Origin of the sequence: Pseudomonas sp. SWRI179 (assembly GCF_014268705.1) — a bacterium.
Classification (GTDB): Bacteria; Pseudomonadota; Gammaproteobacteria; order Pseudomonadales; family Pseudomonadaceae; genus Aquipseudomonas; species Aquipseudomonas zanjanensis.
In genome coordinates, this window is record NZ_JABWRA010000003.1 from 173,015 (window position 1) to 218,440 (window position 45,426).

Annotated in this window: 39 protein-coding genes (1 of these 39 running past the window's edge); 20 read left to right on the top strand and 19 right to left on the bottom strand. The window is 61.8% G+C overall.

The features are described from left to right. On the bottom strand, positions 1-668 hold the 5' portion of the coding sequence (locus tag HU767_RS03090; RefSeq protein ID WP_186706437.1) for a methionine ABC transporter ATP-binding protein. 340 nt of this gene lie to the left of the window's left edge; 668 of the gene's 1,008 nt are visible here — the first part of the coding sequence; its start codon is at positions 666-668; its stop codon lies off the left edge, out of view. Positions 669-854: 186 nt separating this feature from the next. On the opposite strand from HU767_RS03090, the gene katE reads away from it, so the two are divergent. Further along, positions 855-3,071: a catalase HPII gene (gene katE / locus HU767_RS03095; RefSeq protein ID WP_272971831.1), complete on the top strand. Its 2,217-nt coding sequence runs from the start codon at positions 855-857 to the stop codon at positions 3,069-3,071. Between the two features lie 132 nt (positions 3,072-3,203). Here katE and HU767_RS03100 read toward each other — a convergent pair whose 3' ends face one another. The 4 genes from HU767_RS03100 to zur are packed head-to-tail and all read right to left on the bottom strand — an operon-like array spanning position 3,204 to position 6,000. After that, on the bottom strand, positions 3,204-3,917 hold the full coding sequence (locus HU767_RS03100) for a PA5502 family lipoprotein (RefSeq protein ID WP_186728482.1): 714 nt from the start codon (positions 3,915-3,917) through the stop codon (positions 3,204-3,206). 37 nt (positions 3,918-3,954) lie between these two features. Next, positions 3,955-4,743, bottom strand: a complete 789-nt coding sequence (znuB, locus tag HU767_RS03105) for a zinc ABC transporter permease subunit ZnuB (protein ID WP_186728483.1) — start codon at positions 4,741-4,743, stop codon at positions 3,955-3,957. Then, positions 4,736-5,518 (bottom strand): zinc ABC transporter ATP-binding protein ZnuC, encoded by a 783-nt coding sequence (gene znuC / locus HU767_RS03110; RefSeq protein ID WP_186728484.1) that lies wholly within the window; start codon positions 5,516-5,518, stop codon positions 4,736-4,738. The genes znuB and znuC overlap by 8 nt, the downstream gene beginning before the upstream one ends. Further along, the gene (gene zur / locus HU767_RS03115) at positions 5,518-6,000 is read right to left on the bottom strand and encodes a zinc uptake transcriptional repressor Zur (RefSeq protein ID WP_186706433.1); all 483 of its coding nucleotides are present in this window, start codon (positions 5,998-6,000) and stop codon (positions 5,518-5,520) included. Before zur ends, znuC begins: the two co-directional genes overlap by 1 nt. A 66-nt stretch (positions 6,001-6,066) precedes the next feature. On the opposite strand from zur, the gene znuA reads away from it, so the two are divergent. Beyond that, the gene (gene znuA / locus HU767_RS03120) at positions 6,067-6,999 is read left to right on the top strand and encodes a zinc ABC transporter substrate-binding protein ZnuA (RefSeq protein ID WP_186728485.1); all 933 of its coding nucleotides are present in this window, start codon (positions 6,067-6,069) and stop codon (positions 6,997-6,999) included. A gap of 130 nt (positions 7,000-7,129) precedes the next feature. On the opposite strand, the gene HU767_RS03125 is transcribed toward znuA, so the two are convergent. Together HU767_RS03125 and HU767_RS03130 are read right to left on the bottom strand one after the other, a co-directional pair. Then, a complete protein-coding gene (locus HU767_RS03125) occupies positions 7,130-8,080 on the bottom strand; it encodes a homoserine kinase (protein WP_186706431.1) in 951 nt (316 codons plus the stop codon). 58 nt (positions 8,081-8,138) lie between these two features. Then, positions 8,139-8,426: a DUF2782 domain-containing protein gene (locus tag HU767_RS03130; RefSeq protein ID WP_053126892.1), complete on the bottom strand. Its 288-nt coding sequence runs from the start codon at positions 8,424-8,426 to the stop codon at positions 8,139-8,141. Positions 8,427-8,500: 74 nt separating this feature from the next. On the opposite strand from HU767_RS03130, the gene polA reads away from it, so the two are divergent. Then, positions 8,501-11,269: a DNA polymerase I gene (polA, locus tag HU767_RS03135; protein WP_186706430.1), complete on the top strand. Its 2,769-nt coding sequence runs from the start codon at positions 8,501-8,503 to the stop codon at positions 11,267-11,269. Between the two features lie 399 nt (positions 11,270-11,668). Here the strand turns inward: polA and yihA are convergent, their stop codons facing one another. Continuing rightward, on the bottom strand, positions 11,669-12,310 hold the full coding sequence (gene yihA, locus HU767_RS03140) for a ribosome biogenesis GTP-binding protein YihA/YsxC (RefSeq protein ID WP_186706429.1): 642 nt from the start codon (positions 12,308-12,310) through the stop codon (positions 11,669-11,671). Positions 12,311-12,501: 191 nt separating this feature from the next. On the opposite strand from yihA, the gene HU767_RS03145 reads away from it, so the two are divergent. The 7 genes from HU767_RS03145 (at position 12,502) to HU767_RS03175 (ending at position 19,793) form a co-directional block, all read left to right on the top strand. After that, complete coding sequence (locus HU767_RS03145) at positions 12,502-12,792, top strand: c-type cytochrome (protein WP_003196231.1); 291 nt, start codon at positions 12,502-12,504, stop codon at positions 12,790-12,792. A 46-nt stretch (positions 12,793-12,838) separates the two neighbouring features. Then, entirely contained in the window at positions 12,839-13,450 is a 612-nt protein-coding gene (locus tag HU767_RS03150) for a c-type cytochrome (protein WP_186706428.1), read from the top strand. A gap of 187 nt (positions 13,451-13,637) precedes the next feature. Further along, positions 13,638-14,279: a thiol:disulfide interchange protein DsbA/DsbL gene (locus tag HU767_RS03155; RefSeq protein ID WP_186728486.1), complete on the top strand. Its 642-nt coding sequence runs from the start codon at positions 13,638-13,640 to the stop codon at positions 14,277-14,279. A 15-nt stretch (positions 14,280-14,294) separates the two neighbouring features. Continuing rightward, a complete protein-coding gene (locus HU767_RS03160; protein WP_186706426.1) occupies positions 14,295-15,173 on the top strand; it encodes an endonuclease/exonuclease/phosphatase family protein in 879 nt (292 codons plus the stop codon). Continuing rightward, entirely contained in the window at positions 15,170-17,221 is a 2,052-nt protein-coding gene (locus HU767_RS03165; protein ID WP_186728487.1) for a GGDEF domain-containing protein, read from the top strand. Before HU767_RS03160 ends, HU767_RS03165 begins: the two co-directional genes overlap by 4 nt. Positions 17,222-17,324: 103 nt before the next feature. Beyond that, entirely contained in the window at positions 17,325-18,104 is a 780-nt protein-coding gene (locus HU767_RS03170; RefSeq protein WP_186728488.1) for an N-acetylmuramoyl-L-alanine amidase, read from the top strand. 75 nt (positions 18,105-18,179) lie between these two features. After that, positions 18,180-19,793 (top strand): EAL domain-containing protein, encoded by a 1,614-nt coding sequence (locus HU767_RS03175; protein WP_186706423.1) that lies wholly within the window; start codon positions 18,180-18,182, stop codon positions 19,791-19,793. An 8-nt stretch (positions 19,794-19,801) separates the two neighbouring features. Here HU767_RS03175 and HU767_RS03180 read toward each other — a convergent pair whose 3' ends face one another. Then, complete coding sequence (locus HU767_RS03180) at positions 19,802-21,592, bottom strand: ATP-binding protein (protein ID WP_186728489.1); 1,791 nt, start codon at positions 21,590-21,592, stop codon at positions 19,802-19,804. A 10-nt stretch (positions 21,593-21,602) separates the two neighbouring features. Continuing rightward, on the bottom strand, positions 21,603-22,949 hold the full coding sequence (gene algB / locus HU767_RS03185) for a sigma-54-dependent response regulator transcription factor AlgB (protein ID WP_003177149.1): 1,347 nt from the start codon (positions 22,947-22,949) through the stop codon (positions 21,603-21,605). 438 nt (positions 22,950-23,387) lie between these two features. Here algB and HU767_RS03190 point away from each other — a divergent pair, with 438 nt between their 5' ends. From HU767_RS03190 to HU767_RS03210, 5 genes are all read left to right on the top strand, one after another. Further along, positions 23,388-23,693 carry a hypothetical protein gene (locus HU767_RS03190; RefSeq protein WP_186706421.1) on the top strand — a complete coding sequence of 102 codons (306 nt, stop codon included), beginning with the start codon at positions 23,388-23,390 and terminating at the stop codon, positions 23,691-23,693. A gap of 80 nt (positions 23,694-23,773) precedes the next feature. Continuing rightward, a complete protein-coding gene (locus HU767_RS03195; RefSeq protein WP_003177151.1) occupies positions 23,774-23,938 on the top strand; it encodes a DUF1328 domain-containing protein in 165 nt (54 codons plus the stop codon). 2 nt (positions 23,939-23,940) lie between these two features. After that, positions 23,941-24,405, top strand: a complete 465-nt coding sequence (locus HU767_RS03200) for an inhibitor of vertebrate lysozyme family protein (RefSeq protein WP_186728490.1) — start codon at positions 23,941-23,943, stop codon at positions 24,403-24,405. Positions 24,406-25,109: 704 nt separating this feature from the next. After that, positions 25,110-26,441 carry a glutamate/aspartate:proton symporter GltP gene (gene gltP, locus HU767_RS03205; protein WP_186728491.1) on the top strand — a complete coding sequence of 444 codons (1,332 nt, stop codon included), beginning with the start codon at positions 25,110-25,112 and terminating at the stop codon, positions 26,439-26,441. A gap of 190 nt (positions 26,442-26,631) precedes the next feature. Further along, positions 26,632-27,861, top strand: coding sequence for a spore maturation protein (locus HU767_RS03210; protein WP_186706418.1), 1,230 nt, complete (start codon positions 26,632-26,634; stop codon positions 27,859-27,861). Positions 27,862-28,157: 296 nt separating this feature from the next. Here HU767_RS03210 and HU767_RS03215 read toward each other — a convergent pair whose 3' ends face one another. From HU767_RS03215 to HU767_RS03240, 6 genes are all read right to left on the bottom strand, one after another. Beyond that, the gene (locus tag HU767_RS03215; protein ID WP_186706417.1) at positions 28,158-29,165 is read right to left on the bottom strand and encodes a DUF5924 family protein; all 1,008 of its coding nucleotides are present in this window, start codon (positions 29,163-29,165) and stop codon (positions 28,158-28,160) included. A gap of 263 nt (positions 29,166-29,428) precedes the next feature. Continuing rightward, a complete protein-coding gene (locus HU767_RS03220) occupies positions 29,429-30,817 on the bottom strand; it encodes an insulinase family protein (protein ID WP_186706416.1) in 1,389 nt (462 codons plus the stop codon). Between the two features lie 215 nt (positions 30,818-31,032). Then, positions 31,033-32,691 (bottom strand): Na/Pi cotransporter family protein, encoded by a 1,659-nt coding sequence (locus HU767_RS03225; RefSeq protein WP_186728492.1) that lies wholly within the window; start codon positions 32,689-32,691, stop codon positions 31,033-31,035. 349 nt (positions 32,692-33,040) lie between these two features. Next, positions 33,041-33,808, bottom strand: a complete 768-nt coding sequence (locus HU767_RS03230) for a TerC family protein (RefSeq protein ID WP_186706414.1) — start codon at positions 33,806-33,808, stop codon at positions 33,041-33,043. 77 nt (positions 33,809-33,885) lie between these two features. Beyond that, entirely contained in the window at positions 33,886-35,193 is a 1,308-nt protein-coding gene (locus HU767_RS03235) for a CitMHS family transporter (RefSeq protein ID WP_060739862.1), read from the bottom strand. A gap of 417 nt (positions 35,194-35,610) precedes the next feature. Continuing rightward, positions 35,611-35,949 (bottom strand): DOPA 4,5-dioxygenase family protein, encoded by a 339-nt coding sequence (locus tag HU767_RS03240; RefSeq protein ID WP_186728493.1) that lies wholly within the window; start codon positions 35,947-35,949, stop codon positions 35,611-35,613. A gap of 84 nt (positions 35,950-36,033) precedes the next feature. Between HU767_RS03240 and HU767_RS03245 the strand changes: the two genes are divergently transcribed. Further along, entirely contained in the window at positions 36,034-36,693 is a 660-nt protein-coding gene (locus HU767_RS03245) for an NAD(P)H-binding protein (protein WP_186728494.1), read from the top strand. A 73-nt stretch (positions 36,694-36,766) separates the two neighbouring features. Here HU767_RS03245 and HU767_RS03250 read toward each other — a convergent pair whose 3' ends face one another. Then, the gene (locus tag HU767_RS03250) at positions 36,767-37,717 is read right to left on the bottom strand and encodes a LysR family transcriptional regulator (protein ID WP_186728495.1); all 951 of its coding nucleotides are present in this window, start codon (positions 37,715-37,717) and stop codon (positions 36,767-36,769) included. 114 nt (positions 37,718-37,831) lie between these two features. Here HU767_RS03250 and betC point away from each other — a divergent pair, with 114 nt between their 5' ends. From betC to HU767_RS03265, 3 genes are all read left to right on the top strand, one after another. Next, positions 37,832-39,346: a choline-sulfatase gene (gene betC / locus HU767_RS03255; RefSeq protein WP_186728496.1), complete on the top strand. Its 1,515-nt coding sequence runs from the start codon at positions 37,832-37,834 to the stop codon at positions 39,344-39,346. 16 nt (positions 39,347-39,362) lie between these two features. Continuing rightward, positions 39,363-40,283 (top strand): choline ABC transporter substrate-binding protein, encoded by a 921-nt coding sequence (gene choX / locus HU767_RS03260; protein ID WP_186728497.1) that lies wholly within the window; start codon positions 39,363-39,365, stop codon positions 40,281-40,283. Positions 40,284-40,517: 234 nt separating this feature from the next. Further along, complete coding sequence (locus tag HU767_RS03265; protein ID WP_186706408.1) at positions 40,518-42,086, top strand: SulP family inorganic anion transporter; 1,569 nt, start codon at positions 40,518-40,520, stop codon at positions 42,084-42,086. A gap of 138 nt (positions 42,087-42,224) precedes the next feature. Here the strand turns inward: HU767_RS03265 and aroE are convergent, their stop codons facing one another. Further along, a complete protein-coding gene (gene aroE, locus HU767_RS03270) occupies positions 42,225-43,046 on the bottom strand; it encodes a shikimate dehydrogenase (RefSeq protein ID WP_186706407.1) in 822 nt (273 codons plus the stop codon). Between the two features lie 13 nt (positions 43,047-43,059). After that, positions 43,060-43,974, bottom strand: a complete 915-nt coding sequence (gene hemF, locus HU767_RS03275) for an oxygen-dependent coproporphyrinogen oxidase (protein WP_186728498.1) — start codon at positions 43,972-43,974, stop codon at positions 43,060-43,062. 164 nt (positions 43,975-44,138) lie between these two features. Here hemF and HU767_RS03280 point away from each other — a divergent pair, with 164 nt between their 5' ends. After that, on the top strand, positions 44,139-45,116 hold the full coding sequence (locus HU767_RS03280; protein ID WP_186728499.1) for an NADPH:quinone reductase: 978 nt from the start codon (positions 44,139-44,141) through the stop codon (positions 45,114-45,116). The last annotated feature ends 310 nt before the right edge of the window (positions 45,117-45,426 follow it).

Here is a 45,426-nt window from a genome sequence, read left to right on the forward strand (position 1 = left end):
TGCTCGACGATCACGCCGGCGTCCATCACGGCCACTTGGTCGCAAACGCGGCGGATCACGTCCATTTCATGGGTGATCAGCACGATGGTCAGCTTCAGCTCGCGGTTGATCTCTGCCAGCAGTTGCAGCACCGAGGCGGTGGTCTGCGGGTCGAGGGCGCTGGTGGCCTCGTCGCACAGCAGGATCTTGGGTTTGGTCGCCAGGGCGCGGGCGATGCCGACGCGCTGCTTCTGGCCGCCGGACAGCTGCGCCGGGTATTTGCGGGCGTGGTCGGACAGCCCTACCCGCGCCAGCAACTCGGCGACGCGGCGGTCGATGTCACTACGGGACAACTCGCCGGCCAGGGTCAGCGGCAGTGCCACGTTGTCGGCCACGGTCTTGGACGCCAGCAGGTTGAAGTGCTGGAAGATCATCCCGACTTGCTGGCGGAAGCGGCGCAGGCCGCTGGCGTCCAGGGCGGTGACTTCTTCGCCGTCGACAATGATCTTGCCGCCCGTGGAATCTTCCAGGCGATTGATCAGGCGCAGCAGGGTACTTTTTCCTGCACCGGAATGGCCAATCAGGCCGAAGACCTGACCGTTCTCAATCGTCAGACTGGTCGGATGCAGGGCGGGGATATCCCTACCGGCAACCCGGTAGGTTTTATGGACGTTTTGAAACTCGATCACGTAGCGAACCTTGTGGGGCGCGTTGGAAAAGGATCAGCGGTTAGCCGGGCGCGCATTTTAGCCTGTCCGTATAGAGGTTCTTAGCATTTATTTGCGATCGGACCAGTCATTTGGCAATAACGCGATCAAAGGCCATAAAAAAGGAACACAGCCAAACGGCATGGGTCACTCATTAAGCCACTCCAAATGCCCGGGTCCTGCACCTGCGGCATCGAACTCAAGAGTCCTGGCCACAGCGAGGAACGCAAAGAGGAGTCATGCCTGATGAGTATCAACAAGCCCACGGTCGACAAGAGCCAGCTGGCCGGGACCGACACCCTGGACCGCGGTAACACCAACGCCAAGCTCGAAAGCCTGGAACAGTTTCGCTCCGACGCCACCGAGCAGGCGCTGCGCACCAACCAGGGCGTGAAGATCGCCGATAACCAGAACACCTTGCGCGCCGGCCCACGCGGGCCCTCGTTGCTGGAAGATTTCATCATGCGTGAGAAAATCACGCACTTTGACCATGAGCGCATCCCGGAGCGCATCGTTCACGCCCGCGGCACCGGTGCCCATGGCTACTTTCAGGCCTATGAATCCCATGCGGCCCTGACCAAGGCTGGTTTCCTACAAGACCCGAGTAAAAAGACGCCAGTGTTCGTGCGCTTTTCCACCGTGCAAGGTCCACGGGGTTCCGGTGACACCGTGCGGGACGTGCGCGGCTTTGCAGTGAAGTTCTTCACCGACGAAGGCAACTTCGACCTGGTGGGCAACAACATGCCGGTGTTTTTCATTCAGGACGCGGTGAAGTTTCCAGACTTTGTCCACGCGGTAAAACCCGAGCCCCATAACGAAATTCCTACGGGCGGCTCGGCCCACGACACGTTCTGGGATTTCGTCTCGCTGGTGCCGGAATCGGCCCACATGGTGATCTGGGCGATGTCTGACCGGGCCATTCCAAAAAGCCTACGCACGATGCAGGGCTTTGGGGTGCACACCTTCCGTATGATCAATGCGGAAGGCCGCAGTAGCTTCGTCAAGTTTCATTGGCGACCCAAGGCCGGGACCTGTTCCCTGGTGTGGGACGAAGCCCAGAAACTCGCGGGCAAGGACACCGATTACCACCGTCGCGACCTGTGGGAATCCATTGAGATGGGCGACTACCCGGAATGGGAGTTCGGCGTGCAGATCGTTGCCGAGGAGGACGAGCACAAATTCGACTTCGACCTACTTGACCCGACCAAGATCATTCCCGAAGAACTTGTGCCTATCACCCCGTTGGGCAAGATGGTGCTGAACCGCAACCCGGACAACTTCTTCGCCGAAGTCGAGCAAATCGCCTTCTGCCCTGGGCACATCGTGCCGGGCATCGACTTTTCCAACGACCCGCTGCTGCAAGGCCGGCTGTTTTCCTACACCGATACGCAGATCAGCCGACTCGGCGGGCCGAACTTTCATGAGCTGCCAATCAACCGTGCGATTACGCCCGTGCACAACGGCCAGCGTGACGCGATGCACCGCACCACCATCGATAAGGGGCGTGCGTCCTACGAGCCGAACTCCATCGATGGCGGCTGGCCAAAAGAAACCCCGCCCGGCCCACAGGACGGCGGCTTCGAAAGTTACCCAGAGCGTATCGATGCCTACAAGATCCGCCAACGCAGCGATTCGTTCGCCGATCATTTCTCCCAGGCGCGGCTGTTCTACAAGAGCATGAGCCCCCACGAAAAAGAGCACATCATCGCCGCCTACAGCTTCGAGCTGGGCAAGGTCGAACGTGAGTTCATCCGGGCGCGGCAGGTCAATGAGATCCTGGCCAACATCGATTTGGAACTGGCCGGGCGGGTAGCGAAAAACCTCGGCTTGCCGGCACCGACCGCTGGAACTGTCGATGTTCCGACGCCATCGCTGGAGCAATCCCCGGCCTTGAGCCAGGCGAACCTGCTGTCCGGCGACATCAAGACGCGCAAAGTGGCGGTGTTGGTGGCCAACGGTGTCGATGGCGCAATCATCGATACGCTCAAGCAGGCTCTGGAGGCTGAGGGCGCCCACGCCAAAGTGCTAGGGCCGACTTCTGCGCCGGTCACCACGGCCGATGGGAAAACCCTGGCGGTGGATGCGTCCATGGAAGGCTTGCCGTCGATTGCCTTTGACGCGGTGTTCGTGCCCGGTGGCGCGGAGTCGATCAAGGCCTTGAGTCGCGACGGCGTGGCGTTGCATTACGTGTTGGAGGCCTACAAGCATTTGAAAGCCATCGGCCTTCATGGTGAGGCCCGGCAGTTGTTGGTGGATTTGAAGCTGGAGGTGGATTCGGGGTTGATCGAAGATGCGGATGCGAGCGGTTTTTCGCGGTTTTTCGCGGCGATTGCTCAGCATCGGGTTTGGGCGCGGGAGCCCAAGGCGAAGGCGGTTCCGGCTTGATGGCTGCCTGAAAGAAGCTTGTTGCTAGTAGGGACGCCTTCGCGAGCAGGCTCGCTCCCACATGAGATTTTGTGATCGACACAAAACCACTGTGGGAGCGAGCTTGCTCCGGGCGGCGTTCCGACGATGCTTTTAGGGCTTACGCGGTGTCAACACAACCTGCGCCGGCACACTGCGCAAAATCTGCTTTTGCAGTTTCAACTCAAACCCCGGATCCAGTTTCTTGACCCGCTTGCTCAGCAACGTCGCCAACCACGGATAATCATCGGTACGCGGCGCCTGGATGCTGACGTCGCACTGATAATTCACCACATCGGCGGCGATAGCGTCCAATTGCCGACGCATTTGCTGGATATCGGCTATGTTGAGCGCAACGGTAGTGCTGGGTGCGCTCGGGTCGATCACCTTGGCGACCGGTTTGGCTTCGGCGGCCTTGAGGTCGGCCTCGGCTTTTTCCAGGTCAGCCTTGCGGGCTTCGGCGATGGCGCTGTTGACCTCGCCAGTGAGCGCTGGGGCCTTGGGCATCAACGCTCGGGCACGGCTCAGGGCGGTGGCGGCGGCGTTGACATCGCCTTTTTGCAGGTCGATCTGGCTGCGGCGCAGGTACGCCTCGGCCAATTGCCGCTGGTAGGGTTCCAGCGTCGGGTCTTCGGGCGACTGGGCTTGCAAGGCGGCCAACTGGCCTTCAGCGGTGGCCAGCTCATTGCTGGCCAGGCTTTGTTCGAGCTGCGCGATGGCCGGGCCCCGCGTATCGGGGGCCTGGGTGACCGGCGGAGTACTCTGGCACGCGCCCAGCAGCAGGGAAAATGCGACAAGGAGCAGATAACGGGAGGCGAACGGCTTCATTCCTGCGACTCTCTATTTGCGCAAAAAGCGAGCAAGTCTACACCCCTCGACGGGGCAGGACAAAACTCAGCAGAAACAACGCAGCGGCGCTGACCACGATCGACGGGCCGGCCGGGGTGTCCTTGAACCAGGAAAGGGCCAGGCCGCCGCACACCGCGAGCATGCCCAGCAGGCTCGCACCCAAGGCCATTTGCTCGGGCGAGCGGGCGTGACGCTGTGCCGCAGCCGCCGGAATGATCAGCAATGACGTAATCAGCAACACACCGACAATCTTCATCGCCACGGCGATGACCACCGCAATCAACAGCATCAGCGCCAAGCGCAGGCTGACCACCGGCAAACCCTCGACCCGCGCCAGTTCTTCATGGACGGTGACCGCCAGCAACGGTCGCCACAGCGCCACCAGCAGCAGCAACACCGCCGCGCTGCCGCCCAGGATCCAGGCAAGGTCCGTCGGACTGATCGCCAGCAGGTCGCCAAACAGATAGGCCATCAGGTCGATCCGCACGTCGCGCATGAAGCTCAGCACCACCAGCCCGAGGGACAACGTGCTCGGCGCGAGGATGCCCAGCAGCGTGTCGGACGCCAGTGGCTGGCGCTGTTGCAGGGTGACCAGCACCACCGCCAGCAACAGGCAGCCAACGGTCACCGCGATGGCCGGGCTGACATCCAGCAGAAACCCCAGGGCCACGCCCAGCAGTGCCGCGTGGGACAAGGTGTCGCCAAAATAGGCCATGCGCCGCCAGACCACGAACGAACCCAGCGGACCGGCGACCAGGGCGAGTGCCAAGCCTGCGAGCAGGGCGTACAACAGAAAATCAGCCATGCTTGCAGCCGTCTCCATGAACATGTTTGGAAGCAGAAGGGGCGCTGACCACCGAGCCATGTAGGTCGTGGGCGTGGTCATGGTGGTGGTGATAAATCGCCAGGCTTTGTGCGTTCTTTCCGAACAACTCGACGAAGGCCGGATCGCCGCTGACCTGCTCGGGGTGCCCGGAGCAGCAGACGTGGCGGTTGAGGCAGACCACCTGGTCGGTGGTGCTCATCACCAGGTGCAAATCGTGGGAGACCATCAGCACGCCGCAGCCATGGCGGTCGCGCAGGCGGGTGATCAGGCTGTACAGCTCGGCCTGCCCTGCCACGTCGACGCCTTGCACCGGCTCATCGAGCACCAACAATTCGGGTTCGCGCAGCAAGGCGCGGGCCAGCAGCACGCGTTGCATCTCGCCACCGGACACACTTTGCACCGGGCTGTCGATCACCTGTTCGGCGCCGACCTCGTTGAGCGCAGCCAAGGCCCGGGCGCGGTCCACCCCAGGCACCAGGCGCAGGAAACGCAGCACCGACAGTGGCAGCGTCGGGTCGACGTGGAGTTTTTGCGGCATGTAGCCGACGCGCAACCTGGGCTTGCGCCAGACACTGCCACTGTCGGGCTTGAGCAAACCCAGCACGGCGCGCACCAGGGTGGTCTTGCCGGCGCCGTTGGGGCCGATCAAGGTCACGATCTGCCCCGGCTCGACGCTCAGGTGAATGTTGTCCAGCACGTTCTGCCCGGCGAACGTCACGGCCACCTGCTCGAGGCGGATCAGCGCGTTGCTCATCAGGCCCCCTGGCAGCCGGAGCAGAGGCCGACGACTTCGACGGTCTGGGTGTCGACGACGAAGCCGACTTCCCTGGCGCTGGCGACGATGGCATCGCTGATGGATTTCTGTTCCAGCTCGATGGCGGCGTGGCATTCGCGGCAAATCAGGAATTGGCCTTGGTGGGCGTGCTCCGGATGGTTGCAGCCGACGAAGGCGTTGAGCGACGAAATCCGATGCACCAGGCCGTTTTCCAAGAGGAAGTCCAGCGCCCGATAGACGGTTGGCGGCGCGGCGCGGCGGCCGTCCTGCTCGCTGAGCACCGCGAGGATGTCGTAGGCGCCCAGTGGCTTATGGCTTTGCCAGACCAATTCCAGGACGCGCCGCCGCAGGGCGGTCAGGCGCAACCCTTGGCGCGCGCAGATGGCGTCGGCCTCGGACAGCGCGCTGTGCACGCAGTGGGAGTGATCGTGGGGACGACTGGCAAGGGGTGTAATAGGCATGGGCAGCGACGAGTTTAGTGAGAGACGTTATTATGTTACCCGTTCTCGCCTCTACGAGTGGTCATCGTGTCCCGATTTTTTTCGCTCTTTGTCGCTTTTGTCGCAAGTTTTCTACTGATCGGCCCGGCCCAGGCCGACGTCAAGGTCCTCACCAGCATCAAGCCGCTGCAACTGATCGCCGCCGCCGTGCAGGACGGCGTGGCCGTTCCGGAAGTGTTGCTGCCCCCGGGGGCTTCGCCGCATCACTACGCGTTGCGGCCCTCCGATGTACGCAAGGTGCAGTCGGTGGACCTGCTGTACTGGATTGGGCCGGACATGGAAGGTTTCCTACCGCGCGTGTTGAACGGTCGTACCCTGCCCTCCGTTGCGGTGCAGGAGCTGCCCGGGCTCAAGTTGCGTCACTTCGCCCAGGACAGCGCGTCCCACGAGGATCATGACCATGATGAAGGCGACGATCACGATCACGACCATCGCCCCGGCACCGTGGACGCCCACCTGTGGCTGTCGCCGCACAATGCGCGGGTGATCGCCGCCAGGATGGCGGCTGACCTGAGCGCGGCGGATCCAGCGAATGCGGCCCGCTATCAAAACAACCTCAAGGGCTTCAACCAGCGCCTCGATGCCTTGGACACGCGCCTCAAGACGCGCCTGGCCGGGGTTGCGGGCAAGCCGTACTTCGTCTTCCACGAGGCGTTCGATTATTTCGAAGACAACTACGGCCTCAAGCACGCCGGGGTGTTCGCCGTGGCCGCCGAAGTCCAGCCCGGCGCCCAGCACGTGGCGGCGATGCGCACGCGCTTACAGGCGGTGGGCAAGACCTGCGTCTTCAGCGAACCGCCCCTGCGCCCGCGCCTGGCCGAAACCCTGGTGGCCGGGTTGCCGGTGAAGCTGGCGGAGCTGGATGCACTGGGCGGCTATACCCCGGCGACGGCGCAGGGGTATGAGCAGTTGTTGGAAAAGTTGGGGAATGATTTGGCGGGGTGCCTGGAGGCGTTATAACCCCACTGCTCTTGTGGCGAGGGAGCTTGCTCCCGCTGGGCCGCGAAGCGGCCCTAAAAATCTTGCGGTCGCTGCGCAACCGAGCGGGAGCAAGCTCCCTCGCCACAAAGGCATTCAGATCCACTAGGTGTCAGAGGGCGAACGGCAACACCGTATGAACCGTCTGCCGCTGCGCCAAGCGCTGCTGGAACTCCTTTGGGTCATGGATCAACACATCCTGCCCGGCAAACGATTCGGCGGCGATCAACCGCGACAACCAGAACCGCACGCATGCCACGCGCAACAGGGTCGGCCATAGCTCGGCCTCGGCAGCCGTGAACGGCCGCAACGCTGCATAAGCACCCAGCAACGCCCGGGCCCGGGCGCCATCGAGCACGCCGTCGTCATCCGAGCACCAGTCATTCAGGGCGATGGCGACGTCATACAGCATCGGCCCGGAGCAGGCGTTATAGAAGTCGATCAACCCGGTCAGGTGCGTGCCTTCGAACATCGCATTGTCGCGGAACAGATCGGCGTGGATGTTGGCCCGGGGCAGCGCCAGGATGCCGACCTTCTTCAACGAAATTTCTTCCAGCGCAGCCTCCAGCAGCTGACGCGGTTCGGCGTCGAGGTGCGAAAGCAGTTTGCCGCCCTCCTCCTCCATCCAGTCCAGGCCGCGATCGGTCTTGCGCTTGATCATGTTGCCTTTGGTCGCCAGGTGCAGATGGGCGAGCAATTCGCCGACCTGGGCGCAATGCTGGGCGTTGGCCTGCTTGATGTGCTTGCCGGCCAGGCGCGGTTGCAGCAGCGCCGGTTTGCCCGCCAGCTCCCGCAGCGCGACGCCGTCGGTGGTGCGCAAGGCGTAAGGCACCGGCAGGTTGGCGTCGTGCAGCACGTCCAGCAGTTCGATGAAGAACGGCATTTCCTGCACCGGGCCGCGCTCTACCAGGGTCAGGACGAACTCGCCCTGCTCCAGGCTGATAAAGAAATTGGTGTTTTCGCTGCCAGCGGCGATCCCCTGGAAATCAAGCAAGCGGCCGAGCCCGTAAGGGGCGAGAAAGGTTTCCAGCTCGGGCCGAGCCAGGGGCGTGAACACAGACATGGTTAAACTGCCAGTACGGGCGCCCTTCAGCGGGCGCCGGTTGAAGTCGCGAGCGGTATTACCACTCAAAGATTTTCCACGAAGGGATCAGCATATCCGGCTGGTCCGAGCGGATGAAGTTTGCATCAGTGCCGTCGGCGCGTACCAGGAAATAAGGCTTGCCGTTCTTGGGCGTGACCTTGATCGCGTACAAAAAGCCGTTTTGCCGATATTCCTGAATGGTTTTATCGCCTTCGGTGCGGATGGTGACATCCGGGTCCGCCGAGGGCGCGTCATCCGCCGCCATGACGGCCAGCGGGGTGAATGCAAACAAGCCAGCCAGTAACAGGCGATTTAGTGTACGCATGATAACCTTGTCCCTTTGTCGTCAACGGTCCCGCTATTCTAGCCCCGGACCCGCCGAAAAGGTTGATCCTGCTCATGAGCCAAGCCCCCCTCGTCCTGGTGGACGGTTCTTCTTATCTGTACCGCGCCTTTCATGCGCTGCCACCGCTGACCACGTCCAAAGGCCTGCCGACCGGTGCGGTCAAGGGCGTGCTGAACATGCTCAAGAGCCTGCGCAAGCAGTATCCGGACAGTCCGTTCGCCGTGGTGTTCGACGCCAAGGGTGGGACGTTTCGCGATGCGCTGTACGCCGAATACAAGGCCAACCGCCCGAGCATGCCCGACGACATGCGCGTGCAGATCGAACCGCTGCACGCCAGCGTCAAGGCCCTGGGCTTCCCGTTGCTGTGCGTGGACAACGTCGAGGCCGATGACGTGATCGGCACCCTGGCCCGCAGCAGCGCGGCGGCCGACCGTCCGGTGGTGATCTCCACCGGCGACAAGGACATGGCGCAGTTGGTCGACGGGCACATTACCTTGGTCAATACCATGACCGGTAGCGCCCTGGATGTGGCTGGCGTGAAGGAGAAGTTTGGCGTCGCTCCGGAGCAGATCATCGATTACCTGGCGTTGATGGGCGATTCGTCCGACAACATCCCGGGCGTCCCGGGTATCGGACCGAAGACCGCTTCCGGCCTGCTGGTGGGCGTCAACGGCGGCCTGACCGAGCTGTACGCGCAACTGGACATCGTCGCCACCTTGCCGATCCGTGGCGCCAAGACCCTCGCCGCCAAGCTCGAAGAACACAAGGAAATGGCATTCCTGTCCTACGAACTGGCGACCATCAAGACCGACGTGCCATTGGATGTCGGCCTTGACGACCTGCAAATGGGCACGCCCGACCACGAGAAACTGGCCGAGCTGTATACGTTGCTGGAGTTCAAGAGCTGGTTCGAAGAAAACCAGCGGGACGCCAAGCGTGCCGGCCAGGAGATCGTCGAAGTGGCCGACGAACAGCCCGGCGCTGCCGAGGCCAAGTACGAGGTCATCCTCGACCAGGCGCGCTTTGACGCGTGGCTGGCGAAACTGGAAAAAGCGCCGCTGTTTGCCTTTGTCACCGAAACCAACGGCGGCGATGCCCAGCATTCGCAACTCGTTGGCCTGTCGTTCGCCGTGGCCCCGTTCGAGGCGGCCTACATCCCGCTGACCCATTCCTACATGGGCGTGCCGGAGCAACTGGACCGCGACACAGTGCTCAAGGCGCTCAAGCCGCTGCTGGAAAACCCGGACAAGCTCAAGGTTGGCCAGCACGCCAAGTTCGAAACCAACATCCTGGCCAACTGCGCCATTGGCGGTGACCAGAACAACGGCATCCTGGTCCAGGGCATCGCCTTTGACACCATGCTGGAATCCTACGTGCTGGACTCCACTGCGACCCGTCACGACATGGACAGCCTGGCGCTCAAATACCTGGGCCAAAGCAAGACCGATTTCCAGGACATCGCCGGCAAAGGGGTCAAGCAACTGACCTTCGACCAGATTTCCCTGGAACTGGCCGGCCCTTACGCCGCCGAAGACGCCGACGTGACTTTCCGCCTGCACCAGGCCTTGCAGGAAAAGCTGGCCGCCACGCCAAGCCTGGGCCCGGTGCTCAACGACATCGAAATGCCGCTGATGCCGGTCCTGGCGCGCATCGAGCGCCAGGGCGCGCTGGTGGATGCCAACCTGCTGGGCGTACAAAGTGTCGAGTTGGGCGAGAAGTTGGTGGCGCTGGAGCGTGAGGCGTTTGCCATCGCCGGTGAGGAATTCAACCTCGGTTCGCCGAAGCAATTGGGCGTGATCCTGTACGAAAAGCTCGGCTTGCCGGTGCTCAGCAAAACCGCCAAGGGCCAGGCTTCCACCGCCGAAGCGGTGCTCGCCGAACTGGCGGAGCAGGATTACCCGCTGCCCAAGGTGCTGATGCAGTACCGCTCCCTGAGCAAGCTCAAGAGCACCTACACCGATCGCTTGCCGGAACAGATCAACAGCCGCACCGGCCGCGTCCATACCAATTACCAGCAAGCCGTCGCCGCGACCGGGCGCTTGTCGTCCATCGACCCGAACTTGCAGAACATTCCGATTCGGACCGCCGAAGGCCGGCGCATCCGCCAGGCGTTCGTTGCGCCGAAAGGCTACAAGCTGCTGGCGGCGGACTATTCGCAGATCGAACTGCGGATCATGGCGCACCTGGCCAAGGATGAAGGGTTGCTCCACGCCTTTCGCAATGACCTGGACGTGCACCGGGCCACGGCGGCCGAGGTGTTCGGCGTCGACCTGGAAGCCGTCACCCACGACCAACGCCGCAGCGCCAAGGCGATCAACTTCGGCTTGATCTACGGCATGAGCGCGTTCGGCCTGGCCAAGCAGATTGGCGTCGATCGCAAGCAGTCCCAGGCCTACATCGACCGCTACTTCGCCCGCTACCCGGGTGTGTTGGCCTACATGGAGCGCACCCGCGCCCAGGCGGCCGAGCAAGGTTTCGTCGAAACCATTTTCGGTCGTCGCCTATACCTGCCAGACATCAACGCGAAAAACCCGGCCCTGCGCAAAGGCGCCGAGCGCACCGCCATCAACGCGCCGATGCAAGGCACGGCGGCTGACATCATCAAGAAAGCCATGGTTGCCGTGGATGGCTGGCTGACGGCGTCAGGGCTGGATGCGAAAGTCATCCTGCAGGTCCACGACGAACTGGTGCTGGAAGTGCGTGAAGACTTGGTCGACCAGGTTCGCGAAGAGATCCGCCAGCACATGAGCGCCGCCGCTAAGTTGGACGTGCCGCTGCTGGTGGAAGTGGGCGTGGGCAATAACTGGGACGAGGCGCACTGATTCCCACGTCCTGAGGCCTAGGGCTCTTGTGGCCAGGGAGCTTGCTCCCGCTCGGCTGCGCAGCAGTCGCAAACCGGGCGATGCAGTCCGCCTGGAAAAATGCAGGGGCCTGCTGCGCAGGCCAGCGGGAGCAAGCTCCCTCGCCACAGGGAGTCACCGCAATGCCAGCGATGGCTTCGTTAGCTCGGAAAATTCCTACGGTTATTTCCAAAAAAAATCTGAACTAAACCCGTGAATCGCCACTCAGAGATTCTGAATGGCTGGTGAAGCCCTTCAATGCTCCTATGTTGTGTTAAGTGTTGGCAGATATCTGGACCCCGCCCTAGCGGTCCGGAACTTGGACCCCGAACTTCCCCCTCCCCATAAGAAGTCCGGGGTTTTTTTTGCCTGCGATTTGGCTTATTCGGCCTCTTCGCTGCCCTTGTCCGCCAATTCCATCCAGTCCGCCAGCACGGTATAGGCTTCTTCCAAGCCCATGCGCTTGGGTGCCGAGAACAGTTGGATGGTGATCGCGTCGCCCCAGCCCTTGCGAATGTCCGACTGCACTTTGAGCAAGGTATTTTTCGCCGCGCCGTAGGTGAGCTTGTCGGCCTTGGTCAGCAGGATGTGCATCGGCATGCCGCTGGCGACCGCCCAATCGAGCATCAACAGGTCGAAGTCGGTCATCGGATGGCGAATATCCATCATCAGAATCAGACCTTTCAAACTCTCGCGGCTGCCCAGGTAGGCTTCCAAGTGACGCTGCCAGTGTTGCTTGAGCGGGATCGGTACCTTGGCGTAGCCGTAGCCGGGCAGGTCGACCAAACGCCGTTCATCGTCTAGCTTGAAGAAGTTCAAGAGCTGCGTGCGACCCGGGGTTTTCGAGGTGCGTGCCAGGCTCGCATGGGTCAAGGTGTTCAGCGCGCTGGATTTGCCGGCGTTGGAACGGCCGGCAAACGCCACTTCGAAGCCTTCGTCGTCTGGGCATTGATCGACTTTGGCGGCGCTGAGCATGAAGGTGGACTGTTGGCACAGGCCGAGGATAGGGTTCTTCAGTTGCATGGGATTTCCGATGTGGGCGGCGTCGGGAATGGACGCGGCAAGCTGTGTCGTTTCCGTTTCAGTGACGCCAGTATATAATGCCGCAGATTTTGTGTGCGCTTTGTCCCAGCGTAGGATGAAGCTCACGGGAGCGACCGACCGAAATTGCGCATTAGAACGCAGCTCGTTCCCAACCCTGAAAAGGTCGTTTTATGACGAAATGGCTGCTAGCTGCCGGTGTCTTGATGCCGCTTTACAGCGCTCAGGCTACACAGGATCCGGAAGCTGTGTACAACCGTGTTTGTGGTGCCTGTCATTCCGGCCAACTCCCCATGGCGCCCCGCAAGGGCGATCAGGAAGCTTGGACGCCGAGGTTGGCGAAAGGTATGGAGACGCTGGTGCAACACGTGACCCAGGGTTTCAAGGCGATGCCGCCGCGTGGTTTGTGCATGGACTGCAGTGCCGAGGATTACCGAGCCATCATCCAGTGGATGAGCGAGTGAACCCGGTCCATAACTCTTTAACCCTTAGCCGTAGTTGGATTAGCTGATGAACAAACTGATCGTGAGTCTGCTGTTGACCTTGGGGATATCCGGCGTAGCCCACGCCGCTGGCGATGCCAAGGCCGGTGAGGCGAAAGTGGCCGTATGCGGGGCCTGCCACGGCCCGGATGGCAATAGCATGGCGCCCAACTTTCCGAAACTGGCGGGCCAGGGCGAGCGCTACTTGACCAAGCAGCTGAAGGAAATCAAGGACGGCAAGCGTGTCGTGCTGGAAATGACCGGCCTGCTGACCAACCTGAGCGATCAGGACCTGGAGGACATCGCAGCCTACTTCGCCAGCCAGAAGGGCAGCGTCGGCGCCGCCGATCCAAAACTCGTGGCTCGCGGTGAAGCGCTGTTCCGCGGCGGCAACCTGGAAAAAGGCCTGCCAGCCTGCACTGGCTGCCATTCCCCTGACGGCAAGGGCAACGCCGCTGCCGGTTTCCCACACTTGGGCGGCCAGCATGCCCAGTACATCACCAAGCAATTGACCGATTTCCGCAAGGAAGAAGGCGGTCGTGCCAACGACGGTGACGCAATGACCATGCGCACCATTGCCCGCAAGCTGAGCGACGAAGATATCGCGGCAGTTTCCAGCTACATCCAGGGCCTGCACTAAGGCCGTTGCGAGGGGATACACCTCTTGCAACGTTAACGCTCGATTAATCTGTCGATGCGAGCATCAAAAGGGTGGCTTTGGCCGCCCTTTTTTGTGGCCGCTGCCGTTACACTAGAGAACTTGAACCCGCCACGGTCTGTCTTAGAAACAGGCCTTGCCAGGCCCCCTCATTGTCCAGGAGTAAAGCATGCGTAATCTGATCATCAGCGCCGCGCTCGTCGCCGCCAGCCTGTTCGGCGTGACTGCCCAAGCGGCTGAAAAGCCCGCCGCCCCCTATGTCGAACTGGCCAACCCCGTTCCGGTGGCAGCGCCTGGCAAGATCGAAGTCGTGGAGCTGTTCTGGTACGGCTGCCCGCATTGCTACGCATTCGAACCGGTGATCAACCCATGGGCTGAAAAACTGCCTTCGGACGTCAATTTCGTCCGCATTCCCGCCATGTTCGGTGGCCCATGGGACGCCCACGGCCAGATGTTCCTGACCCTCGAAGCCATGGGCGTCGAGCACAAGGTTCACGCTGCGGTATTCAACGCGATCCAGAAAGAAGGCAAGAAGCTGGTCAAGAAAGATGAGATGGCGGACTTCCTCGCCACCCAGGGCGTCGATAAGGACAAGTTCCTCGCCACCTTCGACTCCTTTGCCATCCAGGGCCAGATCAAGAAAGCCCGCGAGCTGGCGAAGAAATACGAAATCACCGGCGTACCGACCATGGTCGTCAACGGCAAGTACCGCTTTGACATCGGCTCTGCCGGCGGTGCCGAACAAGCCCTGCAACTGGCCGACCAGTTGATTGCCAAAGAGCGAGCGGCCACCAAGGCTGTCGCCAACTAAGCGCGGCCCACGCCCATGGCCCGCTGGAGTACCGAACGCATCGTTGGCCTGCATGAACCACGGGTCAACGAGCATCATGTCACGTCCACGGGCCTGCCTGGCGACAGCCGCTTGCGGCTGCTCAGCTTCAATATCCAGGTGGGCATCAGCACCGAGCGCTACCGGCATTACCTGACCCGCGGCTGGCAACATTTGCTGCCGCACACCGGGCGTGCCGGCAACCTGCAGAAAATCGGCGACCTGCTCAAGGACTTCGACCTGGTGGCGCTGCAAGAGGCCGACGGCGGGAGCTTGAGGTCAGGCTACGTCAATCAGGTGGAACACCTGGCCCAACTGGGCGCTTTTCCCTACTGGTACCAGCAACTCAATCGCAACCTCGGACGCCTCGGCCAGCACAGCAATGGCGTGTTGAGTCGCCTGCGTCCGTGGGCGATCGAAGATCATCCGCTGCCGGGCCCCAAGGGGCGCGGGGCGATCCTGGCGCGTTTCGGCGAAGGTCCGGAGGCGCTGATCGTGGTCATGATGCACCTGGCCCTCGGGGCGCGTACCCGGACAATGCAACTGGCCTACATTCGCGAGCTGATCGGCGGCTACAAACATCAGATCCTGATGGGCGACATGAACACTCACGCCACCGACTTGCTGCAGACCTCGCCCTTGCGCGATCTCGGTTTGCTCGCCCCGCAACTGGAAGCAACATTCCCCAGCTGGCGCCCCCAGCGCTGCCTGGACCATATTCTATTGAGCCCGACCCTGACCCTCGAACGCGTCGAGGTGCTGGCCCAACCCATTTCCGATCACCTGCCGGTCGCGGTAGAAATTCGTTTGCCGGGTTCGCTCACGGCCGATGCATTCCCTGCGCTGAGTACTGCCCTCGCGGATCCGAATGAATGAGCGACGACGCCGAACGCTGGAGAGAGAAATACCTCAAGAGCATCGAACAGCAGGAAAAGCTCGAGCGCCGCTGGGATGCTCGGCTCGACTTGCTGCGTCGTGGCCTGGTGCGCAGCACCCTGGCCGCCGAGGGCACTGACCGGGCTGTCGATCAATGCATGAAAGAGATGCGCGAGGTAGTGCGCACCGATGACATGGATGCCGGCCTCGCTGCCCTGCTGCCGCGCCTGGAGAAAGCCGTACTCGATTCCGAGCAACGCCGCGAAACCCGGGTCGAGCAGACGAGCGCTGCGTTGACGGCCCTGGTCGCCCAGTTGCAGAGGCTGCCGTTGCCCAAAGAAGTCAGCCGGCCGCTGAAGAAGTTTGCCAAGCAACTGGAGGACCGAGCCGGCCAGGCCCGGGAGATTCCGCTGCTGCTCAGCGAACTGAGCGGTTTGCAAGGCAAGGCCCTGAGCGCCTTGGACGCCCCTGTCGAACCGAATCGACCCGGCCTGCTGCAACGGCTGTTTGGCGGCCAAGGCCATGAGGAAGCGACGCCGCAGCCCCACGAGCCTGCCCAGGCCAGCGTGGCGTCTGCGCCAGAAACGACTCTGCCGGTAGCCGTTGAGCCGGCAGATGATGCAGCCTCCGTCGCACCAGGGCCAGCACCGCAGCCATTGGTCGCGGAGCAAGCAGCCGAGGCGACGCCCGAACCGGTCGGCCCGGTTGCGCCGCAGACCCAAGTCGCGCCGGCGCCCACTCCGACACCTGTCGCCGAAGTGATTCAGCCAACCAGCGAGCCGGACGAAGCAACCGAGCCCGCCCCGTCGCAAACACCGGTCGCCCACGAGCTCCCGGTAGCAGCGTCCAGCCCGGAGAATCCCGACGAACTGATGCCCGAGGAGGAGCCTCAGGCCCTTCCCGCCTCCTCGTCGCCGCCAACAGAAGTCGAGCCCGACGACCCCCTGGCCGCAGCCGATATCGTAGACGCCCAGTACGCCCTGCCCGACTCGCCGGAGCCGTCCTACAGCTCGGTCGCCAAACACATTGAAGACACCTTGTTGGGCCTGTTGGGCGACCTGACCTTGCCCGAACGCCATCGCCCACAAGCCGAAGCCATGCGTGAGCGGCTTCGAAATGGGCTGAATTGGTACGAACTGCTACCGATCCTCGATGATCTGGCGGTATTGATGCTGGCCATCACCGACACCGGCCAGCATGAGTTCGAAGCGTACTTGCAGCGCCTCAATGATCGGCTGGAGTCCTTCCAGAGCAGCCTGCAAGCCGCCAGTGAAGACCACGCCGACAACCTGTCGGCCTCCCGGCAAATGGACACCCAGATTCGCGAACAGGTGGACGGGCTGCAAAGCAGCGTGCAACAAGCCGATGACCTGGAAGGCCTCAAGCAGGTGCTGGAGAATCATCTTGAAGGCTTGCTCGGCACGATGGACCAACACCGTCAACAACGGGATCAGCGCGAGCAGGAAGTCTCGACGCGCCTGAAAAGCCTGGCCGATCGTGTCGCGCTGATGGAGCAGGATGCCCAGGTCGTGCGGGAAAATCTCGAAGAGCAACGGCAAAAAGCGCTGGTCGATCCGCTCACCGGCTTGCCCAACCGTGCTGCCTGGTCCGAGCGGCTGGAACATGAAGTCGGCCAGTGGCAGCAACACGGCAACAGCTTGCTGCTGGCCATGCTGGACCTCGATCATTTCAAGCGCATCAATGACAACTATGGCCATCTGGCCGGCGACCGGGTGTTGAAACTGATCGCTTCGGTCCTGCGCAAGCGTCTGCGTGGCAGCGATTTCATCGCGCGTTTCGGTGGCGAAGAGTTTGTCCTGCTGGTGCCGGATACGCCCCTGGCCGCTGGCGCCAAGCTGGCCGAGGCGCTGCGCCTGGCCATCGAAGCTTGCCCATTCCATTTCAAGGGCGAGCCGGTGACCGTGACGGTATCGGTGGGCATGACGGCCTTCAAGCCGGGCGAACACAGCGATTCAGTGCTTAAAAGAGCCGATCAGGCGCTCTACCGGGCGAAAAATGCCGGGCGCAACCGCGTGGAGCTGGGCTGAGGGCTAATTGTTCCAATTTGTTTATTATCGTCCCGCGCACCGGATCATCGCGGGGCGATACGTTACACTGTTGCATTACTTCCAGCGCGTAATGCCTTCCGCCATGAAATTTCTTTCGCTCATCGTTGCTTTCATTGTCCTGGCCGGCTGCACCAGCGGCCCGCGGTTCGACACCAGTCGCCCTTCCGTCAACCATGACAACCGCATCCAATTCGTGGTGGTGCATTACACCTCGGCCTCCCTGGAACGTTCCCTGGCCCTTCTGACCCATGGCGAAGTCAGTGCCCATTACCTGATTGGCGACGATAAAGACGCAACCATCTACAAGTTGGTGGATGAAAGCCGACGGGCCTGGCACGCCGGGGAAAGTGAATGGGAAGGTCGGACCTGGCTCAATTCCAGTTCCATTGGCATCGAAATCGTCAATCCAGGTTTCATCGACACGCCCACCGGGCGTCTCTGGTATCCCTACAGCGAAGCCCAGGTCCAGGCCTTGACCGTGTTGCTCAAGGACATCCTGAAGCGCAACGGGCTCAACCCGCGCAGCATCATCGGCCACAGCGACATCGCGCCCCTGCGCAAGCTTGATCCAGGCCCGCTGTTTCCATGGAAGCGCCTGGCACAGGCGGGCTTGGGAATATGGCCGGACGAGCAGGCAGTCGCGCGCCAGCAGGTACTCTTCGCCGCGCAGCTACCGTCCGCCAGTTGGTTCCAGGCCGAACTGGCCCGCCTGGGCTACCCAACGCCCCAGACCGGCGAATGGGACGTGGCCACCCAACAGGTGCTGGCCGCCTTCCAGATGCACTACCGTCCGACCCGATTCGACGGCACACCGGACGCGCAAAGCGCGGCGATTCTGCAGGTGCTCAACCAGACAAAATAATGACGCCCGTCCGACGAATCGGGCCAAATCCAAATCAGAGGCTATAACTCATTGGTAACTTTCGGATTACCGATGATGACGGCTGCCCGCGAAAACCTACAGAGCTGGCTCCATCGCCCCCTTTTCCTGGCGATGATAGCGGCTGCCCTGAGTACCGTCCTGCTGCTGGCGGGCAGTCTGTTCGTGGTGGTGCAGCAGATCCAGCAGCGTGAAAGCGACCAGATGAATGCCCAGGGCGAGCGCTTCCTGCTCCGGCTGGAACAGCTCTTCGGGCAACTGCGTGAAAGCCTCGACGACCTGCAAAACCAGCCCTTGCGCGGCTGCGACGATGACATGATCGCGACCTTGCGCGAGGTCAGCTTCAACTACCGTTTCGTTTATGAAGCGGTGTACATCGACGGCAGCGGCGTTTGTACCAATCGCCCGCGCCCGAGTGGATTGTCGGTGACCCGCCCGCCCGACCTCCGGGGCCCGACCTACAGTTATTGGCTCAATACCACCACCGAACCCGATGAAGACCGCGCGGCGTTGATGCTAGGGCGCGGCAATTTCCGCGTCGCGACCTCCCGTGGACATTTGGCCGACGTGGTCGACCTGCCACCCGGCAGCAGTCTTCTAGTGGTCCTGGATCATGGCGAGCGGGCCATTCCCGTGTTGGGCACCCAACAACGCTGGCCGCCCGCGGAGCCTTGGCCACCGAAAAGCCAAAATGCCTTGCAGGTAACGCAGACCCGGCTGATCTATCGGATGCCCACCGACAGCCCGGAATATCAGCTAGTGCTGATTGCCCAGCGCAACGGTTTCAAGGTTCCGCCCTATGCTTGGTGGATGTTGCCCATCAGCCTGGTGCTGGGCCTGGGGATTGGTTTCCAGGTGTATCTCCTGGCACGCCACCGCCAGTCCATGGATGCCGAACTGCACGGGGCCATTCGGCGCGGTGAACTACAGGTGTTGTACCAGCCGATTTTCGACCTCGACAGCCGCAACTGCGTTGGCGCCGAAGCCTTGCTGCGCTGGCGACGACCGGACGGCACCCTGACCAGCCCGGACTTGTTTATCCCGATGGCCGAAAACACCGGGCAGATCCGCCAGATCACCGATTTCGTGCTGCAGCGGCTGTTCGACCAACTGGGCCAGCTGTTGCGGGCCAATCCGCAGCTGTATATCTCGGTGAACCTGGCGGCCTGCGACGTGATGGTGCCGCGCATTGGCGAAGTCATCGCTCGCCTGCTGGCGTTGCATCGGGTTTCGGCGAACCAGATAGCTTTCGAAGTGACCGAGCGCGGGCTGATCGATGTGTTGGTCGCCCGGGATAACCTGCAATCGCTGCGTGATGTCGGGCACCAGGTGCTGATCGACGATTTTGGCACCGGCTATTGCAGCCTGGCCTACCTGCAGACCCTGCCGGTGGACTGCCTGAAAATCGACAAGGCTTTCATCGACGCCCTGGGCCACGATGCCGCCAGCAGCGGCGTGGCCCCGCACATCATTCGCATGGCCCACGCCCTGGAACTCAAGGTGATCGCCGAAGGCATCGAGCATGAAGCCCAAGCCTCCTATTTGAGCAGCGAAGGGGTGAGGTTCGGCCAGGGCTGGCTGTTCGCCCATGCTCTTAGCGCGGTGCAGCTCATTGAGTTGATTACCCGCGGCCGACGCCTGCGCGGACGTCGCCTTGATGATGAAGCCTAAGCCGTGAGTCAGACCGTCAGCGCCATGTAGAACTGCGTGCCCTGCCCCGGCCTTGAATACACGCCCATGCGTCCGCCGTGGAGCTGGACGATCTCCTTGCACAGGGCCAGGCCGAGACCGGCGCCACCCTTCTTGCGTCCGACCTGGACGAAAGGCTCGAAGATCCGTCCCTGTTGGCCGTAGGCAATGCCTTCACCGTTGTCTTCGACGCTGATGATCACCCGCTCGCCATGGCGCCGGGCCTGCAAGCGGATCTGGCCGTCTTCGCCGGTGTGGCGCATGGCGTTGTCGATCAGGTTGTCGAGCACGCGATCCAGTTGCCCGGCGTCGGCGTGCAACCGTGGCAGCGGACCCTGGATGGCCACGAGCAGCTCGATACCCTTGGCGTGGGCCTGTTCGGCGAACCGCAACCGGGCATCCTCCAGCAGGTCGTCGATGGAACAAGGCGCCAGGGTCAGCTTTTGCAGGCCGTTCTGGTAGCGAGAAAAATTCAGCAGGTCATTGATCAGTTGCATCAGCCGCTGCATTTCTTCCGTGACGGTGTTAAGCAGGTCCGCCTCGCGGGACTCCAGCGGGAAGTGCAGGCGTTCCTGCAACAGGCCGAATGCCATGTGCATGCCCGTCACCGGCGTGCGCAACTCGTGGGAGGCACGCAGGACGAACTCGCTGCGCACCCGTTCGAAGGCGCGCTGTTCGGTGACGTCATGCAGCACCATGACCGCGCCGAGGATGTGGCCCTGGGTATGACTGACCGGCGTGAGGCTGTAGGTCAGCACCCGCGATTCGCCGTCGACCTCGATGCTCAGGTCTTCCGGTGCGCGCTCCAGGGTTCCACCGCGCAATACCAGGTGCAATTCTTCATCCAGTTCCAAGCGTCCCAAGGCCTCGCCCAGCCCTTGGCCCAGGCGCGCCTCATCCCAGCCCAATTGGCGCTGGGCCACCGGGTTGAGGTGTTCCAACCGGCCTTGGCGGTCGATCATCAGCAAGCCGTCGTCGATGCTGTCGAGCACGGCTTGCAAACGTTGCTGGCCGGCGAGCAGTTCATCGACATTGGTGGCTTGGTGTTCGCGCAGTGCCTGGGCCATGACCCCGAAACGACGGGTCAGCAGATTCAACTCGGCGGCGGAAGAAATGGGCAGCGTGACCTCGAAATTGCCCTGGCCGATGTCATCCGCCGCCGCGGCCAGCGCCTCGATCGGCGCGCCGAAACGCCGGGCAATGCCGTGGGCCGTAATAAAGCCGATGACCAGCACCGCCAGCCCCACCAGGCCCAGCAGCCCGGAAATCCACATCGCACGTTTCCGGGCGCGGTCCTGGGTTTCACTGATGTTGGTCAAGGCCTCGCGATAACCCTCGATCAACCCGTTACGCAGCACGTTGAATTTCTCGGTGAGCGCCTTGATACCGGTGAGCTGGCTCGCCTGCTGGCGAGACGCGGTGAAAGCCTCGAGAAACTCGACATAGTCGGCCTTGGCCCGGCTGAAGCTGACCGCTGCATCGTCCAGTTTCCGTTCGTGGGCAATCCCCTCGTCGATCAACGCCAGGTATTGCTGCTTGGACGCCTCTAGCGCAGCCAGGTTGGGCTTGTCGTCGAGCATGATCATCAACTGATCGCCCAGGGTCTGGCGCAACTTGAGGCCCAGGTCCAGCAGGATGAAGTTGTCGCGTACCGATTGTTCCTGGGTGTTGGCCATCTGCATCACGCTGACCAGGCCAAGCACCAGCCCCAGCAAGGCCACGGTGATCAGCGCCGAGATGCTGAGAAACAGTCGCGTGCGCAGCTTCATCGCCAGTTTCATAAGGTGTCGCTCACAGGTTGTACTGCTTGCGTTTGCGATACAGCGTGGAAGCATCGATACCCAGGGTCTTGGCCGCCTGGTCGAGGGTATCGGCCGTGGCCAGCACCGCGCCGATGTGGGCTTTTTCAAGTTCATCGAGGCTCAAAGCGGCACCGATGCGCGGCGCATTGTTGACCGGCTGCTCGGCCATGCCCAAGTGACTGATTTCGACTTTTTCCTGTGGGCAGATGATGCTGGCGCGCTCGACCACGTTGCGCAGTTCGCGGATGTTGCCGGGCCAGCGATAGCCTAGCAGCGCTTCGCGCGCCTCGTCGCTGAAGCCCCGGGCCGGGCGCGCGTATTCCTTGACGAAGCGGGCCAGGAAGCGATCGGCCAGGGTCAGGATGTCTTCGGCGCGCTCACGCAGCGGCGGCAGGTGCAGGGTGATGACGTTCAGGCGATACAGCAGGTCTTCGCGAAAACGCCCGTCGCGCACCATGTCTTCGAGGTTGAGGTTGGTGGCGGCGAGAATTCGCACATCGGCGCGGCGAGTGACCGGATCCCCTACCCGCTCATATTCCTTGTCTTGGATAAATCGCAACAACTTGGGTTGCAAAGTCAGCGGAAAATCGCCGATCTCGTCGAGAAACAGTGTGCCGCCGTCGGCCTGGTTGACCCGGCCCAAGGTACTTTCGCTGGCGCCGGTGAACGCCCCTCGGCTATGGCCAAACAACTCGCTTTCCATCAATTCGGCGGTCAGTGACGGGCAATTGATGGTGACGCAGGATTTCTTCGCGCGCTTGCTCCAACCGTGGATCGCTCGAGCCAGCTCGCCTTTACCGGTGCCGGATTCGCCGAGGATCAGGATGTTGGCGTCGGTGCTGGCCACTTGGCGCGCGGTCTCCAGCACGACTTTCATCGCCGGACTGTGGGAGTCGAGGCCGTCCTTGGGTTTACGCACCTCGCCTTCCAAGGCTTCGAGCCTTGCCGACAGTTGGCGCACTTCCAGTTGCTTGGCGGTGGCCAGGCGCAGCTGATCCGGGCTGCAAGGCTTGACCAGGTAATCGGCGGCGCCAGCCTGGATGGCATCGACCGCGGTGTCGACGGCCGAGTGGGCGGTGACGATCACCACTCGCATCCACGGGGCTTGGATACGCATTTGTGCCAGGACATCCAAGCCGTTGTCTTCCCCCAGGCGCAGGTCGAGAAAACACAGGTCGAACACCTGGCGTTGCAGCAGTGCGTCGGCTTGGGCAGCGCTGTTGGCCGTGGCGACGGTATAGCCTTCGTCTTCCAGGCAGTAACGGAACGTACGCAGGATGGCGGACTCGTCGTCTACCAGCAGAATGCGGCCTTGGTGCTCAGTGGCGGATTCCATTTTTCCTACGCTCCTTTAATGAATGATGTTGGTTAGTGTCAGAAAAATCGGGCAAGTTGCATGGTCGATTCTGAGGGGATATTACCCACCGAGCGTGCCTCTGTGGATGTCTGACTCCTAAAAGCCTGATTTGAGTTCCTTTTTTTCTGCTTCCTACGGGTCGGACGGTTCGTATCGCTGATTCCGACGGTTGCGTCTGACAGGCAGTTCCAAAACAACCTGACGCGTTTTCTTTTTCCACTCGTGCAATACGCACGACAGGCGCGCGGGCCATCGTGCAGGATGCGTTCCCCGCGTTTTGTGGTGATTCCACAACATATTGATTTTAAAGAGATTTATCTGAACAAAATCCTGGCACGGCGGCTGCAATGCTCTGGTCAACGTTGGCGTATAAGCGCCTCAACCAGACACCACACCCGGGTGGGGAGGAATTTCAGGATGAATCGTCAAAGTGCCGCCCAATTTAAAAGCGCCGCCCAATTTCGACTCTCTTCTCTGCACCTCCAGCAGGGCTTGTGGGCTGCCCTGGCCCTGTTGGTCACGCTCGTGATTGGCCAGCAATGGTTGCTCTGGCAGGAGCGTCAGCAACCAGAAGCGCCGCAAGTTTCGATTCATCGCGCCCCACAAACCCACTTCAGCGCCGTCAGCAACCTCAAGGACGCTTCCTCTGCCATGCGCATGATGGATGTCGATCAGGTTCAGCCAATGACCGACATGCCGCGTGAAGAGCGCTGGGTGTTTTAACCCGATGTACCGGTCGTCCACTGCGCCGGAACCATCACCGCCAGACCCTCACTAAATAGAAAAGCGTAAGGAGAATCACCATGTTGAGCTGGGCAATTACCTTCCTGATCATTGCCATCATCGCCGCCGTACTGGGCTTCGGTGGTATCGCAGGCACCGCCACGGGCATCGCCAAGATTCTCTTTGTCGTGTTCCTGGTGATGTTCATTGCTTCCTTCTTCTTTGGCCGTCGTGGCCGAGGCTGACCATGAGCGTTTCATTCAAAGGACTGGCCGCCGCCCTGTTGCTGGGCGGCAGTGCCATGGCAATGGCTGCCAATGACGGACAGATGCGCGTCAACCAAGTGCTGCAGGCGGACCCGCAATACCGCGAGACTTGGCAGCACGTCGTGAAAAAAGAAGAACGCCTGCCGGAATGGGTGATGAACCTGACAGGCGATTCGGAACAGATGAATGCTGTCGAGGAAGACGGCGACAAGTACTTGGTGGGGCCGCTCTGTGAAGCCCAGGCGACGTGCCGCAACAAGCGTCTGATCGTTGCCTTCAGTTTCGACAAGGACGAGGCCTATGCCATGTTGGTGGAAGTCCCTGCGGGACTGCCGGCGGACAAGTCCCCAACCCGTCATGCCGATTACCGTTTCCTCGGTAATCCCAATGAAGGTATGCAAGAACTGTTGATGGAACAACTGAAGAAAGATCCGAACTGGTACTGATTCTGAAAACGGGAAAAGCAGCCCTGCTTTTCCCTGCTGCACAGCCCGAGGAGGGCCGGTGCATGACCAGGGGGCCGGGACGTTCTGACGGATGAGCGTCGGAGTGACCTACGGGCACAAGGGGTGCCTGCGAAAGGGCCGGGTCAGGTAAAAGCTGCGACGCAAGTTCGCAAAGCCCGCATGGCTTGGCGAACTTGCGTAGAGCTTCGTGTCGCACAATGCGTGAGCCAGAGCGATTGGGTTCTTCTGGCGTCATACGCCGGCCGCGATGCGGCATTTTGTCTCCTCCCGCCAATTTATTGCCCTTTCCTCGACCGTATATCGGAGAATGCCGAGATAAATTGTCTCGTGGGCTGCGCTTCGATGCGTTGCCATTTCATCGGTTTACCAACCCAGGCTGAATCAGCCCAGCTACGCTGAAATGGCCGCTCCACGGCACTTATGCCTGCATAAATGGCGCATTCGAACCGCTTGTTAGGCGGGTTTCGTTTGGAAAATCTCATGCCGATTCGGCATGGGGTAGGCGTTTACGGCATTAGACGATCCCCCCTGGCATCGCAATAGTTGCGCCTTTTTTCGCCTGCCAGTAAGCCGCTCGCGCGTGCTCGGGGTGACCTTATACGGGGGCAGGGGCGTGAATGTTTTTCGTCATCGACGAGCCGTTCGCGCCCCTGTCCGAGTCCAACTGAAGTAAGGGTAACGATATGAAGAAGGCACGACTAAGCCTCGCCTGGCAGATCCTCATCGGTCTGGTGCTAGGGATTGCATTGGGCGCGCTGCTCAACCATTTCAGTGCCGAGAAGGCCTGGTGGATCAGCAACGTGCTGCAACCGGCGGGCGATATCTTTATCCGTCTGATCAAGATGATCGTGATCCCGATCGTGATTTCCTCGCTGATCGTCGGCATCGCCGGGGTGGGTGATGCCAAGAAGCTCGGGCGTATCGGTCTCAAGACCATTCTTTACTTTGAAATCGTCACCACCATCGCCATCGTCGTCGGCCTGCTGTTGGCCAACTTCTTCCAACCGGGCAGTGGCATCGACATGAGCACCCTGGGTACGGTGGATATTTCCAAGTACCGGGCCACGGCGGCGGAAGTCCAGCATGAACATGCGTTCATCGAGACCATCCTCAACCTGATCCCGTCGAACATCTTTGCCGCCGTCGCCCGTGGCGAGATGCTGCCGATCATTTTCTTCTCCGTCTTGTTCGGCCTGGGCCTGTCCAGCCTGCAATCGGACCTGCGCGAGCCGCTGGTGAAAATGTTCCAGGGCGTGTCGGAAAGCATGTTCAAAGTCACCCACATGATCATGCAATACGCCCCGATCGGTGTGTTTGCCCTGATCGCGGTGACAGTCGCCAACTTCGGCTTCGCCTCCCTGCTGCCGTTGGCGAAACTGGTGATCCTGGTTTACGTCGCCATCGCCTTCTTCGCCTTCGTCGTGCTGGGCCTGATCGCCCGCCTGTTCGGCTTCTCGGTGCTCAAGCTGATGCGCATCTTCAAGGATGAGCTGGTGCTGGCCTACTCCACCGCCAGTTCCGAAACCGTGCTGCCGCGCGTGATCGAGAAGATGGAAGCCTACGGTGCGCCGAAAGCCATCTGCAGCTTCGTGGTGCCGACCGGTTATTCGTTCAACCTTGATGGCTCGACCCTGTACCAGAGCATCGCGGCGATTTTCATCGCCCAGCTGTACGGCATCGACCTGTCCATCAGCCAGCAATTGCTGCTGGTGCTGACGCTGATGGTCACGTCCAAGGGCATTGCCGGCGTGCCGGGCGTGTCGTTCGTGGTGCTGCTGGCCACCTTGGGCAGCGTGGGTATTCCGCTGGAAGGCCTGGCCTTCATCGCCGGTGTCGACCGCATCATGGACATGGCCCGTACTGCGCTGAACGTTATTGGCAACGCCCTGGCGGTGCTGGTCATCGCGCGTTGGGAAGGCATGTACGACGATGCCAAGGGGCAGCGCTACTGGAACTCCCTGCCGCACTGGCGCAGCAAGGAGCCGTTGCCGGCGGGGGAAACTTCCAGCAATTGATGCCTGCCTTGAGGCCGCCATCGCGAGCAGGCTCGCTCCCACACTGACGAGTGTTCCCTGTGGGAGCGAGCCTGCTCGCGATGGCGGCGGCACATTCAACATCAAGCCAACCAAACCCCGGAGCAATCCGGGGTTTGTCGTTTCTGCCAGCCCCGCTATCATTCGCGGCATCTTCCGAGGGACTTAACCGATGCTCAATGGCCTGTGGCTTGGCTTCTTTATCGTGGCAGCCGTGTCGGCGCTGGCGCAGTGGCTGATTGGCGGCAACGCCGGGATCTTCGCGGCCATGGTGGAAAGCATTTTCGCCATGGCCAAGCTGTCGGTGGAGGTGATGGTCCTGCTGTTCGGTACCTTGACCCTGTGGCTGGGCTTCCTGCGCATCGCCGAAAAGGCCGGGATCGTCGACTGGCTGGCCAAGGCCCTCGGCCCGCTGTTCTTGCGCTTGATGCCGGAAGTGCCCGCAGGCCATCCGGCGATCGGCCTGATCACCCTCAACTTCGCCGCCAATGGCCTGGGGCTGGACAACGCGGCCACCCCCATCGGCCTCAAGGCCATGCGCGCCCTGCAAGACCTCAACCCCAGCCCGACCATCGCCAGCAACGCGCAGATCCTGTTCCTGGTGCTCAATGCCTCGTCGCTGACCCTGCTGCCGGTGACCATCTTCATGTACCGCGCCCAGCAAGGCGCGCCGGATCCGACCCTGGTATTCCTGCCGATCCTGCTCGCCACCAGCGCCTCGACCCTGATGGGGCTGCTGTCCGTGGCGTTCATGCAACGCCTGCGCCTGTGGGACCCGGTGGTGCTGGCTTACCTGATTCCGGGTGCGCTGGTGCTGGGTGGTTTCATGGCGTTGTTGGCGACGCTCTCGGCCACGGCGCTGGCGGGGCTGTCATCGATCCTCGGCAACCTGACGCTGTTCGGCCTGATCATCCTGTTCCTGGTGGTGGGCTCACTGCGCAAGGTCAAGGTGTATGAAGCCTTTGTCGAAGGCGCCAAAGAAGGGTTCGACGTTGCCAAGAGCCTGCTGCCGTACCTGGTGGCCATGCTCTGCGCCGTCGGCGTGCTGCGGGCCTCGGGCGCGCTGGATTTCGGCTTGGACGGTATCCGCCACCTGGTGCAATGGGCCGGCCTGGACACGCGGTTCGTCGATGCCTTGCCGACTGCCATGGTCAAGCCGTTCTCTGGCAGCGCCGCCCGGGCCATGTTGATCGAGACCATGAAGACCTCCGGCGTGGACAGCTTCCCGGCCCTGGTGGCGGCGACCATCCAGGGCAGCACCGAGACCACGTTCTACGTGCTGGCAGTGTATTTCGGTGCCGTGGGCATCCAGCGGGCGCGCCATGCCGTGGGCTGCGCGTTGCTGGCGGAGTTCGCCGGAGTCGTGGCGGCGATTGGTGTGTGCTACTGGTTCTTTGGCTAAGCGGCGGGAGTGAGTTTGCTCGCGATAGCGGTGATTCAGCTGACAGCGCTGCTGGATGTGCCGCCGTCATCGCGAGCAAGCCCGGCTCCCACAGGGTCCAGAGCCGGACATAAATATTGGCTACACCTCAGAACCACTGTGGAAGCTGAGCTAGTGGGAGCAAGGCTTGCCCGCGATGCAAACACCTCGGTGTAGCGGATAGACCCAGGCGCTGCCATCGCGAGCAAGCCCGGCTCCCACAGGTCACCGCGAATCCCTGTGGGAGCGAGCTTGCTCGCGATAAGGTCCAAGGACCTTCAGTCCGTCACCTCGAAACGCAGCACGCCGATCATCTGGCCGTTTTCCGTGAGCACTCGCACTTGCCATTTGCCGGTCGAATTTTCCGGGAAGTTCTGCTTGTGGGTCCAGGCGCGATAGCCTTCCTTGCGCCCGCCATGGATGTCCAGGGCGATGCGGTCGACTTCTTTGCCGTTGAACTGCCAGACGTGATAAATCCGCTCGTCGAGCCCTCGCGGCGCATTGATGGCCGTGTAGGCGTACAGGCCATTGCCGCGGATCTGCGCCGCGCTGACCTGCTTGAGGCTGGCGCCCGGCGTGCGGTCCTCCAGTTGGGTGCTGATGGCCACTTCGGTCATCCACAGCGTGGCCGGTGGCACCCAGGAGCGCAGCATCCACCCAGCGGCCCCAATCCCCACGGTGATGCAGAGGATCGCCAGGGCGTTGCGCACGGTGCGGATCGGGAAGATCGAGGCCAGGCTGGGAAACGACAGCAACATGGCAGTGCCCAGCGCCAGCTTGAAGCTCTGGTCGGTGGTCAGGTGCAGGATCACCGGCAACGCGGTGAGCAGGGCGGCGAACAGCGTCAGCGTGTGCAGCGCCAGGAACGCCCAGCGCCGGGGCGCCAGCCATTTGTAGTACAGCGGATCGGTGATCGAAATCAGCGCCGCGATGGTCAGCAGCCCGGTGAAAAGCAGCTGGCTGCTGTTCCAGGTGGTGGTGATAAAAAAGAACGGCAGGACGAAAAACAGGCTTTCCTGGTGAATCATCTGCGTGGCATAGCGCAACAGCGGCTGGGGGATTTCCCGTTTGAAAATCCGCGTGAACAGCCGGGTCATGCTGTTCTCCACCATCAGCCAGAGCCAACTCACCAGCATCATGATGGCAATCCAGGTCGCCAGGCCCTGCTGGCGGTCCACCAGCATGAAACTGCCGACCCCGGAGATGAAACCGCCGAGCGCAATGACCCCTGGATAGCGCTTCATCAATTCAAGGATGCGCTGGAGATAGACCGTCAGGTTTTGCATTCAGTGGTTTCACAGTAAGTCGTAGGAAATATCCCTGACAGAGTATCGCCAGGACGATGACAAGGCGAGGAGCGCGACGCCTACCGTGGCTATCTTTTGTGGCGAGGGAGCTTGCTCCCGCTGGCCTGCGAAGCAGGCCCCTGCATTTCTTCAGACAGACCGCATTGCCCGGGGTTGCGACTGCTGCGCAGCCGAGCGGGAGCAAGCTCCCTCGCCACGGGATTTGAGTGCTCCTGAGCGAGGGTCATCGCGAGCAAGCTCGCTCAATCAGACGTCGGTCGCGCCCTGCGACTCCATCGCCACCCAATCCCCACCAGCAGCAACCCCAGCAAACCAGCCAGCCCCCAGACAAGCTCATCATCACTGAGCAACGGCTTCTCGATGCGCAAATACCCCGGGTCCTTGAGCAGTTCGCGCAGGGCCGCGTTGGCCTGTTCCAGGCTCACCCCCTGCAGGCGGACCGCCGGGTTGGCGAAGCGGCCGTCTTCATAGTCACCCAGGGCGCTCCAGTAGTAATCGGCCAGTGCGCTGTTGCCTTGAACCGCCCAGGACTGATGGGCGATGGCCGCGCGTTTGATGCGCACGAAACTGGCCGGGTCCAGGCCATCCTTGAGCAAGGTCTTGCGCAGCTCTTCGAGGGCTTGTTCGGCTTCGGGCAGGTCCTCGCGGGACAGGTCGGCGTTCAGGCTGAAGAAGCCAACGCCGCCGAACACTTCGCGCTCGGTCCACGGCCCGTAGGACAGGCTGCGGTCCAGGCGCAATTGGCGGTAGAGCGCCCAATCCAGGTAATCCTTGAGCAGGTCGAACGTCTCGTCATGTTGCTCGTCCAGCACCGGCTCGGGGAACAGCCAATGCAGCTTGGCGCTGTCGCCGACCAGGCCACGGATCAGATTGCGCTTGGTGACCGCCTTGTAGCGGATCTGCGGCAGCGCCTCGTGGACACTGGGCTCCACCGGTTCGAGCTCGCCAAAGGCGCGTTCCAGGTAGGCCGGCAGCAGTCGGTCGAGATCGCCGACCATGATCAGCGTCATGTTGTTCGGCGCATACCAGTCCTTTCGCACTTGTTCGAGGCGGGCGAGGGTATGGCGCTGGACCTCGGGCCGTTCCGCGCAGCGCAGGCCCAACTCAACCGCCAACTGATTGCTGGCCTTGTGGCCCAGGTCTTGGCGATCGAGCCAGCGTTGCAAGTGGGTGTAGTGGCCGCCGTCTTCGCGCTCCACCACCCGCTTGGCCGCTTCCAGGGCTTTTTCATCGATGCGGGTGCGGGTCAACAGCGCCAGCAGCAGGTCCAGGACCTTACGTTGATTGCGTGCCGGGGCCTCGATGACGAACGTGGTGTCGGCGTTGCTGGTGAACGCGTTCCACTCGCCACCCAAGGCTTGCATGCGCTCTTCCAGGCCGCCTTCGCCGCTTTCGTCGACGCCGCTGAACAGCAGGTGTTCGAGCAGGTGCGGCAGTTCCTTGTCGGCGCAACTGAAGTCGTCCAGGCCCACGCCCACCACCAGCCGGATCGCCACGTGCCCGCGCTCGGTGCCGGGCTTGAGCAGCAGTTGCAGGCCGTTGGGCAGCATGTAGCCTTCGACCTGGAACCGGTCCAGGGCGACCACGGGCAGTGAACCGAGCAAAAGAACGGCGAGCAACAGACAACGCATAAAGGCTTCCTGGCGGCTGGGTGGAGGTCCATGGTGTCGGGCAGGCCGTCAACGGCGGAGTGTCGCCCGGAGTCGGCTCGCTCCCCCTATCGAATCTATGCGGTGTTCATGACAACGGGAGCAGGCGGGCCGGTGAACGGTTTCAGGCCCGAGCCATTGTTTTTGACTGACGTTTTTCACTGACATTGTTACTGACTGATCAATGCGCCAGTCGTTCACGGCGAATGGGTAATGTCGGAAATTTCATCGGCCGCCAGCGCGCCGATCTCGGACGTCTCCAGCACCACGTAGGCACTGCCGCAAAACAGCGAATTGAGGCGTCGCATGTCAGCGATCAGCTCCAGGTGCAGGGAACTGGTCTCCATGCTTTGTACGACTTTGCGTTGCAAACGGCTGACATGGGCGTGGGCCATGCGCCGCTCCTGCGCTCGAAAGCGACGTTTCTCACGCAGCAACTGCCGGGCGCTTTCCCGGTCGGCGCTGAGGAATACCGACAGGCCCAATCGCAGGTTGGCGATCAAGTGGCTGTGCAGCCCCGCCAATTCCTCCAGGCCGACCTCGGAAAAGGAACGACGTTGCGAGGTTTTCTGCTGCTGGACCTTGCGCAACATGCGCTCGATGAGGTCGCTGGCCAGCTTGAGGTTGATCGCCAGTTCGATGATCTCCGCCCAGCGGCGGCTGTCCTGTTCGCTGAGGTCCTCACGGGGCATTTGCGCCATGTACAACTTGATGGCACTGCACAGCGCTTCGACGTCATCGCTCATGCGCCGGACGTCCTGGGTCACCGCCGTTTGCGCTCCGCGCAGCACGTCCAGCATGGCTTCGAGCATGTTTTCGATCAGGTCGCCGATGCGCAAGGTTTCCCGGGCCGCGTTCGCCAGGGCCAGGCTCGGGGTGGCGAGGGCGGTGGCGTCCAGGTGGCGGGGCTTGGCCGTGCCGTTGGTCTCGGGCCGCTCCGGCAGCAGCCAGGCACAAAGCCTGGCCATCGGGCCGACGCTGGGCAGCAACACCAGGCACCGCACGGCGTTGTAGAGCAGATGGAAGCCGATCACGGTTTCCTGGGGGCTGAAATCCAGGCTATCGAGCCAGCCCACCAGCGGATCGAGCACCGGAATGATCAACACCAGCCCGATCAGCTTGTACAGCAGGCTGCCCAGCGCCACCTGGCGTCCGGCGGTGTTCTGCATGCTGGTGCTGAGGAACGCCAGGATGCCGCTGCCGATGTTGGCGCCGATCACCAGGCCGATGGCCACCGGCAGGCTGATCACCGCGGCGCCGGCCAGTGTTGCGGTGAGCAGCACGGCCGCGAGGCTGGAATAGGAGACCATCGCGAACAGCGCGCCGACCAGCGCATCGAGCAGGATGTCGCCGGTCAGTGAGGCGAAGATCACTTTCACGCCTTGGGCGTGGGTGATGGGCGCGGCGGCTTCGACGATTAACTGCAAGGCGAGGATGATCAGGCCCAGGCCGATGCTGACCCGGCCCATTTGCCCGACGCGCGTCTGTTTGCGCGAGAGGAAAAAAATCACCCCGAGGAAAATCAGCAGCGGCGACAGCCACGACAGGTCGAGGGTCAGCACCCGTGCCATCAACGCGGTGCCGACATCGGCGCCGAGCATGGTCGCCAGGGCCGGGGTCAGCGCCATCAAGCCCTGGCCGACGAACGAGGTAACGAGCATGGCCGTGGCGTTGCTGCTCTGGACCATGGCCGTGACCATGATGCCGGCGATGAACGCCAGCCAGCGCCGGGACATGTTCTGGCTGATGACGTGGCGCAGGTTCGAGCCGTAGACCCGCAGGATGCCGGTACGCACGATATGCGTGCCCCAGATCAGCAGGGCCACGGCGGAGAGCAAATTGAGCAGGGTCAGCATGAGAGGCCCCCTGTTAGCGTCCCAAAGGAACAAATGGGTGATGCCACATTCTTCGTTCTTGTACTTAAGCTGTAGTTGGCGAACGGTACGGGCGCCAGCATTGCACAGCTAAAGAATCGATTGAAACAAAACTGTCATGAAAACAGGTCGTCCAGAACGACAAAGATCCTGTGGGAGCGGGCTTGCTCGCGAAAGCGGTAGGTCAGTCGCATCGGTGCTATCTGATCCACCGCCTTCGCGAGCAAGCCCGCTCCCACAGGGGTATGCATTCCAGCTTAATGACCTGGCCGCTTTCCCGCAGGCATGAAAAAGGGGCTCCAAGAGCCCCTTTCATTCACTGCCCTATACCTTACTGACCCGGCATGTCCTTGCGCAGTTTCACCGGATCCTGTTGCTTGCGCTTGCGCGCCATCGCGGTGCGCATCTTGATGTTGACTGCTTCCACCGCCAGGGAGAACGCCATGGCGAAGTAGACGTAGCCTTTTGGCACGTGCACGTCGAACGACTCGGCAATCAGCACGGTACCGACCACCAGGAGGAACGACAGCGCCAGCATCTTCAGCGACGGGTGCTTGTCGATGAACGTGCTGATGGTGCCCGAGGCCAGCATCATCACCAGTACGGCGACGATGATTGCCGCGACCATGACCGGCACATGGGAAACCATGCCGACCGCGGTGATGACCGAATCCAGGGAGAACACGATGTCGATGATCGCGATCTGGATGATGGTGTAGATGAAGTTGCCGCCCTTGCCCGAAGGCGCGTCGCTGCTTTCATCTTCGCCTTCCAGCGCGTGGTACATCTCCTGGGAGCTTTTCCACAGCAGGAACAGGCCGCCGAAGAACAGGATCAGGTCACGACCGGAGATGCCCTGGCCGAACACTTCGAACAAATCGGCCGTCAGGCGCATGACCCAGGTGATGGACAGCAGCAACAGGATCCGCGTGATCATGGCCAGTGCCAGACCGAAAATCCGGGTGCGCGCCTGCATGTGCTTGGGCATGCGGCTGACCAGGATCGAGATCATGATGATGTTATCGATGCCCAGGACGATTTCCAGGGCGGTCAGGGTAAAGAAGGCAACCCAGATTTCCGGGTTGGTCAGCCATTCCATGTGAGTTCCTTTGAGCGAGTGTTAGGCCGCGCCGCGCCTTCGGTTACCCGAGAGGGGCGACGCAGCGGGCGTTGCTTTTATAGAGTGCTGAACAGCGGAAAAATCCCCATCAGCAAGGCGGCGAACATTATGCACAGGCAAACCAGTACTGCCCACTTCAAGGTGAAGCGTTGGTGATCGCCGAACTCGATTCCCGCCAGGGCCACCAGCAGATAAGTCGACGGAACCAGCGGACTCAGCAGATGCACGGGCTGGCCGACGATGGAGGCACGGGCCATTTCTACGGCGGTGATGCCGTAATGACTGGCGGCTTCGGCCAAAACCGGTAACACCCCGTAATAAAATGCATCGTTGGACATGAAGAACGTGAACGGCATGCTCACCAGTGCGGTGATGACCGCCAGGTAAGGACCGAGGAATTCCGGAATCACCGCCAGCAGGCTCTTGGACATGGCGTCGACCATGCCGGTGCCGGACAGGATGCCGGTGAAAATCCCTGCCGCAAAAATCAGCCCGACCACCGCCAGTACACTACCGGCGTGCGCCGCGACGCGGTCTTTCTGCTGTTGCAGGCACGGGTAGTTGACGATCATCGCGATGCTGAAGGCCACCATGAACAGCACCGGCAATGGCAACAGGCCAGCGATCAGGGTGCACATCAGGGCCAGGGTCAGCGCGCCGTTGAACCAGATCAGCTTCGGACGGCGGGCGTCCGGGAACTGGGACACGCTGATTTCGCTGTGGTCGATCTCATCGCCCGCCAGGTGCAATTCACCCAGGCGCGCACGTTCGCGCTTGCCGTACATGTAGGAAATCGCCAGGATCGCCACGACACCGGCCAGCATCGCCGGGATCATCGGCACGAAGATGTCGGACGGGTCCACATGCAGCGCACTGGCTGCCCGGGCGGTTGGGCCGCCCCACGGGGTCATGTTCATCACGCCGCCGGCGAGGATGATCAGGCCAGCCATGATGCGCGGGCTCATGCCGATGCGGCTGTAGAGCGGCAGCATCGCGGCCACGCAGATCATGTAAGTGGTCGCGCCGTCACCATCAAGGGAAACGACGAGCGCCAGAACGGCGGTACCGACCGAAACTTTCAACGGGTCGCCCTTGACCAGCTTGAGGATCTTGCGCACGGCCGGGTCGAACAGGCCGGAGTCGATCATCAGGGCAAAATACAGAATCGCGAACATCAGCATCACCCCGGTCGGGGCGAGCTTGGTGATGCCTTCGAGCATCATCGGGCCGATTTTCGGCGCGAAGCCACCGAACAGGGCGAACAGGATCGGGATGATGATCAGGGCGATCAGCGCGGACAGGCGCTTGGTCATGATCAGGAACATGAACGTGATGACCATGGCGAAGCCAAGGAAAGTCAGCATGGGAAATACTCCAGGCGTGGCGCGGCTATGGAAGGCGAACCGGACAGGTCAGCGCAGGATGCAAAGCACGGGGCGGACGGATGGAGTGGGTGCAGCGGGACGGGTAGCAGCGGACATCAGAATCACCATTGTTGTTGTTAAAAAGGCCGAACGAGCATCAGAAAGACTCGTTGTAGGCCACCGGTCTGTTGCCGGTAGGTGAGGCGATCCTAATCGCGCAAGCTTTCAGCAGCCTTTCGCAAGCCGAGCGTATGACCAAACGCACGAAGTTACTTTGTGGCGAGGGGATTTATCCCCGCTGGACTGCGCAGCAGGCCCAATAAAGGCAGAACGCATTTCTCCTGAAAATTGCGCGATGACAGATTTAGGGGCCGCTTCGCGCCCCAGCGGGGATAAATCCCCTCGCCACAAAAGCAGTCAGGTTTTTGCTTTGAAGGCTGAAAGATTCAACGGCCGCACCGCGCCCATCCAGATCGCATGGTCGGTGTGATCGGCCAGGTCATCGCCGGTCTCCGGGTGCAGGAAAATCACCAGCCCCTTGCGATTCAGGGCCAGCCACGGCAGGACCACGCCGATGTACTGCGGATCGAAGGCCAGCTGACAACTCCAGTCCGGATGCGGGCCGACCGGGCGTTGATGGACGCGGCCCATTTTCAGCGGGAACAACTGCGCCGCTTCCTCACACAGCGCCCGCGCCTGGTCGAGGGTATTGGCGTCGTAATACACGTGGGCGTGGTAGCCCTTGATCCGCTGCATCTGTTTCTCCTTGAAAAGAGGCCGAACCCTCGCCGTTTGCCGCGGGTCAGAGCCTTTACAGGCGGGACAACGAGGAAAACAGCCATGAAAAACGCCGAAACCCCGGTCATCAAAGTGGTGCTCTATGGTGCCATGAGCAGCCTCGGCAGTGCGTTGATGGCTGAACTGCTACGGCGCCAGCATGAGGTCATCGCCATTCTCGATGACCTCACCGCCCTGGCCCCACGCCCGGGCCTGCGGACCAAGACCGGCGATCTGTTCGACCCGGAGCGGGTCAAGCAAAGTGTCGCCGGCGCCAGCGCCGTGGTGTGCCTGTTGAACGCGCCAGGGTTGCCGATGAACAGCGAACAGGTGGAGCGCACCTTGGTTCCCGGCCCGGTGGAGCAGGTCTTGGCGGTGGATGCCCTGATCGCCGGCATGCAGGCGGTGAACATTACACGGCTGTTCCTGGTGGGCGATTTTGCGCTGCTGGACGAAGAACAGGCCGACGATGATTTGCAGCGCCACGCCGCCGAAGAAATGCTCGACGCCCTGAAGAGCAGTGCCTTGCAGTGGACCTTGATCAACGCGCCCTACGCCGCGCCTGGCCTGGGCATCGAACATTTCAGCCAGGTCAGCACCAGCCTGGAACCTGGCCTGGCCGAAACCTTGGAGCGGCTCAACCGCGTGGCGGTCGGCATCGCCGACGAGCTGCGCCTGAACCTGCACGTGGGCGAGCACGTCAGCTTCGTGCCCGCCAATTAGAGATGGACATCCCGTGGCGAGGGAGCTTGCTCCCGCTGGGCCGCGTAGCGGCCCCAAAAAGACGGCCACGTACTCAAACAGCAATCGACGGCAACGGCAATCCCGTGAGCGACTCGGCGCTGTTAGCCTGTTCTTCCATCAGCCAATCAACGAATTGCCGGATCAACACACCGCGCCGTTTACGCTGGGGCAAAACCACGTAATACCCCAGCCGCGACAGCACCGTTTCCGCGATCGGACGACACAACAGGCCCTGGGCCAATAAGTTATCCACAAGGTGACGCCAGCCAATCGCGACGCCTTGGCCGCCAATCGCCGCCTGGATGAGCAGCGTGTAGTTGTCGAAGCGCAACTGCCCGGGCGCCGGCGGCGAGGTGATGCCCAATTCGCGGAATACACCACTCCAGTCGAACCAGCTGTTGCTGTTGCTCGCGCGCAAATGCAGCAACGGAAATTCCGCCAAGGCCTGGGCGGGCAAGGGCAGGGGACGCTCCTTGAGCAGCAGCGGGCTGCACACCGGAAAGACTTCTTCGCTGAACAGCCAGCGACTTTCGCCCTGTTTGAAGCGACCGTCGCCGAACAGCACGGCAACGTCGATATCGGTGCGGAGCATGTTGTGATTGCGTTCACTGGTCACCAGGCTCACGTCTACCTGCGGGTTGGCGGCGTGAAAGCGATGCAGGCGCGGCATCAGCCAATAGGCGGCGAAGGCGAAGTCCGTGGCGACTTGCAGCACCTCGTGCTGATGCTGGGCAGTGATGGCGCTGAGCCCGGCATCGATGCTCTGCAAACCGGCCTGCACCTGCTCGAACAGGATCGTCCCGGCCTCGGTCAGTTCGATGCCACGGTAGATGCGATCAAACAACCGCGTACCCAGTTGCTCTTCCAGGCGCTTGATCTGTTGGCTGATGGCCGGTTGCGTGGTGCCCAGCTCAATCGCCGCGGCCGTAAAGCTTTGCTGGCGGGCCGCGGCTTCAAAGGCTCGGAACAGTTCCAGGGACAGGTTACCCAGGGCGTCATACATAAGCTGTGCTTATCCTAGTCATTATCCTGCATGGGCTTTACCCCAAAACCCGGGGGCTACATGCTCAATCGCAGCAATGTCGCATAACTGCCTACTATGGAATGCCGCGAATACATGAAGCGCAAGAACATTCTTTTCATCATGGCCGATCAAATGGCCGCGCCAATGTTGCCGATCTACGGTCCTTCACCGATCAAGCTGCCGAACCTGTCGCGCCTCGCCTCTGAGGGCGTGGTGTTCGACGCCGCCTATTGCAACAGCCCACTGTGCGCGCCGTCGCGGTTTACCCTGGTGAGCGGCCAGTTGCCGAGCAAGATCGGCGCATACGACAACGCGGCGGACTTTCCCGCAGATGTGCCGACCTACGCCCATTACCTGCGCCGCCTCGGCTACCGCACGGCGTTATCCGGCAAGATGCACTTTTGTGGCCCCGACCAACTGCACGGCTACGAAGAGCGCCTGACCAGCGACATCTACCCGGCCGACTACGGTTGGGCGGTGAACTGGGACGAGCCGGACGTGCGGCCCAGTTGGTACCACAACATGTCGTCGGTGTTGCAGGCCGGGCCTTGCGTGCGCACCAACCAATTGGATTTCGATGAAGAAGTGGTGTTCAAGGCCCAGCAGTACCTGTTCGACCACATCCGCGAGGACGGTGACCAGCCGTTCTGCCTGACCGTGTCGATGACCCACCCACACGACCCGTACACAATTCCCAAGGCTTTCTGGGATTTGTATGACGACAACGACATCCCATTGCCCCAGACCCCGGCGCAAACGGACCTCGATCCACATTCCCAGCGGTTGCTGAAAGTCTACGACTTGTGGGACAAGCCGCTGCCTGTGGATAAGATTCGCGATGCCCGTCGCGCCTATTTCGGTGCGTGCAGCTACATTGACAGCAACGTCGGCAAGCTGCTGCAAACCCTGGAGGACACCGGTCTGCTGGACGATACGATTATCGTGTTCTCCGGCGATCACGGGGACATGCTCGGCGAAAAGGGCCTCTGGTACAAAATGCACTGGTTCGAAATGGCCGCTCGCGTACCGCTGCTGATCAGCGCACCGGGGCAGTTCGCCAGCGGCCGGGTGGGCGCGGCCGTGTCCACCGCCGACTTGCTGCCGACCCTGGTGGAACTGGCCGGCGGCACGCTGGAACCGGGCTTGCCGCTGGATGGCCGTTCGCTGGTGCCGCACCTGCAAGGGCAGGGCGGCCATGATGAAGTCTTCGGTGAATACATGGCCGAAGGCACCATCAGCCCGTTGATGATGATCCGTCGTGGCCCGTGGAAATTCATCTACAGCGAAGATGACCCGTGCCTGCTGTTCGACGTTCGCAATGATCCCAAGGAACTGGAAGATCTCAGCCAATCTGCGGAGCATCAAACCCTATTCGCCGATTTTCTCACCGAAGCCCGCGCCAAGTGGGATATCCCGGCGATTCACCAACAGGTACTCGCCAGTCAACGCCGCCGCCGTTTCGTCGCCCAGGCGCTGACCCTGGGCAAACTCAAGAGCTGGGATCACCAGCCGCTGGTGGACGCCAGCCAGCAGTACATGCGCAACCACATCGACCTCGACGATCTGGAGCGCAAGGCCCGTTATCCACAACCCTGCCAAAACCAATAACGTAAGGGGCAAAGCCATGCAAAAGTTATCCACAGTACTGACCGCTGGGCTGTTGGCATTGAGCAGTGTTTCGGCCTGGGCCGAGCAGAGCTGCGAAACGGTGAAGATGGCCGATCCGGGCTGGAGCGACATTGCCGCCACCAACGCCATCACCGGTTTCCTGCTGGACGGGATGGGCTACAAGGCCAAGGTTGACACCCTCGCCGTGCCGATCACCTTCGGTGGCCTCAAGGACGGCCAGGTGGATGTGTTCCTGGGTAACTGGATGCCGGCGCAGCAGGGCTTCTATGACAAATTCGTGGCCAATGGCGACGTCACGCAACTGGCCAAGAACCTGGACGGCACCGAGTTCACCCTGGCGGTCCCGGATTACGTCTGGGATGCGGGTGTGCATAACTTTGCCGACCTGAACAAATTCGCCGACAAGTTCGACAAGAAAATCTACGGCATCGGTTCCGGCGCCCCGGCCAACCTCTCGCTGAAAGAAATCATCAAGACCAACGACTTCGGCATGGGTGAGTGGAAACTGGTGGAGTCCAGCGAGCAGGCGATGTTGGCGGAAGTCTCCCGGGCGGTGAAAAAACAAAAGTTCGTGACCTTCCTCGGCTGGACCCCGCACCCCATGAACGTGCAATTGAAAATGCACTACCTCAAGGGCGGCGAGAAATACTTCGGCGACACCGGCGCCGTCTATACGCTGACGCGCAAAGGTTATGCACAGGCCTGCCCGAACGTGGGCAAGCTGCTGACCAACCTGAGCTTCACCCAGGAAATGGAAAACAGCATCATGGCCGAGGTGGTCAACAACAAGGTCAGCAACGCCGAGGCGGCCAAGGCCTGGATCAAGGCCAACCCGGCGGTGCTGGATAAATGGCTGGACGGTGTGAAGACCCTGGATGGCAAGGACGCGTTGGCGGCGGTGAAGGCCAAGCTCTGACAATCATGCTGGCTCCGCGTGCTTTCCCAGCGTGACGCGGAGCCATTGTGGCGAGGGGATTTATCCCCGCTGGGTTGCGAAGCAACCCTAATGTGTCGACTCGGTGTGTCAGGCCAACTGCGTTCAGCCTTTTTGGGGTCGCTTCGCAACCCAGCGGGGATAAATCCCCTCGCCACAGGGAGAACAGTGCCTTGTCCTGATACCCTTGCTTGCAAACCCCATCCTTGAGGCCCCATGGCAATCCCCACGCGCCATTCACTCTTTCCCTTCCTGAGCTGGCTGCCCCGGCAGACCCGGGCCAGTGTCGGCCGTGACCTGATCGTCGGCCTCAGCGGCGCGATTCTCGCGTTGCCGCAGTCCATTGCCTACGCCCTGATTGCCGGCCTGCCCCCCGAGTACGGCTTGTACGCGGCGATCGTGCCGGTGCTGATCGCCTGCCTGTGGGGTTCGTCGTGGCACCTGATCTGCGGGCCAACGGCGGCGATTTCCATCGTCCTGTACGCCACCGTCAGTCCCCTGGCTGTGCCCGCATCCCAGGACTACATCACCTTGATCCTGCTGCTGACGGTGCTGGCGGGTATCTTCCAATGGTTGCTGGGTTTGCTGCGTTTCGGGGCGCTGGTGAATTTCGTCTCCCACTCGGTGGTGCTGGGTTTCACCTTGGGCGCGGCGGTAGTCATTGCCTTGGGGCAGTTGCCGAACCTGCTGGGCCTCGACCTGCCGAACGAAGCCACGGCGTTGAGGGGCCTGCTGATGCTGGTCGACCACATTGGGGCTGTGGATAAGCCATCGCTGCTGCTGGGATTGGGCACTTTGATTCTGGGTGTCCTGCTCAAGCGCTTGCTGCCGCGCTGGCCGAGCCTGTTGATAACTTTAGTCATCAGCAGCCTGGTGGTCTGGTTGTGGCCGGCGATGTTCGGGCATGTGGCGCTGGTCAGTGCTTTCGCCGGGCGCCTGCCGCCGCTCACTTTGCTGCCGCTGGACCTGGAGCTGATCCTGCGTCTGCTGCCCGGTGCCGTCGCGGTGGGCATGCTCGGGTTGGTCACCAGCTTGTCTATCGCTCGTTCATTGTCGGTACGGTCCGGGCAATTGCTCGATGCGAATCAGGAGGTGAGGGCGCAGGGGCTTTCCAACATTGTCGGAGGATTTTTCTCCGGATCATTGTCAGCCGGTTCCTTCACCCGTTCCGGCCTCAGCTATGAAGCCGGAGCCTGTTCGCCCCTGGCCGGGGTGTTCTCGGCCTTGTGGGTGGCGTTGTTTGCGGTCGCCGGGGCGAAACTGATCGCGCACATCCCGATTCCCGCCATGGCTGGCAGCATTTTGCTGATCGCCTGGGGGCTGGTGGATCACCGGGGTATCCGCGCGTTGTACCGCGTGAGTCGCGCCGAATTCGTGGTGATGAGCCTGACCTGCCTGGCCACGTTGCTGCTGGAACTGCAAACCGCGATCTATGCCGGCGTGCTCGCTTCGTTGTTCTTTTACCTCAAGCGCACCTCGCAGCCGCGGGTACAGCATTTTCGCGAAGGGGAGGCGGAGATTTTGCGGGTCGGCGGCTCGATCTTTTTCGGCGCCAGCCATTACCTGCAAGTGCGCCTGCAACGGTTGCAGGCGCAGCGGGTGGTCATCGATGCCCAGCAGATCAACTTCATTGATTATTCCGGGGTGGAAATGCTCCATCAGGAAGCCCGGCGCCTGCGCGGCCAGGGGCGTAGCCTGACGTTGCGCATGGCCCGGCCGCAGGTGGTGGAGGAGTTGTTGAAGTTGGAAGGGGCACAGGCGTGCCCGATTCATTTCGAGGACTGAAGAGATTGCACTGAGCTTAAGGTTCACACACACCCGTGGCGAGGGGATTTATCCCCGCTGGGGCGCGCAGCGGCCCCGTTTTTGGGACTGCTTCGCAGTCCAGCGGGGATAAATCCCCTCGCCACAACAGCCTAAAGCCTACAGCGCCAACTGGCGGCGCAGTTCGGCCAGCACCGGCGCGGTGTCCGGGCGTACCCCGCGCCACAGGTAGAAGGCTTCGCCCGCCTGCTCGGCGAGCATGCCCAGGCCATCCATCGCCACCGCCGCCCCGTGCTCACGGGCCCAACGGCAGAATGAAGTCGGTTCCTTGCTGTACATCATGTCGTAGCAAACCGTCTTGCCGGGCTCGATCAAGCTGGCGGCAATCGGTGGCACATCCCCTGACAGGCTCGCGGAGGTGGCGTTGATGATCAGGTCCACCGGCTCTTGCAGCCAGTCGAAGCCACTGGCCGAAACCGGGCCCAGGTCGGCGAACAACTCGGCGAGCAATTCGGCTTTTTCCACCGTGCGATTGGCGATGATCACCGAGGCCGGCGCTTCGGCCAGCAGCGGTTCCAGGGCCCCGCGCACCGCGCCGCCGGCCCCCAGCAACAGGATGCGCTTGCCCTTGAGGCTGAAGCCGGCGTTGACGGTCAGGTCGCGGACCAAGCCGGCGCCGTCGGTGTTGTCACCCAACAGGCGACCGTCGGCCAGCTTGCTCAACGTATTGACCGCCCCGGCCCGTTGGGCCCGCTCGGTCAGGCTGTCGGCCAGGCGAAAGGCGTCCTCCTTGAACGGCACCGTGACGTTCGCCCCACGCCCCTCGCGGAAAAATGCCTGGGCGCACCCGGAAAAATCCTCCAGCGGTGCCAGCAGCGTGCTGTAGTCCAGGCGTTGCCCGGTCTGCTCGGCAAACAGGCGATGGATCAACGGCGACTTGCTGTGGCCGATCGGGTTACCCATTACAACGTAGCGGTCCATGGATAATCCCCGTTCAGGCCGTAGCCAGCCAATCGCGATCCTGCAGGAAATACTCGGTCAGCCGCGCTTCTTCGCTGCCCGGCTCGGCTTTCCAGTCGTAGCCCCAGCGCACTTGCGGCGGCAGGGACATCAGGATCGATTCGGTGCGCCCGCCCGATTGCAGCCCGAACAGGGTGCCGCGGTCGTAGACCAGGTTGAATTCCACGTAGCGCCCGCGGCGGTATTCCTGGAATTCCCGTTGCTGGGCGGTGAACGCATCGTGCTTGCGACGACGCACGATCGGCAGGTAGGCGTCGATGTAGGCGTCGCCGATGGCGCGCATGAAGGCGAAGCTGGTGTCGAAGTCCCACTCGTTCAGGTCATCGAAAAACAGGCCGCCGATGCCCCGGGGCTCGTTGCGATGCTTGAGGTGGAAATAGCTGTCGCACCAGGCCTTGTAGCGCGAATAGACGTCCGGGCCGAACGGTTCGCAGGCTTGCTGGGCGATGCGGTGCCAATGCACGCAATCCTCTTCCACGCCGTAATAAGGCGTCAGGTCGAAGCCACCACCAAACCACCAGACCGGCTCTTCGCCTTCCTTTTCGGCGATGAAAAAGCGCACGTTGGCGTGGGAAGTCGGCACGTGGGGGTTGTGCGGGTGGATCACCAGCGACACGCCCAGGGCTTCGAAGCCGCGACCGGCCAATTCAGGCCGATGGGCGCTGGCCGAAGGTGGGAGACCGCTGCCGAAGACGTGGGAAAAGTTGACGCCGCCCTTTTCGATCACCGTGCCGTTTTCGATCACCCGCGTGCGACCGCCACCGCCGGCAGGCCGGGTCCAGGCGTCTTCGACGAAGCGCGTGCCGCCGTCCTCGGTTTCCAGGGCGGCGCAGATACGGTCTTGCAGGTCGAGCAGGTAGGCTTTCACGGCCTCGGTGCGAGTGGACATGACATCACCTTGATCAGGGCTACGCTACGCGGCGTATAGCGGGCCGGTGGCAAATGGGCGCACAGGATACCACCGCACTTGCCCACGCCACAGTTGACGACGGTCAAGCTTAGGAGTCCGATAGCAGGCTTGGTAAAAAGTCCTGCGACAAGGAGAAAGTGAAGATGGCCAAACGTATCCAGTTCAGTTCCCACGGCGGTCCCGAAGTGCTCGAGTACGTCGATTACTCGCCTGCCGAGCCCGGCCCGCAGCAGGTGCGCGTCAGCAACAAGGCGATCGGCCTGAATTTCATCGACACCTATTACCGCAGCGGCCTGTATCCGCCACCGGCGTTGCCTTCTGGCCTGGGCGCCGAGGGCGCGGGCGTGGTCGAGGCGGTCGGCTCCGATGTTACGCGGTTCAAGGTCGGCGACCGGGTGGCGTACGGCAGCGGCCCGCTGGGGGCCTACAGCGATGTGCATGTGTTGCCCGAAGCCAACCTGGTGCACCTGCCCGAAGCCATCAGTTTCGAACAGGCCGCCGGGGTGATGCTCAAGGGCCTGACCGTGCAATACCTGTTGCGCCAGACCTATGAACTCAAGGGCGGCGAAACCATTTTGTTCCACGCCGCCGCCGGTGGTGTGGGGTCCTTGGCCTGCCAGTGGGCCAAGGCCTTGGGCGTGAAGCTGATCGGTACCGTCAGCTCGGCGGAAAAGGCCGCCATCGCCAAATCCCACGGCGCCTGGGAAGTCATCGACTACAGCAAGGAAAACGTCCCGCAGCGCGTGTTGGAATTGACTGACGGCAAGAAAGTCCCGGTGGTGTACGACGGCGTTGGCAAGGACACTTGGCTGACGTCGTTGGATTGCACGGCGCCCCGTGGCCTGGTGGTGAGCTTCGGCAACGCCTCCGGCGCGGTGGATGGCGTGAACCTGGGGATTCTCTCGGCCAAGGGCTCGCTGTACGTCACCCGCCCAACCCTGGCGACCTACGCCAACAACGCCGAAAACCTGCAGCGCATGGCGGATGAGTTGTTCGGGATGATCGCCAGCGGCAAGCTCACGGTGGATATCAACCAGCGTTATCCACTGGCGGAAGCGGCCAAGGCCCATACCGAGTTGTCGGCGCGGCGCACGACGGGGTCGACCGTTCTCCTGCCTTGAGATTGGGTACCCAAGGGTACATGCAGTACCTGTGGGAGCGGGCTTGCTCGCGAATTCGGTGGGTCAGCTTGCATCAATGTTGAATGTGCCGACGCCTTCGCGAGCAAGCCCGCTCCCACACTTGCTCTGTGGTGCTCATAAATACTGGGTACAACACAAAACCTTGTGAAGGCGAGTTCGATTTCCCTGGCCGCCGCAAATCCCCTGTGGGAGCGAGCCTGCTCGCGAATTCGGTGGGTCAGCTTGCATCAATGTTGAATGTGCCGACGCCTTCGCGAGCAAGCCCGCTCCCACACTTGCTCTGTGGTGC

Coding starts and splice junctions, on each gene's coding strand:
- hemF (WP_186728498.1), bottom strand. CDS start 43,974: ATGTCCACTCGCACCGAGGCCGTGAAAGCCTACCTGCTCGACCTGCAA.
- betC (WP_186728496.1), top strand. CDS start 37,832: ATGAAGCGCAAGAACATTCTTTTCATCATGGCCGATCAAATGGCCGCG.
- znuC (WP_186728484.1), bottom strand. CDS start 5,518: ATGAGCAACGCGCTGATCCGCCTCGAGCAGGTGGCCGTGACGTTCGCC.
- zur (WP_186706433.1), bottom strand. CDS start 6,000: ATGCCTATTACACCCCTTGCCAGTCGTCCCCACGATCACTCCCACTGC.
- HU767_RS03220 (WP_186706416.1), bottom strand. CDS start 30,817: ATGCGTTGTCTGTTGCTCGCCGTTCTTTTGCTCGGTTCACTGCCCGTG.
- HU767_RS03160 (WP_186706426.1), top strand. CDS start 14,295: ATGGCCCGCTGGAGTACCGAACGCATCGTTGGCCTGCATGAACCACGG.
- HU767_RS03145 (WP_003196231.1), top strand. CDS start 12,502: ATGACGAAATGGCTGCTAGCTGCCGGTGTCTTGATGCCGCTTTACAGC.
- gltP (WP_186728491.1), top strand. CDS start 25,110: ATGAAGAAGGCACGACTAAGCCTCGCCTGGCAGATCCTCATCGGTCTG.
- HU767_RS03190 (WP_186706421.1), top strand. CDS start 23,388: ATGAATCGTCAAAGTGCCGCCCAATTTAAAAGCGCCGCCCAATTTCGA.
- aroE (WP_186706407.1), bottom strand. CDS start 43,046: ATGGACCGCTACGTTGTAATGGGTAACCCGATCGGCCACAGCAAGTCG.
- HU767_RS03250 (WP_186728495.1), bottom strand. CDS start 37,717: ATGTATGACGCCCTGGGTAACCTGTCCCTGGAACTGTTCCGAGCCTTT.
- znuB (WP_186728483.1), bottom strand. CDS start 4,743: ATGGCTGATTTTCTGTTGTACGCCCTGCTCGCAGGCTTGGCACTCGCC.
- HU767_RS03235 (WP_060739862.1), bottom strand. CDS start 35,193: ATGCTGACTTTCCTTGGCTTCGCCATGGTCATCACGTTCATGTTCCTG.
- HU767_RS03280 (WP_186728499.1), top strand. CDS start 44,139: ATGGCCAAACGTATCCAGTTCAGTTCCCACGGCGGTCCCGAAGTGCTC.
- katE (WP_272971831.1), top strand. CDS start 855: ATGCCCGGGTCCTGCACCTGCGGCATCGAACTCAAGAGTCCTGGCCAC.
- HU767_RS03230 (WP_186706414.1), bottom strand. CDS start 33,808: ATGGAATGGCTGACCAACCCGGAAATCTGGGTTGCCTTCTTTACCCTG.
- yihA (WP_186706429.1), bottom strand. CDS start 12,310: ATGCAACTGAAGAACCCTATCCTCGGCCTGTGCCAACAGTCCACCTTC.
- HU767_RS03265 (WP_186706408.1), top strand. CDS start 40,518: ATGGCAATCCCCACGCGCCATTCACTCTTTCCCTTCCTGAGCTGGCTG.
- polA (WP_186706430.1), top strand. CDS start 8,501: ATGAGCCAAGCCCCCCTCGTCCTGGTGGACGGTTCTTCTTATCTGTAC.
- HU767_RS03240 (WP_186728493.1), bottom strand. CDS start 35,949: ATGCAGCGGATCAAGGGCTACCACGCCCACGTGTATTACGACGCCAAT.
- HU767_RS03125 (WP_186706431.1), bottom strand. CDS start 8,080: ATGTCTGTGTTCACGCCCCTGGCTCGGCCCGAGCTGGAAACCTTTCTC.
- HU767_RS03175 (WP_186706423.1), top strand. CDS start 18,180: ATGACGGCTGCCCGCGAAAACCTACAGAGCTGGCTCCATCGCCCCCTT.
- HU767_RS03200 (WP_186728490.1), top strand. CDS start 23,941: ATGAGCGTTTCATTCAAAGGACTGGCCGCCGCCCTGTTGCTGGGCGGC.
- HU767_RS03245 (WP_186728494.1), top strand. CDS start 36,034: ATGAAAAACGCCGAAACCCCGGTCATCAAAGTGGTGCTCTATGGTGCC.
- HU767_RS03155 (WP_186728486.1), top strand. CDS start 13,638: ATGCGTAATCTGATCATCAGCGCCGCGCTCGTCGCCGCCAGCCTGTTC.
- HU767_RS03165 (WP_186728487.1), top strand. CDS start 15,170: ATGAGCGACGACGCCGAACGCTGGAGAGAGAAATACCTCAAGAGCATC.
- HU767_RS03170 (WP_186728488.1), top strand. CDS start 17,325: ATGAAATTTCTTTCGCTCATCGTTGCTTTCATTGTCCTGGCCGGCTGC.
- HU767_RS03225 (WP_186728492.1), bottom strand. CDS start 32,691: ATGCTGACCCTGCTCAATTTGCTCTCCGCCGTGGCCCTGCTGATCTGG.
- HU767_RS03210 (WP_186706418.1), top strand. CDS start 26,632: ATGCTCAATGGCCTGTGGCTTGGCTTCTTTATCGTGGCAGCCGTGTCG.
- HU767_RS03180 (WP_186728489.1), bottom strand. CDS start 21,592: ATGAAACTGGCGATGAAGCTGCGCACGCGACTGTTTCTCAGCATCTCG.
- HU767_RS03215 (WP_186706417.1), bottom strand. CDS start 29,165: ATGCAAAACCTGACGGTCTATCTCCAGCGCATCCTTGAATTGATGAAG.
- choX (WP_186728497.1), top strand. CDS start 39,363: ATGCAAAAGTTATCCACAGTACTGACCGCTGGGCTGTTGGCATTGAGC.
- algB (WP_003177149.1), bottom strand. CDS start 22,949: ATGGAATCCGCCACTGAGCACCAAGGCCGCATTCTGCTGGTAGACGAC.
- HU767_RS03150 (WP_186706428.1), top strand. CDS start 12,839: ATGAACAAACTGATCGTGAGTCTGCTGTTGACCTTGGGGATATCCGGC.
- HU767_RS03130 (WP_053126892.1), bottom strand. CDS start 8,426: ATGCGTACACTAAATCGCCTGTTACTGGCTGGCTTGTTTGCATTCACC.
- HU767_RS03195 (WP_003177151.1), top strand. CDS start 23,774: ATGTTGAGCTGGGCAATTACCTTCCTGATCATTGCCATCATCGCCGCC.
- HU767_RS03100 (WP_186728482.1), bottom strand. CDS start 3,917: ATGAAGCCGTTCGCCTCCCGTTATCTGCTCCTTGTCGCATTTTCCCTG.